The following is a 55,422-nucleotide window of genomic DNA, read 5'->3' as shown; positions in this document are numbered from 1 at the left end:
GCGTTAGTCACACTGGCCTCCGGGCGAACTCACCTGAGCCGAGTTCATCGCCGCCGCGAAGATCGGTGACTTTCGACTCTGCCTCCCAAATCAAGGAATGTCCATGATGAGGTCGAAGGCAGACATTCAAACTGAGACACTACCGAATGATCGCCGATATCGCCGGAACAATGCGCTGCCGGAACGCGAACAAGTCAACTGCCCCAAACCGCCTTTTTGGCTGTATCGCTCAAAACGTCCACAATGATCTCTCGGACGCCGGAGACGATCGAGTTCCCGACCTTTCCCATCACTTTCTTGAATCGCACGGATGCCACCAGTGTCTTTGGGCTGTCCTTCGTCAATTCGGTTAGGTCAGCCTTGAACTGTTGGATCTCTTCGCCGGACAAGGTTCCTGCCGCTTCAATCAGCTCGACCGCGCTAGAGATTTTCCGCTCAGTCCACGGGAAAGCATTTCCGCAGTTATGACAAAATGCCGGTGGTCTGTAATGGTCGCCGATCGAAAAGACGCCCTCGACGTCGTAGTCGCCTCGAATAGGTGTATTGCACTTGATGCAGTTCATCGTTGTCGCGTCGCCGCAATGCGAGCAGAACGTTTCTCGCAATTCCGGATGTCGGTCGGCGCTGCTAGTGGGCACGTGCCCGTTAAGACACACCTGAGCAACTCTATAAGTTCCCATAGTGCTCCAATATCTGCCGGATAGGTCGGCTCGAGCGTCAGTCCGCTGTACGGCGGTATTTAGAGCCGATTCGCGGGGCAGGCTGTCAAATCTGGATATGTGGAAGAACTATTTGAAGTCGCGCACGACTGCCACTCGAAGGCGACGCGCGCTGGTAAGTGACGGGCAGTATTACCTCTACCGAGCCGGACAGCCTCAATCCGTTTATGATCCTCGGACCTTCGATGCGGCGCGCCTGACACTTTGAAAGATGTGCAATTATTTTGCGAAACGATTCTCTTTCAGCAGCGCCGAATGACAAATTCCACTCACGACTTTGAATTGGAACTCGTGCCGCCTTCAGACACGCCCTACGTTAAGCGGCGGTCTCGAGCTTATGCAGTTGAAGCAATAAAGCGGTGGTTCTTCCATAATTTCGAAGATCCCGTCCATGAAACCCCATGGGATGAGGGAGAATATGTCTATATCTGGGGCGGTCCATACAATGCACGAGATGTAATTGAGGAATATTTCGACGGCGAGGTTTCTGATGCCACTATGCAACTCGCTATCGCCGCGATTGAGGAGGAAGGTATTCTCTATTGGGCGCCTCATGGCCGGAGAATTCAACCGAAGACGATTCGTGCTCCTGCCAGAAAGCGATCCTCGCCCAAAAGGGATCGCTCGCACGAAATTGAGAAAGCGCACAAAAAAATGCTCGCAGCGCTTTCCGACGTCGATAAAGAATTCGGGGGATTTCGGCCCGTCCCAGCGGGTATCGGCCACAATCGGCCACCAGAACCGATCGCGGCACCGGTTTTGGACGGCGAGGATTTGTCTGAGCTACGCGAAGCGGTTGGGCTTCTTCGGCGACAACCGCGCGATGTAATCGTAGACCTCGACCGCGTAAAGAAGGCAGCTCAAACGCTGGGAAATGCGGCGTCGAAGGTGCTCGCTTATTGCGCAAAGCAAGCAGACAATTTTGTCACGGAAGCTGTAAAAGAAGGTGGCAAGTGGCTCGTAAAAGGCAGCGTACTCGGCGTTGCTGCAAAGGCAGCAGCCGAATGGTTGCGAGCACAGGGTTATCTATAAATTTCCGGCCGACGCGCACCTCATCCCCAAAAGACGTCAACCTCGAGCTTCGCGTCTCATGGCGCGGACGATGAATGGACATGGTGTGATCACGCTCGCCACGATGCTTTGGGAATGAAAGAAGCGTTTGGGCGAAAAATCAGTGGCTGAAACGGTGTGTCAGCCACGTGTCAGCGCTTTGCTTTTGATCTCAGCAAGTTCTCTGCAAGTTCTAAACACGTTCTCGCGCGACTTTTCCGCTGAATCTCCTCATTTTCCTGGGGTTTTGCTGCTTGAAGCCCCGCTTCCGTGTCTCTTGACATGGTAGGGGCCACCGGCGAGCGTTGGGATGTAGCCAAGTGGTAAGGCAGCATGCGACAAGCTATCTGTGATCTACTCTGTGATCTACAAAGCGGTGGGGCCGGCTCGTATCAGAGCTTTCACTGAAGCCCGTTCTTTAATCGCGTCGGCCGCTCCCCCAAAACCTGGATATATTTTGCTTGCGTCGTATCCCATCCCGTGAAGCGCGTCGAAGATATGTGCGCTTTCGGAAACTGGGCACGTTATTTTTATGAGCATTCGCGTCTTGGCGTCGCGCTTCCATAATTTCTCCGAGGTAGTCCCCGCTAGCATCTTCTCAATATAGCCAATTACTGTGTCCAGTGGCGCATCGGGCTTTAGCTGAGGATGATCACGCCCAATCCAGTTCAGTGTGAACCGCCCGGCTTGCGCTGCGAGATTGGGATTTCCCGCGTACGGCACATCTACCACATGAATTCGACATTGCGGGTCGGGGTTGTTGGGAACGCGCGGCGGACTCAAGAGCGAAGAGGTTCTATCCAGCGTGCCAGAATTCGTAATCCAAACAGCCAACCGCTTTGTGGCGTTCGGGATCTTGGTCAATGCTTGCACGCCATTCCAAGCCGCGAAATATGCAGCCACAAACGGGTCGCGTGTCCAATCGAGTAGTCGCGTGATAATGCCATAGTGTTGAGCCAATCCTAGAAGCGGCCAGAGTTCTCGGACAGGCCACTTGTCCATAAAGAGCTCAGCATAATTTCCCGATATCGCCGCAACGTCCGATGGTCGAACTAGAAGGTTATGCATTTCAGTTGACAGGGGTGGCAGTAAAAGTCCCTGCGCGTTTGAATTTCGGTAAAATTGCGCAATGCTTGCCCACTCAAGAAAAGGTCTGTTCTCGTCGCGACATTGCGCATCCGTCCAGGCACCATCTGGTGTGGTGTCGAGATTTCGCGACTCTAACAAAGTCCGCCAAGCCGCCGGCCGCATCGCTGACGCCACGAGATAGTGATCGGCATCGCCCACTCCGCGCCAAATAAGTTCGCCGGCAACGTTCGCGCCGGGCTGTTGGATGATCGTGTTTAATACGTCCATGAACTCGCGCATTGTATTCGCGCGAATTTCGAGATGGCTTTCCCTTTGCACGCTTTCCAATGACGTGGCCGCATCAGTGTGTGATTTTGAGGCTAAGAGTTCGGCGAAAGCTGCTTCGCCTTCAATGATGCGAATTTAGATATGCCCAAGTTTTTTATGGGGTATTGGCGAGAAGCGCGTGGGACCCGAGCCTATCGTTTCCGCCGGGGGCCTCGGCATTGCGGTAAGGGCGAAGGCATCACCACGGGAATGAAGAAAATCGGAATCTGGTACTTTTTGCCGGCCTCGTCGATCATCGCGATGTAGGATTTTGACGGACGACCCCGGCGTTCGGTTAGCTGTCGGAGATACATCCCGACCATATTCCAGGGACGGCAGGGAATTCCGATATCCCCGCACATTTCTTCGTAAGCCTTCCTCGCGCTGTCGGAAAAAATGCGACGTCCGCCACACTCCTGGACAAGCTTTTCTAGAAGGTGGCTGGCATGTCGCTCGGCCACCTGTAAAGGCGTGCCCGCGTAGAATGAGCTGCTCTGAGTTCGGGAAAATGTCGGCTTACTGATCGACTCAAATGTCGACCCAGAAGCGGGCTCGACGATCGACTTGCAAGTCGGCTCGTGAGCAGGTCCCATAGTCTCGGATGTGGCCTGTGCGTGCTCCAAGTCAGCCGGTTGTTGGCCAGCTACCGAAGTCCGTTTTTGTCCGAACCATCCCATGCGATCGGTGCTATATCCCCATTTGGCGCGACGAGAGGAACGCGGCATATTGCTCAATTTTCATCTAGAATGTCGTAACCTACCCGGCCGACCGTGAACTGGTTCATCGTTGGATCAAGGTGAAGTTCACACAGGGTTGGTTTTCCCATGGATTCATGATCCTTCAATTTGTCGATGTGGAGCAACGTCGGCCCTTCGTAGTTTCTCCAAACACACCACCCGATATCGGCCTTGTTGCCATAGTGCGCAGTATCCGCGCCGTCGTTGAGCGTCAGAAGTCCATTTTTCGAAAGGCGCTTTTCAACACCGTCTTTCGGCGGGTGCGCAGCGACGATCATCAGGAGCGAGTAATCGTCAGCAATCTGCTTCAGCCGCATGATGAACCGGCCCATATAGTCCGATTTCGTCTCGCCTCTTGGGACCATGTGATCGATTTCGTTCACTGGATCGATTATGACAACGTCCACCCCATAGACCCGAACCGCGTATTCGATGCGGTCTATAAGTCGGTCCATGTCCAAAACAGTATTGCGTTTTCGACGGAGAAACCGAAACGCTAGGCGAATCTCAGCATCAGCGTACGCCACTTGCTCGTCGGTCCATGGCGCCGGATGCCCAATAATGTGGCGCCGCAGATCGCGGTGAAACCGCGGCTTCACCTTCTCCTCAAACGAGGTGATCAATGTTCGCCAGCGGTATTGTCGCCAGAGGTTGACGGCGAGCTGGCGTAAGAGCACGCTTTTGCCCGACCCATACGGGCCGATCACCGGCATGAACGCTGGTCGCACCAAGCGGAATCCGTGAGCATCGAGACCGTAGAGCCCGGTTGCGTATAGTTTTTCGGCACCCGGTTCTGGGATGTCATCAATCGTGCAGACCTCATCCGTCCACATCGGACGCGCCATTTGGATGAGATTGAGCAGGTCAATACTGCTGACGTCGGTTGCCGAAGATGCGCCGTGTGGCCATCGCACCCAGCGGCATCGCGTATCGCCGAGGCGCACGGCAACGTCATCTCGAAGATTTTCTTCGCCCATGGGAAACGCGAGGACAAAATTGATCCAATCGTAGTTGAGCGATTCGTCAATCGCACGCTCGTCACTGTTCTCCCCTCTCACCCTGTAGAGATCATCAACGTGGCGGACGACCCGCGTGGATCGATGCCCTGCGTCTAAGAACGCAGCGCAGTCACGCTCGCTGGCGCACAGGACAATTTGTAGGGGCGGCGCTGTTTGGAGCATATCGGTCACCAACGGCTTGCCCTGCGTCTGCGATTGGATAGCAGTGTCGATTGCCTGGCGTTTATCAATTTGTCGATCTGGCTCCGAAGGACGCTACGCACGAACCCCTGTAGCCGCGTGGGGCGCTGCCTCTTGGCCTCTGCCAGCGTCGCCAATGCTGCTGAGTGGAGGATACTCGGTTCACCCCGACATAGGGGCCACGCAGCGTTGAGTTCGTCGCTGAGCAGATTGACGATCGGGGACGTCTCTTCGCTTCCGAGCAGCTTTTGCCAGTCAGCAATCTGAATTGGGGTAAAGACAGAACCCACGGCAGGCAGGCCTGCAGAGAGTGTATGGATAGAGTTATTGTTGTCGGGCATCAGATGCCCGATGTTTTCAGTCAAAACACCCGACGTTTTTAGATCAAACGCCCGACGTTTTTCAGAAATGGTCGGGCCCATAGTACCCGAGGTTTTTTCGATAATGGTTGGGCATACGGTGCCCGATGTTTTTCGCGGGCGCCCCGCGAGGCGAGGCGGGGCGAGAGCGTTCAGAATCGCAAAATCTGAATGCAACACCGCTTCGGCAATATAGGGTAACCAAACTGGAATCGATTTGCCGGTTCGCCGCCGATCGCCATTGTCGGATGACCGTTCAGCGCGGAGGGCGCCGCAAACAACGAGCGCATCTCGGAGGTCGCGGACAACATCCTCTCCGCAGCCCGCATATTCCGAGATACGTCTTGCTCCGTCGGTGCATCGACCAAACTCGTTATCCGAATGGGCGCTGATGTAGAACAGAATTGGCCCGATAAACGTCGAGTTGCGCTTGCATCGCCGAGCCGCCTTGGCCAACGCGAGAGCCAAAGCCGAGTTTATGATCAATCGTCGCCGAAAGCCTTTTTCCAGACCAATTTGGTCGGGGGTGTATTCATGGCCGGACTGGACATCATCGAGATAGTGTTGAATGGCGTCGATTATAGATGTTGGCGCTGGGCGGGCGATGACTGGTTCGACGAGTGATGTGTCGACGAACTCTGCATAGTGATCGTCGATATCCGAATAGTCGGATATCAGTGGGTTATCGGCCTCGCGAGCGTCCACAGCGATTCCCCTCGCTTCGCATGTGGCCGTTGAGTTCAAATGCGAATACTGATATTGAATTTCAGCGGCCGTTGTTTCCCAGAACTCGGTACGACGTGAGATGAATTCCGAATTTCAGGCCGCCGTGGGTGCCAGCCCATCGGCGGCCAAATTTTTTGTTTAACGGCGTATTAGCCATTGGCCCGATCGACCTGCGGGCGGTTTTGGATCCAAGCGTTTACGTTGCTTTCCAACCAGCCCACAGCTTGTTCGCTAATGCGAACAGGGGCTGGAAATTCTCCAGACCGAACGAGCGCATAAAAAGTGCTCCGTCCGACGCCCAATCTTTCATATACGGCGCGGGCTCGAAGTAGGCGCTCCGGATGGTGGATTGTTGTTTCACTTCGCATTGCTCTGACCGCTGATCAATCTCGTTGGGTCCGAAATGGACGCTCACCCCTCAACGCCCATGAGGAAGTTCGAGCGATCTGTCGAGAGAAAAGACGATTTGTTTGGATCGCCGATACCATTTTTTTGAACTCCGCTTACCCGGCAAACGAAATCGCTTGTTTCACGGTGGAACATTGGGAAAATTGCGTGAAATCCGATTGGGGACGCCAGTGCGCGATTCCTAACGGAGTGAGTTGCGGCGGGGCGCCACTTGCCAAGTCAGGTACACGTGCTCGTCTCAATCATGGCTCAATAGTGGACACGAGAGCTTGCTAATGAAGTGGCAAAGCCGACGACGGCAAAATCCTAGCGATAAATGTCAAATCGCATCGTCGCGGCGTCGCGTTAGACTGATCGGGATGAAGTGAGGGACGAATTGAGGGATGAGCAACCGCTCCAGCCAAGCAAGCCGCTCTAATTCATTCGCTTTCAGAATTGAATTGGCGGACTCCGTCTCCGCCAGAAAACCACCTCCAGCCCTCGAAAATCTTAGGTTTTGCCGCATTCTTGGGCTCGGGCTTGACCAAAGGGCCCGTCGTCCGCACCGAAATCCTCAACGAAATCCAGGCGCCGTCCTCATGCGCGGCGCGCACGGCTCGAGGTCCCGTCTCTAAAATCACCTGAAATCAGGTTCTCCAGGCGCAGAGCGGATCTACATCGCCGCTCGGTTCTTCCCGTTTATTGCCTCGTTGCGCGCATTTCGCCGTAACACCTGTGGGGGTTGTCCAAAGGCACGCAAGAAAGCGCGACGCATTTGGTCCCGATCACTGAACCCAGTTTGACGGGCCACGACCTCGATCGGGTGATTGCTTTGCTCCATGAGGGAACGCGCAGCTTCCACACGGAGGTTCTCGATCGCCTTTGCCGGGGACTGCCCGGTTTCGGCTCGAAATGCGCGGCTGAACTGCCTTGGGCTCAGGTGGGCCGCCTCAGCAAGTCGAGGCACGGTAAGCGGCGTGTGGAGATTTGCGCGGGCGAAAGCGAGGGCCGTCTGAATTCGATCGGACTTCGGCGAAAGTTCAAGGAGTGTCGAGAACTGCGATTGCCCGCCGCCGCGCCGATGATAGAGGACGAGTTTGCGAGCGACTGACTTCGCAAATTCGGGGCCCAAGTCCTCCTCGACCAGCGCTAGTGCCAAATCGATGCCGGCGCTCATACCCGCTGAGGTCCAGATCGGGCCGTCGTTGATAAAGATCCTGTCCTCGTCGATCTTCGCCTTCGGAAATCGCTTCTGCAGTTCGCGCGCATAGAGCCAGTGCGTCGTCGCTCGGCGCCCGTCGAGAAGACCAGCTTCCGCCAATACAAATGCCCCCGCGCAGATCGCAGCGACGCGCCTATGCGTGCGGACAGCTCTGCGCACGAACTCAATCAGGGCCGGACTATGCGGCTTCCGTGAAGTCGTGCCGCCGCCGATCATGAGAGTGTTGCCGGCTTCGTCGGTGAACCGTTCCGTCTCAACCCGCATGCCTAACGAGGTCTCGACCGCGCCGCCTGTCTCCGAAACAAACCGGAAGTCATAAGGAGCGTGCTCCTCCAACATGTTCGCTGTTTCGAAGACGGAGAGCGCAGCAAGCGCGATGACCGAGTAGCCAGGATAAACGACGAAAGTGATGCGCCGCATGGGGGAAGGCCTCATGTCCTAAATATACGTGTATATGACATTTCGGTCATATCTCCGCAAGCGTATACGCTTTTTCAGCAATCCGCGGAAAGGAGTCATTCAATGACCAGCCACACAAGCAAAGGTACAGCTCTTGTGACGGGTGCATCTTCCGGCATCGGGGCGGTTTACGCCGACCGCCTCGCAAGGCGCGGCTATGATTTGATTCTCGTGGCGCGCAACGAGGAGCGTCTGAAAACGGTTGCCCGCCGCATCGAAAGCGAAACGGGCAGCAAGGTTCAAATCTTTCCTGCAGACCTGACTGACAAGTCGAGCCTCGCCAAAGTCGAGGCTCTGCTAAGGGACGACAAGTCCATCAGCCTTCTCGTCAACAATGCCGGTATCGGCTCGGTTGCTTCGATCCTGCAAGCAGACGTGGACAAGATCACCGACATGATCACGCTAAACATCACGGCGTTGACACGGCTGACTTACGCTGTCGCGCCTGCATTCGTTAGCCGGGGCGGCGGTACGATAGTCAACATAGCATCGGTCGTCGGGATTGCTGCCGAGATGTTGAATGGCGTGTACAGTGCATCGAAATCCTACGTCATCAGCTTTGGCCATTCGCTTCAGAAGGATCTTGCGGACAAGGGTGTGCGCATTCAAACCGTTCTTCCCGGCGCCACGGCAACGGAGTTCTGGGATGTGGCCGGCTACGCTGCGCAGAAAACATCGGCCATCACGATGTCGGCCGACGACGCCGTCGATGCAACGTTGATTGGGCTGGACAACGGTGAACTCGTCACGATCCCTGGCTTGCACGATGGTGATGCCTGGGATCGCTGGGAGACGGATCGTCGCGAGCTGTCAAAAAAGTTCAGCAACTCAAAGCCGGCGCTGCGGTATGGTGTGAAGGCGACTGCCGCGGCTTGAAGTACTGTCCGCGCTGACCTTGGCATCTGAATAAATAGCATTACCTCTCACGGCACGCCGCTACTTCCAGATGAGGCCCCCATGATCAAATTCAAAGTGAACGGCAAAGAGGTATCGGCCGACGTACCCGATGACATGCCCGTCCTCTGGGTCCTTCGCGACGTTCTCGGGATGACCGGTACCAAGTTTGGGTGCGGCATCGGCCAATGTGGCGCTTGCACAATCCATGTGGACGGAGAACCCCAAAGGGGGTGCCAAACGCAGGTCTCGGATGTAGCTGGGCATGAGGTGACGACGATCGAGGGAATTGGCGCAACACCGGCTGGCAAAGCCGTGCAAGCGGCTTGGCTAAATCTCGAAGTTGTCCAATGCGGCTACTGCCAATCAGGGCAGATCATGTCGGCATCGGCTCTGCTCAAGACGACCCCCGCGCCAAGCGATAGCGATATCGACGCTGCTATGACCGGAAACATTTGCCGTTGCGGCACTTATTTGCGCATCCGGGACGCAATCAAGGAAGCAGCCAAATCCGTTGCAGCGAAGTGAGGCCACACATGCTAGCTCGCCAAATCACTCCCGAACTGTCGCGACGGAATTTTCTCGTAGCCGGTGTTGCCGCTGGCGGGGGAATGATGATCGGCTGGGTTCCAACTGCGAATGCGGGCGGTGATAAAAGCTCACCCGTCGTGCCCGATGCGTACATCCGCATCGATGGGCAAGGAAAGGTAACCATCGTCTCGCCAATGATCGAGATGGGCCAAGGCACCTATACGTCGCTTCCGATGCTCGTTGCGGAAGAGCTCGATGTCGACATGGCAAACGTGTCTGTGGCGATCTCGCCCCCAAGTGACAAACTCTACGGAAATCCGGCTCTCGGCAATATACAGGTCACCGGTGGTTCAACGTCCATCCGCGGCTTTTATTTGCCCCTTCGCAAAACAGGTGCTGCGGCAAGGGAGATGTTGATTGCCGCGGCGGCAGAAACCTGGGGTGTTGATCCAGCTACCCTGCGGACGGAGCCGGGATTCGTCGTCGACGATGCCAACAAGCGTCGCCTCTCATACGGTGAGCTGGCCGACCGGGCCGCGAAGATTCCTGTTCCGAGCGAAGTCAAACTGAAAGACGCCAGTCAGTTTCGAATTATCGGTACACCGGCAAAGCGTCTTGACGTGAGCGGAAAGGTCAACGGCTCTGCTCAATACGGCATTGATACCAAAGTGCCGAATATGAAAGTCGCGACAGTCTCTGCATCGCCGGTATTTGGTGGGAAGCTCGTATCCTTTGACGAGGCGGCGGCGAAGAAGATTCCAGGTGTTGTGCAAGTCGTGAAGCTCGACAATGCTCTCGCCGTCGTCGGCGATCATTATTGGGCTGCCAAGAAGGGGCTCGAAGCGGCATCTCCGGTTTTTGATGATGGTCCGCACGGCAATGTTTCGAATGCTGACGTCGTAGCCGCATTGGCAAACGCAGCCGAAAGACCGGGTGCAGTCGCCAAGAACGAAGGGAACTTCGCGACCGCGTTTTCGTCGGCCAACGAGAAGGTCGAAGCCACTTACGAAGCGCCTTTCCTCGCGCACGCCACGATGGAACCGATGAATTGCACGGTCGCTGTCACGGGCGATGGCTGCGACATCTGGGTGGGCACGCAAATTCCGGTTTGGGCGCAGCAAGCCGTCGCTGCGGCCCTCAAGTTGAAAACCGAACAGGTGCGGCTTCATAACCACCTGCTCGGCGGCGGCTTTGGCAGGCGGCTGGAATCGGACGGAATTGTTCAGGCGGCGCTCATAGCCAAGCAGCTCGATTTTCCGGTCAAAGTCGTGTGGAGCCGCGAGGAAGATATCCAGCACGACATGTACCGGCCCTACTACTATGACCGTATCTCGGCCGGGCTCGATGCGCAGGGCATGCCCGTCGCCTGGTCGCATCGCATTGTCGGATCTTCCATCATGGCTCGGTGGGCGCCTCCGCTTTACAAAAACGGCATTGATCCGGATGCCATCGATGGCGCGGCCGACATGCCTTACGCAATCGAGAATTTCCATGTCGAGTATGTCCGCGAGGAGCCTCCGGGAATTCCCACAGCGTTTTGGCGCGGCGTCGGCCCGACGCACAACGTGTATGTGATTGAGAGCTTCATCGATGAACTTGCCGCCGCGGCCAAGAAAGATCCCGTCGAATATCGCCGCGCGCTGCTGCAGAAAAACCCGCGTGCCCTGCACGTTCTCAATCGCGCTGCAGAGCTTTCGAACTGGGGCAAGCCACTAGGTCCGCGGCAAGGCCGCGGCGTATCCGTGCAGCAGGCTTTCGGCACGTATATGTGCCAGGTCGCTGAGGTCACCGTTGGCAAGGACGGCGAGGTGAAAGTCGACCGCGTTTACGTCGTCCTCGATCCGGGCGTCGTCGTAAATCCGAATACGGTCGTCGCGCAGATGCAGAGCGGCGTCATATTTGGAATTACGGCAGTGCTTTGGGGAGAGATCACGCTCGACAAAGGCCGCGTGCAGCAAACCAACTTCGATGACTATCGTATCCTACGTATTGACGAAGCGCCCAAGATCGACGTCGAAATTGTAAAAAGCAGTGCAGATCCGGGCGGAATAGGAGAGCCGGGAACGTCTGGTTTGGCGCCGGCTGTCCTCAACGCGGTCTATGCGGCGACGGGCGTTCGTCTACGGAAGACGCCGATCGACAGCAAACGCCTAAAAGCGGTGTGAACCGGCCAGATCACGGCGGCCGAGCACATCCGCTTCGTGCTCAGCCGGCTGGACGCTCCGGTTTTCTGATGGACTAGGTGCTTACTGCGGAGACCCATATGACCCTCATCTTTCAGCGCTTCGACGCGGATACGGGTCTGCTCGCCGATGAGGACGTGCTTCCTCACCTCGCGCAATGGCAAAGCGAGGGACTGCGTACCGCGCTCGTAACCTTGGTCGGTGTGGAGGGCGGTGCTCCACGCCAGCCGGGCGCGCAAATGGCGGTGGCCGAGGACGGTCGTTTCGCCGGCTATCTTTCTGGCGGCTGCCTCGAGGCCGCAGTGGTGCTCGAAGCACAGGCGGCGATCCGCGCCGGCGGGAACCGGCTCGTTCGCTACGGCAAGGACTCGCCTTACTTCGACGTCAAGCTCCCGTGCGGCAGCGGTCTCGATCTTTATTTCGATCAGAGCATCGGCGCGGCGCAGGTGCGAGAGCTCCTAAGTTGCCGTGCAGCACGCCAGGCGTGTTCGCTCAGAACCTCACTTGTTGACGGCACAAGCATCGTCATCCCAGCTGCTTCACTGGGGCCGATGCCGCGAAGCACAAGCGAGAAAGACCATTTCGATCGGTATTTTTCGCCGCCGCTGCGCCTCTTGCTGCTCGGGAGCGGACCGCTGCTCAATGCCATCGCAGTCGTCGCTCAGGTGAGTGGACTTGAGATCGCCGTCTGGTCGCCCGACGACGCGACACGCGATCAGGCGGGGCGACGCGGAATATCGGCTTTCAACGGCACCGCGGCGCTTCAATCTTCGATCGAGGCGCTCGACTACGCTTCGGCGGCGGTGCTCGTCTTTCATGATCACGAGGCGGAGCCTGATATCCTGGCGCGTGTCCTCGACATGGAGTGTTTTTACATCGGTGTTCTCGGGAACCATGCTGTGCACAGACAGCGCCTTGAGGCTCTGCAGATTAAGGGCTTCACAACCACTGCCCGCGCGCGGCTGCATGCTCCAGTCGGATCGATCCCTGGCGCGAAAAGTAAAGCCACTCTGGCGGCGGGTGTGCTTGCGGAGATCTTGGCCGAGGCCAAGGTCGCCAACCTCGTGTCGTGACCGCGGTGACCCGAGTCGCCGCCGTTCTCCTGGCCGCCGGAAGCTCGGAGCGCTTCGGTTGCGAGAACAAACTTCTGGCAGAAATCGGTGGCGAGCCTTTGCTCCGCCGTGTCACGCGCGTGGCCATTGCGGCCCGGCTTTCTGAGATCGTAGTCGTCACCGGTCATGAGGCCGAGCGCTGCCGCACCGTTCTTGATGGGCTTGCCGTCCGGTTCGTCCATAACGCTGCTTGGATGCAGGGCATGGGCTCATCGATCGCGGCCGGTGTCGGAGCGCTCGGAGATGAGTTCGACGGCGCGTTCATCGTGCCGTCGGACATGCCGTATCTGACGTCGGCCCTCTTCACTCGCCTGCAGGCCGAGTTCGATTTGTCCGGCGGACGCGCGATCGTCTTCCCCGTGACCGCGGCCGGAGAACAGCGCAATCCCGTTTTGTGGCCGCGGGCACATTTCTCCGAGTTCAGAGCCTTGGTTGGTGCGACAGGCGCCAAAGCGCTTCTGCGAGAGTACGCGGCGCAAAGTCATGGCGTTCCTCTCGCGTCCGACGAGGAAGCAACCGACATCGATACTCCGGCCGATCTGGCCTTTTGCCTGTCACGATCTGATATTATAAGCTATTGATATATAAATAATATCTACGTCCGCTTTCTCTGCCTCTGCTGTATTGTCAATGCAATTCTGGTCTCCCGTACGGTGTGGACAATGTTGCGCATAGCGGTTGAGAGAGACGCTCAGCGTGGTGCTAGCAGCGACCAGGTTGGATCTGAGACGCTTTGTCAGCAGATGCGAAGGGGCGCAGACCCGGTCCGTCGCATGTCTGTTTCAAACATGGTATCACTTGCCAACTTCACTTGCCGAGCGTCCGATAACGTCTGGACCGATGATGACACAACAGCAATCGATCCGCTGCGATACTTGCGCAGTGCGCCACCGTGCGGTCTGTGGGGCGCTGAGCCGGACTGAAATAGAGCGGCTCAATGCGATCGCCCACCATCGGACAGTGCCGCAAGGGCAAGCGATCGTGGCCGATCAGGACACGGTTTCCTCATTCGCCAACATCATCTCCGGCGTCGTCAAACTTACCAAGGCCATGAGCGATGGGCGGCAGCAGATCGTCGGACTTCAATTCGCGTCCGATTTTATCGGCAGGCCGTATCGCGATCGCAGTGCGTATGAAGTGACAGCCGTGAATGAGGTTCACCTCTGTACCTATGACCGCGGGCAATTCGAGCGTCTGGTCCGGGAGTTTCCCGGGTTCGAACGCCGCCTGTTTGAAAACACGCTGGACGAGCTCGATGCCGCGCGCGAATGGATGCTGCTGCTCGGACGAAAAAGTGCCGAGGAAAAGGTGGCAAGCTTCATTCTCATGGTTTCCAAGCGGATCGATGTGGTCGGTTGTCAAAGCGGACAGGCGCAGGGACCAGCGAAATTCGAGCTGCCCATCTCGCGCGCTGAGATCGCCGATTTCCTCGGCCTGACAATCGAAACGGTCAGCCGGCAATTTTCTCGCCTCAAGGCCAAGAAAATTATCGGACTCGATGGTGCGAGAACCGTCGTTGTCTTGGACCCCGCTCATCTGGAGCGAATGAGCAGCGTCTAGACGGCCGGCGCGCAGCGCATATCAGATCCAAGATAGGTATCGAAGCACGCCGCAATACTTCTCACAAATGGCTGGCCGCGCGGTGTGACTACGAAACCGTCCTCGACCTTCTCCAGAAGACCGGCCATATCTGCCTCGATCATCTCCCGGCCTTCCAGAATGACGCGTGACGCCGTAGCTCCAAAGCGCTCGCGAACGTTGGATTCGGAATAGCTGAAGTCGCACATCAATCTCGCGATGACGTAGCGCCGAACGCGATCTTCGTCCGTCAGCTTGACGCCTCTGGTTGTGGCGAGGCCTGTCGCGGCAATACGCTCTTCGTATTCGGCGGGAGACGACGCGTTCTGAAAATATGCGCTGCCGATGCAGGAGATGGCCGACGGCCCGACGCCGACCAGGGTTTCCGACGTATCGGTCGTATATCCTTGAAAGTTGCGGCGAACGGGTCCGACGGCCAAGGGATCGTCCTTCAGGGCGAAATGGTCGAGCCCGATCCGGACGTAACCCGCGGCGGTGAGCATGCGCGCGGCTCTTTGGGACTGAGCAAAGCGTTCAACGCTGTCGGGAAGCGTCGTGGCGTCGATAATCGATTGGTGCGCGAAGCGCGCGGGCAGATGTGCATACCCAAATAGCGTGACACGATTTGGTTGCAGCAAAAGGACCTGCTCGACTGTCCGTTCGATTCCAGATCGGGTCTGCAGCGGCAATCCATAAACGAGATCGATGTTGATGTTGTCGATCCCGGCATCCCTTAAACTATCTACGCAGGCCGACGTGACTTCGAACGACTGCAGACGATTGATGGCAGTCTGAACGGCGCTGTCGAAATCTTGGACCCCAATCGACACCCGATTGACGCCTGCGCGCTTCAGCGCCTGCGCAAGCGACGCGCTCGCTTCGCGCGGGTCGATCTCGACGGCGAATTCGGCGGTGGTGTCGATCTCGAAAGAGTCGCGAATGCGCGCAGTCAACGCCAAAATCTGCTCGCCCGTCAGAATGTTGGGAGAGCCGCCGCCCCAGTGCATATATGAAATCTTGTGCTTAGAGAGTCCAAGCGCGGCGATGGCGCGCAATTCCGCTTCGAGAGCTTCCAAATAGCGGATGACCGGCTCTTTGGTGCGTGCAACTTTCATATTGCAGCCGCAGTACCAGCAAAGCTTTTTGCAGAACGGCACATGCACGTAGAGCGAAAACGAAGCGTCGTCTTCCAATTCGACCAGAGCTTCTGCGAAGTCCTTCTCGCCGACCGTGTCCCGAAACTGGGCGGCGGTCGGATAGCTCGTATATCGCGGAACGGGGGCGCTCATGCGGCGCACGAAATCTGGAGACATCCCGTTATTTCTCCTGCCCAAGCGATGATGGGCATTTTTCGCAGATCGACGATGATGATCTCCGGGCCCTGAGCTTTAGCAGCGGTATCCTGATGCAACGGGGATGGTCGCTCGTCATGATCCATTCCTGAAGGCGCGCGAGGTCTTCGACGGTCAGTGCTTGGCGCGCCGCGGGCAAAACAACGCTGTCCTCCCAGGCGATATGGCGGCGCTGGCTTTCGAAATAGCCGCGAAGAATGTAACCGAGCGTTTCCGGGTTCTGCGGTGCTCTGCTTTGCAACGCGTCTTTGAGCGCTTCGGCGAGTTCGTCAGCGCTATCTTCGTCGCGCTCGTGTTCCTGGCTGAGGCACGCCAGTGCCTGAACGACAGTGTCGTTCGGTGACAATCGTTCTCTGAGCAGTGGGAAAAGCGCATCTTCCTCGAATTTTGTGTGAGCCTTTACGCTTCCCTTCAGAATGGAGATTGCGATCACGGCCAACGCAGGGTCGAGCTTGGTCGGCAGGTTGTCCGCCATACTTTCCAGGAGATCGCACAACTCCAATTGGAGGGCGTGCTCCTCCTCGATAATTTCCAGGGGATGAGGCGTCGCGCAATGTCCAGCATCATCCAGTCGTCTTGCCGGGCTGGCATCCGTCATTAGTGAAATCCTCAAAAGACGTGAGGCCGCGTTCTGGCGATGTGACATTTCTAATGCCGCTCTTCTTGGCGAACCTTGACTTAGATCAAGGCTGCTGGCGGCTGACTATTCGACTGTGAGTTCCGTATTGGGATCGGGAGGCAGCTTTGCAGGACGTATTGGACGAGCGCTCGGGGCTCAGCGATTCGCTGGCGCTCATAAGCGCAGTCATCATCGGCGCGATAGGTCTATTGTTCGCGCTTGCTGGAGAGGAGGAGATCCTTCGGCTTCAGGGACTCATCGTGTTGGCGGCGGCGGTGGCTGCCGGCTTCTACGTTGTGACGCATCCGACGAACCTCAGACAGGAGAAGCGTTCCGGTTACTTCGATGGTCCCATTCGCGTTGCGACGATTGCGTGCGTTTTCTGGGGTATCGCAGGATTTCTCGTTGGCGATATTCTCGCGTGGCAACTTTCGTTTCCGGCGCTGAACTTCGATTTGCCGTGGACCAACTTCGGGCGCTTGCGGCCGGTGCACACCTCGGCCGTCATTTTCGCGTTCGGCGGCAATGCTCTCATCGCGACTTCACTTTATGTCGTTCAGCGGACAAGCCAAGCTCGGATGCCAGGCAAATGGGCGCCTTGGTTCGTCGTCTGGGGATATCAGCTTTTCATCGTTATCGCGGCGTCCGGCTACCTGATGGGCGTGACGCAAGGCAAGGAATACGCGGAGCCCGAATGGTACGCCGACATCTTGCTTACGGTCGTGTGGGTCGCCTATCTGCTCGTATTTCTCGGGACGCTGAAGGATCGCCAAGAGCCGCACATTTACGTCGCGAACTGGTTCTTCCTAGGCTTCATCGTCACCGTCGCTATTCTGCATATCGTCAATAACCTTGCGCTGCCCGTGTCATTTCTCGGAACGCTGAGCTATCCGCTCTTTCCGGGCGTTCAGGGTGCCATGACACAATGGTGGTATGGGCACAATGCGGTTGGCTTCTTTCTGACGGCCGGGTTTCTCGGCATCATGTATTACTTCATTCCGAAACGCGCCGAACGGCCGGTCTATTCCTACCGCTTGTCGATCGTGCACTTCTGGTCGCTCATCTTCCTCTACATCTGGGCGGGACCGCACCACCTCCACTACACCGCGCTTCCCGAATGGGCGCAGACGCTCGGCATGACGTTCTCGATCATGCTCTGGATGCCGTCGTGGGGCGGTATGATCAACGGGCTCATGACGTTGTCCGGTGCGTGGGACAAGCTCAGGACTGATCCAGTCATTCGGCTGCTGGTCGTCAGCGTGGCGTTCTACGGAATGTCGACGTTCGAAGGGCCGCTGATGTCGATCAAGGAAGTCAACTCGCTATCGCACTACACAGACTGGACGATCGGACACGTCCATTCCGGCGCGCTCGGCTGGGTCGGCATGATCACGTTCGGCGCCGTATACTGCCTCGTGCCGTGGCTGTGGAAGCGGCAAGGTCTTTACTCGATGAAGCTTGTCGAGTGGCACTTCTGGCTCGCGATGATCGGCATCGTTCTCTACATCTCGTCGATGTGGGTTGCGGGCATTACGCAAGGTTTGATGTGGCGCGCTTACGACCGCCTCGGCTTCCTCAAATACTCCTTCATCGAAACCGTCGAGGCGATGCACTGGCCGTATGTCATTCGCGCGGCCGGCGGTGCGCTGTTCCTGCTCGGCGGGCTGATCATGGCCTACAACGTCTGGCGCACGATCCGCGGTGATCAGCCGGTCGACGTCCGTGATCAGCCGGCGGTAGCAGCAGCGCCTGAGCTGCGTCCCGGCGTCGTCGCAATGCCAGCCGAATAAGAGGAGCGATAATCGTGAACCACGCTATTTTCGAGCGAAACTCGATTATTCTGCTGATCGGCGCGCTGATTGTCGTTTCGATCGGCGGCATCGTCGAGATCGCACCGCTGTTTTACGTTCAGTCGACGATCGAGAAAGTGCAAGGCATGCGGCCCTATTCGCCGCTCGAGCTTGCCGGCCGTGACATCTACGTGCGCGAGGGCTGCTACAACTGTCACAGCCAAATGATCCGCTCGCTGCGCGACGAGGTCGAACGCTACGGCCATTACTCTCTGGCTGCGGAGAGCATGTACGACTATCCGTTCCAGTGGGGCTCGAAGCGCACGGGGCCCGACCTTGCGCGCGTCGGCGGCAAGTATTCGGACGCTTGGCACGCAGAGCATATGCGCGACCCGCGCTCGGTCGTGCCGGCATCGATCATGCCGGGGTATCCGTTCCTCGACCGCACGCTTCTCGACTACTCGAACATCTCGAAGCGCATGAAGGCATTGAAGGAGCTTGGCGTTCCTTACAGCGACGAGATGATTACGAGCGCGGGTAAGGATGTCGTCGCGCAGATTTCGCCCGACACCAAAGAGGCAAAGGCGCTCGTCGCGCGCTACCCGAAGGCACAAGTGCGCAAGTTCGACGGTCAACCGGCGGGAGAGAACGTCGAGCCCACGGAGCTCGATGCCGTCATCGCCTATCTACAAATGCTCGGCACGCTCGTCGACTTCACGAAGTTCGATGCGAGTGGTCCAAACCTTCGATAAGGGGAGTTCGGCCTTGGCCTACGAAGACATTCAAATGGTCACGCAGATTGCGTCGCTGGCAATTTTTGGCGGTATCACGATCGCCGCATACATCTACGCCTTGCGCAGAAGTAACAAAGCCAAGTTCGTGTCGGCTTCGGAAATCCCGTTTCGGGACGATGCGCTCCCGGTCAACGAGGACAAACCATGAGCCATCGCAAAAAAATAGACGAAGTGACGGGTGTCGAGACGACCGGACATGTCTGGGATGGCGATATCTGCGAGCTTAATAAACCGCTTCCCAGGTGGTGGCTCTATACCTTCTATGTCTCGATCTTGTGGTCTATCGGTTATTGGGTCGTGTATCCGGCGTGGCCGACGATCAACGGCTATACAAAGGGTGTGCTGAACTACAGTCAGCGCGATCAGGTGCAGCAAGATATCGAGGCGTGGAAGTCGGGCCACGCAAAATATCGCTCGCAGATCGCGGAGATGTCGCTCGCCGACATTCGCAAGAACGATGAGCTGTTCCAGTTCTCGATTGCGGGCGGTGCGGCGCTGTTTGGCGAGAATTGCGCGGGTTGCCATGGGCGCGGGGCGCAGGGTGGCATCGGCTATCCCAATCTCAACGATGACGACTGGCTTTGGGGCGGTAATCTCGAGAAAATTCATCAGACCATCGCGTTTGGCATAAGAAGTGGCAATCCGAAGGCACACGACACTGCGATGCCGCGCTTTGGAATCGACAAGATTCTCGATGAGGCGCAGATCCGCGACGCCGCCAATTTCGTCCGCTCGTTCTCGCATCTCGACGTCGACCAAGAAGCGGCAAAGAGGGGCGCGCAGATTTTTGCTGACAACTGTGCCGCGTGCCATGGCGATCAGGGTAAAGGTAATCAGGATATGGGTGCGCCCAACCTGACGGACGCCATCTGGCTTTACGGGAGCTCGCAGGACGCCGTGATGCAGAGCATCCGAACCGGGCGTGGTGGCGCGATGCCGGCGTGGTCCGAGCGGCTCGATCCGGTCGCGGTAAAAATGCTAACGCTCTATGTTTATTCCCTTGGCGGGGCGCAAGCTGAAGCTGCCAGCGCCTCCGCTCCCGCGGCAGGCGCGGACAAACCGAAATGAACACGATGGATCGACCGAACAAGTTTCTGATCGGAGGTGATGAAAGTCGCGCCACGCCGCCGTCTGCTCCGCGGCAGTCGGACTACGTGTCGAGAACGAAAATCTATCCGAAGCGTGCGCGGGGAATCTTCCGCAGCATCAAGTGGTTCGTGATGGGTTTCGCGCTCGCGATCTACTACGTTGTGCCGTGGTTGCGATGGAATCGCGGCGAGGGCTTACCCGATCAGGCCATCCTGTTCGACTTCGCCAATCAGCGCCTGTTGTTCGGCCCTATCGAAATCTGGGCGCAGGAATTTTACTACGTCACCGGGCTCCTTGTTATCGGCGCGCTGGCTCTCTTTCTCGTCACCTCGATCGCCGGCCGCATGTGGTGTGGATACGCGTGTCCGCAAACTGTCTGGACGGACCTGATGATTTCCGTCGAGCGTTTCTGGCAAGGAGATCGCAACGCGCAGTTGCGTCTCGATGCGCAACCGTGGTCGTTCGAAAAGATCTGGAAGAAGTCGGCAACGCATCTGTCGTGGCTGGCGATTTCGCTCGCAACGGGCGGAGCGCTGGTCTTCTATTTCCGTGATGCGCCGACCCTTGCCGTTGAACTGGTGCATGGGACGGCATCGACCGTTGCCTATGTCTTTCTCGGTTTGTTTGCACTGACGACGTATTTGCTTGGGGGACTCGCCCGCGAGCAGGTCTGCATTTACATGTGTCCTTGGCCACGCATTCAGGGTGCGATGGTCGATCGCGATTCGCTTCTCATTTCCTATCGCGAGCTTCGCGGCGAGCCGCGGGGTGCTCACAAGAAGGGCACGACTTGGGATGATCGCGGGGATTGCATCGACTGCAAGGCCTGTGTCTCGGTCTGTCCGACAGGTATCGACATCCGTGACGGATCGCAGCTCGCATGTATCCAGTGTGCGCTCTGCATCGATGCGTGCAACGAGATCATGGATCGGGTTGGCCGGCCTCGTGAACTCATCGCCTATACGACTATCGGAAACCTTGGCAACGCCACGAGCGCGCCGCGCGCGGGCTGGCGGATCATTCGCCCACGCACGATGCTTTATACGGCCATGATCACGTTCGTGGCGTCTCTCATGGGATGGTCGCTGCTCAATCGGGCTGACTTCGAGTTGAGCGTCATCCAGGATCGCAATCCGCTTTTCGTTGTGTTGAGCGACGGCGGACTGCGCAACGGCTACATGATCAAGATCGCGAACAAGGTCGAAGGAGTGCGGCACTTCAAGTTGCACTTCAGAGGCCCGGCTGAGCTTCAGCCGAAGTTCGTGGAGTTCGACGGCAACGACCCGACGATAGAAGTCAATCCATCAGAAGTCAGAGCCGTCAAAGTCTTCCTCATGCTCTCGGGCGCTCAAAGAAAAGAATTGAAGTCGGATGCCGAGCCCGTGACGATCGAATTGCAGGATGTGGAGAGCGGCAAGACGGCATCACGCGCCACGACATTCAGGAGTCCGCCATGAGCGTTGCAGCATCAAAAGTTTCGCTTCGCGGGTGGCATGTCTTAGCCATCTTGGTTGGGTTCTTTCTGACCGTGACGGCTGTGGATGGGATTTTGATCACCAAGGCCGTATCTACGTTCAGCGGCGACACAGCCGACGCGTACCGCAAAGGCCTAGCCTACAACCAAACACTCCAGGATGAAGCGGATCAGAACCGGCTTGGCTGGCATGAAAGCCGGGCGTTCGATTCCAAGACCGGGCGCCTTGCGATTGCATTGACGGATGCGAACCGGCAACCCATCGAGGGTTTGCTCGTGAAGGCTGAAATCGGGCGCGCGACCACAGACATTTTCGATCGGCGTTTTGACTTGGTGCCCAAGGGTAATGGGACTTACACTGTCGACATTTCAGGACTTTCGGAAGGCACGTGGACGCTTTCCGTCACCGCTGCGGAGAACGACAAGGTCGTTTACAGATCGAAGGAGCGGATATGGAAGCAGCCCTAGACGCCGGGCTTGCCGCGCAGGCGCGGCAGACGATCGTACTTTCGGTCCCGAGCATCGTTTGTGGCAACTGCATCCGGTCGGTTGAAAATACGCTGCGCGCTCTCCGTGGCGTCGAGGCAGCCCGTGCGAACCTGACGACCAAGCGCGTTTCCGTCGTCGTCGATCCGTCTTTCAGCTCTGCGATTGACCTGACGGCGGCTCTCGAGCATGCCGGATTTCCGGCGGCGCCGTTGATCGAGAACGCCGAGACGGAGCAGGCCGCGCGTGTGAGCGAGCTTCTTCCTCGTCTCGGTGTTGCCGGTTTTGCAGCCGGAAACATCATGATGCTTTCCGTGGCGGTCTGGTCCGGAGAGGCCAGCGACATGGACAGTTCCCTCATGGATCTGTTCCATTGGCTATCGGCGCTCATCGCGCTGCCAGCCGTCGCTTACGCCGGTCAACCCTTCTTCAAGTCGGCACTCGCAGCGTTGCGGTCGCGGCGCCTCAACATGGATGTGCCCATTTCGCTTGGCGTGCTGCTGGTAACGGGCATGAGCCTGTTCCAGACGATGCGCAGTTCGGAGCAGATTTATTTCGATGCCTCGACGTCACTCCTGTTCTTCTTGCTGATCGGGAGAGTGCTTGACGAACGAATGCGAACTAAGGCGCGCGGAGCAGCCGAGAACCTGCTCGGGCTTAGGGCGACGAACGCGACACTCGTCGCGCCGGATCAAACAACCAAGCTCGTGCTTGCGAGCACGCTCGAGCCGGGCATGGTTATTGCCGTCGCCGCGGGCGAGCGCATTGCTGGTGACGGGCAGGTGATCTCCGGCCAGAGCGATATCGATGAGAGTCTGATCAGCGGCGAAACGCGGCCGCGCGCCGTTTCGATCGGCGACTCGGTCTATGCGGGCACGATCAATTGCGGCGGCACCCTGCGCGTGTGTATTACTGCTGCGGAAGAAAACACGCTTCTCGGCGAAATAGGCCGCATGATGCTCAACGCTGAGCAGAGCCGCGGCCGCTATGTCCGGCTTGCCGATCGCGCCTCGCAAATTTATGCGCCCGCGGTCCATGTTCTCGGATTGCTCACGTTCATTGCATGGATGGCGGCCGGCGCGCCGTGGGATCAATCGCTTACGCACGCAATCGCCGTTCTCATCATTACGTGCCCGTGCGCCTTGGCCCTCGCCGTGCCTGCCGTGCAGGTCGCTGCGATGAGCCGTCTGTTCAGCAAAGGGGTTATCGTCAAGGCTCCTGATGGGCTCGAACGTCTCGCCGAAGTCGATTGCGTCGTCTTCGACAAGACGGGAACGCTGACGACCGGAGAGTTGCGGCTCGAGATGAGCGATGGTGTCGATAAGGCGGCTCTGAGCCGGGCAGGTTCGATTGCCGGAGTGAGCAAGCATCCTTTTGCGCAAGCGTTGGTCAAGGCTGCACGTGCGGAGGGTATGCCAACGCGTGCCGTCGAGAGCGTCGAAGAAGTGCCAGGGTCGGGTCTCCTCACGACGTCGATGGGCTTCGAGGAGAAAGTCGGGTCGGCCGCGTGGGCTGGCGTCAAGGACCAGAACGCGTCGATCTGGTACGCGGCCGAAGGCAAGCCTGCTGTCGGCTTCAACTTCGTGGACGAATTACGTAAGGACGCTGCCGCGTGCGTTTCGGAACTTCGTCACGCGGGATATCGCGTCAGCCTGTTATCCGGAGACCGGAGTGCGGCGGTTGCGCAAACAGCCGCGGCCTGCGGCATCGAGGATTGGACTGCGGAGGTTCGTCCAGACCAGAAACTGCAGGCAATCGAAGCCTTGAAGGCGCGGGGATGTAAGACGCTGATGGTCGGTGACGGGCTCAACGATGCGCCAGCCCTTGCAGCCGGACATGCCTCGCTTTCACCGGCGTCCGCTATCGATATCGCCCAAACCACGGCCGACGCTGTTTTTCAAGGCGACGTCCTTCAGCCGGTCATTGAGGCGCTGTCGGTCGCTAAAGCCGCACGCCGTTTGGCTTTGCAGAATTTCGCTATCGCTATTCTCTACAATTCGATTTTCGTGCCGCTCGCGATGGCAGGTTACGTGACGCCTTTGATTGCGGCGCTCGCCATGTCGGGATCATCGATCATGGTCACAGTAAACGCGCTTCGTCTTCGCTCGAAGGCTTTGCGCCTTCCAAACGTCGGAGCATCGGCATGACCTCGCTTGCTTGGCTTGTTCCTGCTGCTCTGACGCTCGGGATGATGGGGCTCGCCGCCTTCCTCTGGGCGCTTCGCAGCGGACAATACGACGATCTCGAAGGTGCCAAGTGGCGCGCGATCAGCGATGACAATGATCGCATGGCGACGAAGCCGGATCGGAGCCAAGCCGACGATGCTTAGCGAGAGCTTCTTCAGCGGTGCTGCCGTCGGGCTCGCCAGTGCGTTCCATTGCGGCGCGATGTGCGGCGGCATTGCCTGCGGAGCGAACCTGCTGCTTGGAGCGAAAACGTCAGGAGATAGAAATCTCAATCTCGTTCTGATGCAGGCCGGCCGCATCTTGACTTACACCGCGATCGGCGGTGTGGCCGGAGCTTTCGGCGGTGATATCCTGTCTCGCACGCCGATGCAGAGCCCGATTGTGCTGCAATGGGCGGCAGCTGCGTCGCTCTTATGGATGGGGCTGGTGCTCGCCGGGCTTATGCCCAGGCTGTCCCTCGTCGATCATGGCATGGAGGTGCTTGCGTCCGGTGTGAACTCCCTGCTGCGTCCTGCCGGGCAGGGCCGTTACCTCGCCCCGGTCGCGCTCGGCGTTGTCTGGGGGCTCAATGCCTGCCCGATGGTTTATGGCGCGGCGTTCCTGGCATCTCTAACGCGTACGAGCGCGCAAGGCGCGAACTTCATGCTCGGTTTCGGCGTCGGCACCGTTCCGGCCGTGATTGCATCAGCTTATGGAATTTCGTGGCTTAACCGGCGCGCAGTTGGCACGAGGCTCAATCTTCTGGCTGGCCTTGTTCTCATGATGGGCGGTGTCGCCATCGCCTACTTTCCGCAGCATTTCGCCAGCGTGTTCTGTGTGATCAAATAATAAAAAGGCAGCAAAGGCAGCCCGCGCGTTACGGGGCTGCCTTGTTTGTGGCGCGACCTGCCGGTTGCGCCCAGTTCGCTATCTTTCGACGAACTCAGAGCCGAGGAATTGAGGTCTCCGCCTGGATATCCTTGAGCGCGCCGACCAGCACGTCGATTTCTTCGCATGTATTATAGAACGCGAAGGATGGTCGCACCGTCGTCTCCTGGCCGAAGCGACGCAGGATAGGCTGGGCGCAGTGATGGCCTGAACGCACCGCGATGCCGTACTTATTGAGGCGCGCGCCGATTTCTTCACTCGGGACACCTTTGAGGACCAGCGAGATGACACTCGCCTTTTCCGGAGCCGTTCCGATGATGCGAAGGCCCGGGATCTGGAGCAATCTCTCCGTCGCGTAAACGAGCAGCTTGTGTTCGTATTCCGCGATGTTGTGAAGGCCGATGCGCTCGACATAGTCGATTGCTGCACCGAGGCCGACAGCATCGGCGATATTGCCCGTTCCCGCCTCGAACCGTTGCGGCGATTTGTGGAACTCGGTCCGCTCGAAGGTCACGTCGCGGATCATGTTGCCGCCAGTCTGGTAGGGAGGCAACGTGTCCATCAAATCCTTCTTGCCGTACACGACGCCAATGCCTGTCGGGGCAAAAAGCTTGTGTCCTGAAAACACGAAGAAGTCGGCATCGAGGTCCTGCACGTCGACCTTCATGTGGGACACGGACTGCGCGCCATCTACAAGAACGCGCGCCCCGACGCGATGCGCCATCTCGACCATGGCCTTCGCGGGCGTGATCGTGCCGAGTGCGTTCGACACTTGCGTGAACGCGACAAGCTTGGTCCGCGCGTTCAACAGCTTGCCGAACTCATCGAGCAGGAGAGCGCCGCAGTCATCGACTGGCGCGACGCGGAGCTTCGCGCCCTTTTCGAGGCAGAGTTGCTGCCACGGGACGATGTTGGCGTGATGCTCGAGATTAGTTATGACGATCTCGTCGCCCGGACCGACGTGCTGGCGTCCGAACGTCGCCGCGACGAGGTTGACGGCTTCTGTCGCGCCGCGCGTGAAGATGATCTCTTCGGACGATCCGGCATTCAGGAAGCGCGCGACTTTGTTGCGCGCCCCTTCGTAGGCGTCCGTCGCGCGTGCCGCCAGTTCGTGAGCGGCGCGATGGATGTTCGAGTTTTCATGCTCATAGAAATATTTGAGCCGCTCGATGACCGATCTTGGCTTTTGTGTCGTCGCTGCATTGTCGAACCAGATCAGCGGGCGGCCGTTGACTGTTTCGTTGAGGATCGGGAAGTCGCGCCGGACGGCATCGACATCGAAGCCGCGGCCGTTGCCGAGAGAGGTTGTCGCCGTGGCGAGGCTTTCGGGATTCGCAGACTTGCCTGCGGGAACTGCAGCGGACGGAAGGAAATAGAGGTTCGATCCCGTCTCGCCGAGCAAGGAGCTGACGGGGTCGGCCGCCAACGGCGCGAGCAACGATTTCAATTCTGCTTCGTAGGGAATGCCGAGGACATCGAAGTCGAGCGCTGATCCGGCGGAGCGTGGCGTTTCAATGCCGGTATGGTCATTGAGAATTTGCGGCGGTGGCGTAGCGGCGGGTGCGGTCGGAGGTGAGGTCCGGTCGATCCCGGGAAGAGCCTCCACGGAACGCGGGCTTTCAGGGCGCCCAGGGATTCCCTTCGAGGCCCCATATCCCGATTGGGATGGGCTTGCATCGATACTCGAGGGGAGGGAACCGGGTGGCGTACCGATCAATGCATCAATGCTTTTCAGATCGAGCGCAGAGACATCTGCGGGCAGCGGATCAGCAGGTGCCGCCGGCACTCCGATGCCCGGCGTTTGTTGGTTCACCGGAATTGATGCCGGAGAAACGTATCCAGCATCGACATAAGGCGAGGCTCCGATGCCCGGAAGCGAAATCCCGGTCACGCCGTTGAGGGGTAGCGAGGTCGCGCCGTTGCCGATCAGCGCTACCGGCGCGCCCTGACCATTTCCGTAGGCATCCTGCGTCGAAAGCGGAGAAGCCCCCGCGATCGACGTTGCTCCAGGAACGGGAACGGGCGACGTCGCTGCTGCGGCAGCATGCGGAGCCGTACTGCCGGCAACGTCCGTTGGGGACGCGCCGAGCCCGCTCAGCGATGGGCCAGCCGGAAGCGGCACGGATTGACCGGGAAGCGCCGCGAACAGTTCGTTCGCGAGCTTCGTCAATGTTCCGACATCGGGCAAGCCGGCCGGGGGGCGAACGCCCGCATCCGGGCTGAGCGCCGCAGCAGCGAGCGCGTCAAGGCCCGTGCTTCGTCCGAGATCAGCTGTAGGCATGATACTTGGTCACATCCACGTTCTCGAGAATACCCACGGCGTCATCTGTCAGGATGGCGAGAGAGCAATAGAGCGACACAAGATAGGACGCGATGGCTTGATCGTTGATACCCATGAAGCGGACCGAGAGGCCCTTCGAAAGTTCGCCGGGAAGCCCGGGCTGGAAGAGGCCAACGATGCCCTGCTTTGCCTCACCCGTCCGGATCAGGAGGATGTTGGTCTTGCCGCCCTTCACTTCGATCTTGTCGGACGGGACGAGCGGGATACCGCGCCATGTGATGAACGGCGATCCGAACAGCGTAACAGTCGGCGGCGGAACACCGCGGCGCGTGCACTCGCGACCGAAGGCAGCAATCGCCTGCGGGTGAGCGAGGAAGAATGCGGGCTCTTTCCAAACTTTTGTGATCAGCTCATCGAGATCGTCCGGCGTCGGTGCGCCTGTCCGCGTGCGGATCTTCTGAGCAGCCGTGGCATTCGGAATGATGCCGTATTCCTTGTTGTTGATCAGCTCGCTTTCCTGGCGCTCCTTCACCGTCTCGATCGTCAGGCGAAGCTGCTCTTTGATCTGGTTGTGCGGAATGCTGTAGAGATCCGAGACGCGGGTATGAATGTCGAGAACAGTCTGAACGGCGCTCAACAGATATTCGCGCGGGTTGTCGACGTAATCGACGAACGTCTGCGGCAGGATGCGTTCGTCGCGCAGCGAGCAGGCAACCTCGACCCGATCCGCATCCTTGACCTTGTTCACGCGATAGATGCCCGCCTCGACGGGGACCCAGCTCAAGAAATGTACGAGCCACTTCGGAGTGATGCTCGACATTTGCGGCACGGTCTTGGTCGCATTGGCCAATTGCCGGGCGGCAATGTCACCTAAAGCCGTTTGGACGTCGTCTGCCATATCATACCCATTTTCTGTTAAATTGTAGATTTTAAATTCTATGATATGCTTATTCAGCGAACGAATAAGCGTGTCAACGTTGTTATATTGGAATTAGATCCCTGCGCCTTGCTCGAAGGTCTCGCTTCGCGCTTGAGCTTGGACGATGGTGCTTTGGGGAGCGACGCTGTGTGTCAGCCAGACGTTGCCGCCGATCGATGAGCCTCGTCCGATCGTGATCCGGCCAAGGATGGTTGCGCCCGCGTAGATAACGACATCATCTTCGACGATGGGATGACGCGGCTCGCCTTTGACGAGGGCGCCGTGTTCGTCGACGGAGAACCGCTTCGCTCCGAGTGTCACAGCCTGATAGATACGGACACGTTCCCCGATGATCACCGTTTCACCGATGACGACGCCCGTGCCGTGATCGATGAAGAAGTTGCCGCCGATTTTTGCGCCGGGGTGGATGTCGATCCCCGTTTGCGAATGCGCTAACTCCGCAATGATGCGCGCAACCACGGGCGCGCCCAAGGCGTGCAACGCGTGCGCGATCCGGTGGTAAATGATTGCTTTCACCCCGGGGAAGCTGAGGAGCACTTCCTCGGTACTGCGCGCGGATGGATCGCCGTCGTATGCGGCGCGAATATCGCTTTCCAAGAGTTCGTAAATGCCGGGGAGTTTTTGTGTGAACTCGGCGACGATGACTTCAGCCGGTCGCGTGTTCAGGCTTGGCCCCAACCGCGCAGGGTCGATAAAACCCTGCTCGCGCCTCACCTGCTCGGACAGAAGATGCAGAGCTTCGTTGAGCGTGCTGCCAACGAAAAAGGCTAGACCCTCCTCACTGTGGTCGACGGCTCCAGCGTGACGCGGAAATAGAGACGCATAGAGCCTGGTTACGACCTGCTGAAGCAGCTCAGGAGACGGGATCGGCGCACGGCGATTTCCTGCCGAAATCACCCGCGGGCTTCGGCGGCGTGCATCGCGCAGGGCGCCGACGATCGCATCGATGTCCCACGGCTGAACGCCACGCTCTTCCTGGTCAATTTCACTTTCGATTGTGGGGAGAAAATCGTTAGGCACGTTTGAATCCACTGCGTTGTTTCCGGTCGTCCCGTGCGGTGCCTTGGGGAAATTGCGTTCCCCGGTCGTCGTCGATCGCACGCTATTTTGCGAGGAAATATAAATCGTTAGGTCGATTGGATTAGGCCAACGCGAGCTTCCGGCGAGGTGCAGCGCGTCGGTTGATTATCAACGCTCTTCCTGTTTTGAAATTTCTTCGGGTTTCGTTTTTTCAAAGCCGATGCGCCAAGCAAACGAAAAAATATTCATAAGCTCAGTCGTATTTCTCCAATGGAAGTCTGCGAGCCTGTTCGCCGAGAAATCTCTTGATAAGGATTTTTTTTCTTTGAGGAGAGGTGGAGGCAGGTAGCTTATGGCGCACCGAACCGCGGGGCCCATTCCAGGCCTCACTTGAAGCAATCAAGGGTCTTGCCACGTCATGAATTTTCAGCAGCTGAGGATTATTCGCGAAACCGTAAGGCACCGCTTTAATCTTACCGAGGCAGCCAACGTCTTGCTGACCTCGCAATCGGGCCTCAGCAAGCATATCCGGGACCTGGAGGCTGAGCTTGGAGTGGAAATTTTCGTCCGCCACGGAAAGCGCTTGCTGGGGCTGACCGAACCCGGAAAAGAAGTGGCGAAGATCGTGGAGCGCATGCTCGTCGACGCCGAGAATCTCTCGCGCGTGGTGGCGGATTTCTCGAGCGGCAACGAAGGCCTGTTGAAGGTTGCGACAACTCACACGCAAGCGCGATACACGTTGCCCCCAGTCATCGCCGAATTCAAAAAGGCATTTCCGCAAGTGCGGCTGCAAATGCAGCAAGCCAGTCCGAAGGATCTGCCGGCAATTTTGCTGGCTGGTTATGCGGACATCGCGATTGCGACTGACACGCTCGACGGCCACCCGGGCATCCTCGCATTTCCCTACCAGACATGGGATCACGCCGTGGTCGTTCCCCACGGCCATCCGCTGACGACGGAGCAGCCGTTGATGCTGCCGGCGATCGCCGAATGGCCAATCATCACGTACGACGAAGGATTGACCGGACGACAACGGATCGATCATGCATTTGAATTGGCGGGCCTCAATCCGGACATCTCAATCACGGCGCTCGATGCCGACGTCATCAAGGCCTACGCAGAATTGGGATTGGGCGTCGGCATTATCGCGTCAGTTGCCTACGATCCGGACCAGGATCGAAAGCTCGTAAGGCTGGATGCGCGCGATCTCTTTCAGCCGAGCACGTCAAGCATTGCGATCTGCCGGGGGCGTCTACTCCGGCGGTATGCGTATCGGTTTGTCGAGCATTGCAATCCGAAGATCACGGAGAGTGTCATCAGGGCCGCTGACCGCGATCGAAACATCGACTAAGGGTGCAATGCACACTCCTGTCGCGGGCGTGGCGCTGAGCAGGAGCGCGCTCGACGTTCATTACTCTGTGCAGGACGCGCCCGGCCGCCTTTGGAGCCACGCCGGTATCGGCAGGTTTCTCTCGCGAAGGAATTCGGGGTTGAACATCTTCGATTGGTAGCGGGTGCCGAGATCGCACAAGATCGTCACGATGACATGATTGGGGCCAAGGGCCTTAGCCAACCGGATGGCGCCCGCAACATTCACGCCGCTCGAACTGCCGACGCAAAGGCCTTCCTCCGACAGGAGGTCGAACGCAATCGCGAGGGACTCAGAGTCCGGGATTTGGAATGAGAAATCGGGGGTGAAGCCCTCAAGATTTTTTGTGATGCGACCCTGTCCGATTCCTTCCGTTATGGACGTTCCTTCGGCGTGCAGCTTGCCGCTCGTATAGAAGCTATAGAGTGCCGCGCCTGGAGGGTCGGCGAGAGCGATCTTGATCGAGCTGTTCCGTTCCCTCAGCCCTTGCGCGACGCCGGCCAACGTGCCTCCCGTGCCGACGGCCGATACGAACGCGTCTACTTTTCCTTCAGTCTGATGCCAGATCTCGGCGGCCGTTGTTTCAACGTGTGCCTGACGATTGGAGATATTGTCGAACTGATCCGCCCAGATCGCTCCGTTTGGTTCGCTTGCAGCGCGAGACTGGGCGACCCGCTCAGAGTACTTCACGTAATTATTGGGGTTGCTGTAAGGGACGGACGGAACCTCGATGACCTCCGCACCGAGCAGCCGCAGCGTGTCCTTCTTTTCGATCGACTGTGTCTCTGGAACGACGATGACGGTGCGGAAGCCCATTGAGTTCCCGATAATCGTCAGCCCGATGCCCGTGTTCCCAGCCGTGCCTTCCACGATAACGCCGCCAGGCTGCAATCGCTTTTTTGCGATAGCATCCTGAATAATATAAAGCGCCGCGCGATCCTTGACGGATTGGCCGGGGTTCATGAACTCCGCTTTGGCGAGAATTGTGCATCCCGTTTCTTCGGACGCGCGCCGGAGCTTGATGAGTGGTGTGTTGCCGACGGCCTCGGCTACAGTTGAAGCGAATGTCACGGTCTTCTCGATGATTGATGTCTGATTTGGCGCTACGCTCAGCTGACCGAGCGATTGAAGGGAGCAGCCAGGGGTAGGGGCGGTTGAATTGGATAGAAGTCAACGTGGAAAGCGAGAGCGTTCCTAAGTCGACGTGGAAATCGTGCGGGTCGTGGCTCTAAATCAACGGGTTGGCATTGTGCCGCCGCGCTTTACGATCGAAGCGGAAATTCTGCGCACAGACAGCTATCTGTTTTAGCGGATGCGGCATCTCGCCGACAATTTTTCTGCGGCCGCCGAGACACTTCCGTTCGGGGCTTCGATCTCGTCGTCCAGGACGCCGGTCGCTACGATCTGCTCGGGCCTAGTGGCGTCTCGGAAGAAGATATTTCTATGAGATTGCCGTCAGGATCCCGGCAGTAAACGGAGCGGATGTTGCCCATCGCCCCACGTTTGCTTACGGGCCCGAGAACGATCTCGACACCAGACGCCGCCAGATGATGCGAGACCTCTTCGGGTGAGTAATTGGTCAGAAAGCAAAGATCGCCGCTGCCGGCAGCTGGATGTTCGGCAGTGAACCATTCGACCGGGCTGGTATTGATCGGACGAAGATTGATCTTCTCAGTGCCGAACTTCACGCTCGTTCTGGGTGTTTTGCCCGAAAGCCGATCCTCCTCGCGGGTCATGCCGAGCACCCGCTCATACCAGCCGGCGGAGGTTTCAACATCGCGCACGTTCAAGACAAAATGATCGACGGAAATGACATTCAACATTGCGGTGGTCTCCTGCAATTCGCTGCATTTTTCGTTCGTCAGAAATCCAGAGAGATCTTGCCGAAGTGCCGCCCTTCTTCTTGCAGCCGGAACGCATGTGCGATGTCGGCAAGGCTGAAGCTGCGGTCGATCACCGGTCGCAATCCGATTGCGTTGATGCCGCGAACGAACTCGTTCTGCTCGCGCCGGCTGCCAACGATGAGGCCTTGCAGGCGTGCCTGCCTTGCCATCAGCAGAGCGGTGGGAACATTGCCGCCGAGACCGGTGAGCACGCCTATCAGTGCGATGTGTCCACCGATTGCGACCGAAGCAATGGATTGCGGGAGGGTTCCCGGTCCGCCGACTTCGACGACGTAATCGACACCTCGTCCGCCGGTGAGTTCGCGAACGCGGGTGCTCCACGCCGGGATGCTTTTGTAATTGATAAGATGATCGGCGCCGAGCGTACGCGCGCGTTCAAGCTTTTCGTCGGATGATGACGTCACGATCACTTCCGCGCCCATGGCTTTGGCGATTTGCAGGGCGAAGATCGATACGCCGCCAGTCCCCTGCACGAGCACGGTGTCGCCGGCTTTCAGCCGTCCGTCGACCACAAGGGCGCGCCATGCGGTGAGGCCAGCCGTAGTCAGCGTTGCCGCTTCGGCGTGGCTGAAGCCTTTCGGCACGTGGGTGAACCAGGTCGCCGGACGGACGACGGTTTCGGCCGCATAGCCGTCGATGCCGTCGCCCGGCGTGAAGGCGAAATTATCGACCTCGGGTGGACCATCCTGCCAGAGCGGGAAGAAGCACGAGACGACGTGGTCGCCAGCTTTGAATTCGGTAACGCTTTCGCCGACATCTTCGACGACGCCTGCGCCGTCTGACATCGGAATTCGTCCATCGTCTGCTTTCATTTTGCCGGAGACGACGAGATAGTCGTGAAAATTTAGCGAATTCGCATGAATGCGGACGCGGATTTGACCTGGACCGGCCTTGCCTGGATCTGGCAGGTCGACGAGGGCAAGGTTGTCCAGTCCGCCAGGAGCGGAGATTTTGATCGCTTTCATGTCATGTATCCCGTCTTCAAAGCGGCATCCTCCCAAGCATTCCGGCGCGCCGATCCGTTTCGCGCCATGCCGCAGAGTGTGCCGACATTGCGATGTTCTGATCAATGCGCTCTTTTGCGCCGCTGAGCGGAAACAATCGAATTAAAATTCGAAGTTCTGCAGGACTGATCGGCTCAGCGCTTGGCTTTCAAATCGGATGTCGTGAGATCAGGAGCATTGCAAAATGAATGGGAATGAAAGAGGGCCGCTGGCTCGCCCGCGGCCCTTATCAAATCAAGCGCCGATACCAAGCGCTATCGAGCCCGAGCGAGTCTCGACGCTATAAATTCCGAGAAAGGTCTCGCCTTTGTGGACGCCCGTCGTTAGCAGGCCGTTTATCTCGAAAGTAAAACCTTCCGCCATTTCTTCTATGCGCGCGATCGATGCGTCTGTCGCATCACCCTCAAGAACGAAGTGAACCTGCTCGCGTTCAGGATAAGCCAGCGCAGACCGCAGAGCCGGTTTGTCGGGACCGTCGACGATCTTCAGGATTTTTCTGGTCATGACTGACACTCCGAAAAAATTCCCCCTCCAGTTTCAACTGAATTCAGCAGCCGGGGTTCCTCGCAAAGGCGCGCGGTTCGGTCTTCAGCCAGCTTCTGCCGTTCGCGACCTCTCGAGTTCAGAAGATGTGGCTGGCGGCGGTCCGAAAACATTCTTCGCGCGTCGAACCTTGCCTGACTCCTCAGGGAGAATTCGATCGACAAGTTCGATATCGATGTGGATCACATTGGCGAGACCTTCGGCCGTCACGGACTGCTGAATATATCGATTGAGTTTTTCAGCCGATAACGTTTCCCCCGGCAGCGGCGCGGCCCGGAAAACGAAGCGGTTAACCCCGGTCTGTAGGAATTGATGCTCGGCAAGCTTCGTCTCGTTGTGGAGGGCAAGAAGAAAGACGTAGTACGGGAGATCACGTATTTCGCCGTTGACGTTAACCCAGAACTGATCCTTCGAACGGCCTTGGACGGCTTGGATGAGAGGCAGTAGGCTGCCGCATTCGCATGGTGTTGCGCTAATGGTGACGATGTCGTCGACCTCGTAGCGAATGATCGGCTGGGCGAGATTATAGAGGTTGGTCAAAAGGACCTTTGCCCCAGGGCTCCCGTTCGGCACGGGTTTGCCGTTGGCGTCGACGACTTCGAGGAAAGCGAGTTCGTCGTTGAGGTGGCTGCCATGCGTCGTCTGGCATCCGCAGGTCAGCGCCATGCACTCGGCCATGCTGTAGACATTGGTAATGTGAACGCCGAAGGCCTTCTCCACACGTTGCGCGATGGGCTCGGGAAGCGGCTCGCTGATGTTGGTCATCTGTTCGAGATCACCTCGTAGCTTGAGCCGCCCGGCATGAAGTTCGCGGGTGATCGTTTCGAGCGAGCTCGTGTAGCCGGTGATGAAGTTCGGCTGAAACTCATTGATCTTCTGTACGAGCACATCGGGCGGATCGAACACGGAGAGGCGTTGCAACTTGAGGAAGCGGCGCGCCCGTTCGGGGAAGTAGTTGAAGAACGTGCTGCTCGGGTAGAAGCCCGGCTTCTGCGTGATGATGGAAAAGCGCGCCGGATTGAACAGCCGCTGAAGATGCGGGAGGAACCTGCGGCTGACCTTCTTGCCGCGAGCGAACTGTGCCGCAAAGGTCGTCAGGATCGCGGGCTTGTCTTGAACGATGATGGCCGGCTGACCTTGGCTTCCCGAGGTGTGGCAGACGGCGAATTTGTCCTTGTAGTAGGAGCCAATGTTTGCCGCGTCGGACATGAAGTTTTCAATGTCGGCACGGCGAAGTTCGCGGTCAGTGAAGATATCGTCGAGGTTCGCCATCATGGCGACCTTCGTGAGGGTCGGAAGATCGGTGATTGCGCATGTCCTCAGGTCGATGCCCTGGAACTGTTTCCGATAGTACGGGGAATTGTCGTAGGCATATTGAAGGAGCTTACGAAAGCGCGCCTCCTTGGCTTTTGCCCTGCGTTCGAGGTCTTGGGGACGAGGGGGCAGCAGTGAGCGGATGGCGCGGGCCAGCTTCACTTGATCGTAAGCGGCTGTAAGAAATCCTCTCATCTGAGATATGCCTTTGCGATGGTTTCAGTGTTCATAGATACGTCGTTCCCATGAGCGGCGGGACGCAAGCAATCTTCGCCGGGCATGACGGGCAAGCGAATGATCACAGAAATCACTGACGCGTCCTGCTTTTTCAAGGCATGCACGCCGATCCTTTTTGTCGTCGGGGCCGGTTGAATCGGTTCAGCCCGCTTGCGGTGGGCCTCCCGGATGGAGGCCGGGCAGCGGCCCAGGTAGCGAAGCTTCCGCCTCGGCCTGAAGTTCTGCTTCATGACGCTTTAAGTAAACAAAGATCAGGACCGCAATGGCTGCGGCAATTATCCCACCGATAACGCCGGCCGGTCCCTGCAGCTGGTGAATGCCACGGCCCAAGGTGTAGGCGGAGATTCCAACGATGCTTGCCCAAATAAGTCCGCCGAGCGCATTGGCGATGAGAAAGCGAGGCCAGGCCAAGCGATTGATGCCAGCCAGTAACGCCGCGAGGAACCTCAGAACGGCGAAAAAACGGCCGAAGAAGACGATTTTTCCGCCGTACTTCTGGAAGAGATATTGACCGAGTTTGATGCGACCTTCGGTCAAGCCGACGTAGGAACCAAACTTGACGACCAGTGGATATCCGAATTCCCGGCCGATGAGATAGCCGATGTTATCGCCGACTATGGCACCGATGGTTGCTGCGGCGATAACCATGGCGATGTTGCCATCATGGGTTGCCGCGTAGACCGATGCCAGGATCAGCACTGCTTCGCCCGGCAACGGAATGCCTAAGCTTTCGAGCCCGACGATGAGGGCAACGGTCCAAACGCCGTATGTCTGAAATAAGTGATGCAGCTCATCTGGCGAGATCAAAAGCCATTCCTTTTTCGCAAACAGAGCAAAAGTCACTGGTCGTCCCGTCGGCTCCGCTATGCGGGATCATCGCGCCAATAATCAAGACGGACAGGTGCGAACGAGCACTGCGTCCGTGGAATAGTGAAGTAACTGCGGAGGGGAAAGGGTTAGCGAAAGGTCAAAGTTCCTACGGTCGGATTGGGCCTGTTCAATCAATGTGGCGGTGCAATAGACCATCAACCATTGCGGCAAATAGAGCCAGTTGTTCCGCTTGCGGATTTGAAAGTCCGATTTCAAAAATGGGATATGTTCTGGTTGCCTAAAGACATATGGGCGGGTCAATCGCTATCGGGGCTTTCCACGGGCGCCGGTGGGGACGCAGCATTTCGACTCTTTTGTATGCCGGAATTGTCTTTTTACCGGGCGCCCAATCATCAGCAACTGACCGCGCGGGCTCGCTTCCATTTGCGTCGCGCAAACTGGCAGCGGATTACAACGCCGGTCGCCGATATTCAAACTTATATTTTCGATCCGGACTGCAGGGAGCCGTTGGGTACCGTGCTCGTCGTCCATGGCTGGACAGGCGAGGCTTCATTCATGACGGCCATTGCCGAACCCATACGGCGGGCCGGATATCGCGTCGTTCTGTTCGATTTGCCGGCACACGGTTTGAGCGGCGAGCACTCGACCAATCTCATCGAATGTGCGCGCGCAACGGCAATCATCGGCCGTCACTTCGGGCCGCTTAGTGCCATTGTCGCGCATTCGTTTGGCGGCATGATTTCGCTTGTTGCCGTCGAGGGGCACGCGCCAATGCCGCATGCGCTCGCGGTGCCTCGCATCGTGCTCGTTGCGTGTCCCAATCGGCTTTCAAAGGTCACGGGCGAGTTCGGCGAGCATTGGGGATTGGACAGTGCAGGGCGCCGTGCGTTCGAGGCACGCCTCGAACGTGTTTCGGGCCGGCCGCTTTCGTGCTTCACGGTCGTCAAACTTTTGCGAGCGACTGGCTGCGCGGCCCTCGTCGTTCACGATCGCGAAGACCGCGAAGTTTCGTTTGATTGCGCCGAAGAAATTGCATCAAAAACCGAAAACTCGGAATTGCTGACGTACTCAGGGTTTGGTCATCGCAATATTCTCTTTGCGCCTCCCGTGGCGAGAATGATTGTCTCGTATCTATTGCGAGCCGAGGATATCGCTGAGCAACGCGTCTATACCGTTAGCGCCGCCTGACCATATTGGCCCGCGAAAGCTCCCGGAAATCTGAGCTTCGCGTCGCGTTAATCGTTAGAATTATATATATAATAGAAATGCGGAATATCGAACTGCTGCCGTTGGGGGGCGCGCCCGTCGGCGATGTCTCCGGTATTCAAAGAGCCTCGGAGTAACCAGCTTCTGAGGTCGTTCGCTTGGAAAGCCTTGTTCGTTCGGCGCGTGGCGGATAGGAACACGCAACTTTACAGCGTCGCATCGCCGGCGAATACGGGCTCGTGGAACCAATGCCGGACGAAAAATCGAGCACCGCCAATTCAAAAGGCCACCGCATCTCGGCGTTGGCGGTTTTGCCCGTATTCTTCAAGCTTGACGGCAAGAGGGTCGTTCTGGCGGGGGGCGGCGAGCCATCGCTCTGGAAGGCGGAGCTTCTGTCGGCTGCAGGGGCTCACGTGGAGGTTTTTTCTGAGAGCTTTGCCGACGGCTTTCGAGGGCTGGCGTCTTCGCCGCCAAACGGCCGGGTCGACCTGAAGGTCCGGCATTGGACACCCGAGGATCTCACCGCGGCTGCAATGGCCGTTGGCGCTTTCAGCAATGACGAAGAGGCGGCTCAATTCGCATCCGCTGTGCGGGCGGCCGGTGTTCCCGTCAACGTCATCGATCGCCCGGCGTTCTGCGATTTTCAGTTCGGCGCAATCGTCAATCGTTCGCCGCTCGTCGTTGGGGTTTCGACGGATGGCGCGGCGCCCGTGTTCGGGCAAGCGATCCGCTCACTCATCGAAGGCTTGCTGCCTGAGAGTTTCAAGCTTTGGGCCGAGGCTGCCCGCAGCTTGCGCGGCGAGGGCGACCGTCTCGGCGACACGATGGAGAAGAAGAGGCGCTTCTGGCAGATGTTCACGGATCTCGCGCTCCGTAACTCCGGTCGCGGACCGGCTTCGGCTGAACTTGCGGAATTGATGAGCGAAGCGCCAGACAAAGCCGCCCGGCATCCGGTCGTGATTATCGAGATCGGACCTCACGGCGCGGAGGCTTTGACTCTTGGCGCTATTCGGGTGCTTCGCGGAGCCGACGACATCTTTTTCGATGAGGACGTGCCGGCGTCCGTGACGGAGTTCGCCCGTCGCGAAGCGCGAAGGCACCCAGTTTCGGCCGGACAAGCGGTCGCCGATGAGATGATGTCGGCGGCCGCAAGGGGGGGCCGGCTGGTTCGGATCAGAATGAGCGTCTGGTTAGGGGCCAACGAGGGGCCCGATGAGGCCGCCCTACTCCGGGCGGCGGGGGTTCCGGTCGTCGTAGTGGCGCCGGGTCATATTCCTTGACGCGTCCCTTGTTCTCCAGGGACTTGGCATTCCATTACCAGTTTCCTGAGCTTGCCCCTGCCGCCATGCCGTTGCCGTGATGGGGGTGCAAGGAAAATGTCGTTAGCGGTAGTTCAGCCACAGGCTGTGATCGCTTCCGCAGGGTACCAAAGATTTCTTTTTCCCTCAGATGGTTAGCGGTGCATGCGAAGGCTCGGCGCGGCTTGGAATGGCGTTGCCTCTTGTCTATACTTGCAGCGAGGGGATCCGTCCGGATCAGAGTTTGCCATGTTGGCGGGTTAGCGGATTGCTTCCCACCAATGGGTTCTGCTCGTTCCACTCTAACTAGGCGTCGGTTGGTATTCGGAGTCGCGTGCGCATGCGCTGCAATCCATCATATTGGCTTTTGGGACTTGTCCCGATCGCGATGATGACCTGGGTTGCCGTGCAACTCGAGCGTGACGGCATCGAATACGATCTCGCCCACCGCTCCGCCGAGGCGTTGAAGCGGGCGGGCTTCGATTGGGCGAGCATTCGCTTCGTTGGCCGCGATGTCGTTTTGACCGGTAAGGCTCCCGAAGAGCACGACCCGACCAAGGCGCTTGCGTCGTTGGAAAACGTATGGGGTGTTCGCGTCGCAGCCGATCGTGCGGGGCTCATCGACAGCGTCGCCGACTACCGTTGGACCGTGAGTTCGCCGGATGGCCGTCGTGTGCGCCTGGCCGGCTACGTTCCCTCGGAAGAGGCGAGACGGACTCTCATCGACACCGCCCACAGTACTTTTCCTGGTAGCGACGTTGCCGACGAGATGCGGCTCGCGCGTGGGTCGATCGATCGCGAAGCGTGGCTCGCCGGCGCTGTCTTCAGTTTGCGAAGCCTTTCCGGTTTGAAGCGCGGCGAGGCCGACCTCGCCGACCTCAATATGTCGATCAAAGGTGAGGCAAAGTCGTCGGAGGCCTATCGCGAGATCCATTCGGCGCTGGCCAAGCGGCGCCCGGCCGGAATCGCTCTGGCGCACGCGGACATCGCGTTGCCTCTCGCCCGGCCTTTCGTATGGTCGATAAAGAAGAGCGGCTCGGGGATAGCGTTGTCGGGCTTCGCGCCTTCCGACGACGAGCGTGAGAAACTCGATTCGCGTGTCAAATCGCTATTCGGCAACATGTCGATTGCCGATCGCACGGATATTGCTGCTGGCGCTCCCGAGGGCTGGGGGAAGGCGGTATCCGTCGCCATCGAACAGTTGGCACAGCTTCGGCTGGGCGAAGCTTCGATTGCGGACCGCGACATGATGGTTTCGGGCGAGGCCTCCAACGAACAGATCGCTGCCGCCGTCAAAAAGACCTTGAAGCTCGAAGTCCCGCAGAATTTCCGGATCACCGATCAGATTCGCTTTTCCAAGCCCGATGTCGTCGTTCCGGGCGGCGGATACGTGATGGGCATCATCAACGAAGGCGCGGTGCTCAATCTGGTCGGCATGATGCCGAGCGAAGCGGCGCGTGCGGCTCTCATCGATGCGGTGAAAGCACGTTTTCCGGGCCGCCAGCTAAACGACAAATCGCAGGTGGCTCCCGGTGCGCCCGACGGGTGGCAGCAGTGCGTGGTCGCTGGGCTTGCGTCCTTGCCGCGCCTGAAGAAGGGCAAATCCATTCTGACCGATCGTCGCCTCGAGGTTTCGGGCGAGACCGACGACTACGCGGCCTCGCAATCCGTGCCGGGCGATGTGAGGGCGGCGGCAGGTCAGACCTGCGAAACGGCGACGAACATCATTTTCACGGGGCAGTTGAAGACAGACCTCACGTGGAAGGCCAGCCGCGAAGTCAACGGCATGGTGACGATCGAGGGTGAGGCGCCAGATGATGCCTCGCGGCTGCATCTCGTCGAGCTGGCGCAGCAGATCTATGCCGGGTCGAATGTCACCGACAATATGAAGATCGTGGGCGCCGCGTCGGAGCCCTGGTCGTCGGCCGCGCATCTCGGACTGGAAGAGATGGCGCGGTTGCGGAACGGCGCGGTTACGATTTCAGGCAAGGAGCTGGTGATCAAGGGTGCGGCCGAGAGCGAGCAGGTCGCCAACGATATCCGCAGCGTGCTTTCGACCGATCTGCCTCCCGGCTTCAAAAGTCGCGACGAGATCACGATCATGTCGGTGGATGAGAAGGCTGCCGACAGCTGCCAGACTCTCATGCGACAGACGACCGCGAAGGGCACGATCAACTTCGAGCGGGCGAAGGCGGACCTCACGTCCGACAGCACGCAGACGCTGAAGGATCTGGCTCAGATTGCCAACGCGTGCCCAAGCTTCAGCATTCAAATCGAGGGGCATACGGACGCGGAGGGGACGGATGAGCGCAACGCGCGGCTTGCGGATCGCCGCGCGCGCGCTGTGGCGGATTTTCTTTCTCAGAACGGCGTCGATGGACGCCGCCTGACAACGATCGGCTACGGGGCGACGCGGCCGATTGGCGACAATAATACTGAAGAGGGCCGCGCTAAAAATCGCCGTATCGAATTCACCGTTCGGGTCAACTGAGAGAAGGCCTGGGGAGCGAACAATGGATTATCTGTTCCTGAAATTGATCTGGTGGATGGCGGGAGCCTTTGCGTTGGGTCTTGTCGCCGGTTGGGTGTCGTGCGGCGCAAAGAAGAACTGAGTTGAGGCGTTCGAAAATCCGGGGCGACCGATTGTGCATCCGATTAGGTAGGAAATGACGTACCTCCTGTTACAGACATTCCTGCTGTTGCTCGCCTCGTATTTTTCGGGGGCCTTTGTCGCTTGCCTTGTGAAGCGAACCTTCGCCGGCGCGTCTGCGGAAGTTCCCGAAGGCGTTTTGGAGCCCATCCACCTCGAAGTTCCCGATCGTCCGCCGGTCATCGCGCCGCCGCCGGTGCGCGCACGCAGCGGGCCGCGGATGCACCAGCCGATCGCGCCGAGAGCGATTGATCCCGTTCAGCCGAAAATCGAGGTTTTGCGCCGCCCGGAACCGCGGCCTGCGCCGAAGGTGCTCGATCCTTCGCGATTCGAGCGCGCGCTCGTTGGGCCCGATCCCAACGAAGGGCTTCCGCGTCGCGCCGTCGTCGAAATACGTCCCTCGGTATTGAAGCCGGTAACGGGAATGTACGTACCCCGGCCTCCTGAACCGGAGCCGCTGCCCGAACCCGAAATGCCGCCGGAACTCGAGCCGCCGGTTTTCGAAGAAACCGTGCCCCCGGTATTTCCCGACGCTGAGCCTGAACCTGAAGCAGTCAAAAAGCCGGATCGTCCCGGCGGTCTGGCTGCGAGATTGCGCGATGCGACGACGGCCGCTGCGGCTGGCGCGGTCGCTGCCGCGAAGGCCGCTGCTGCTGCGTCCGTCATGATGCCGAGCGCGTTTGGCCGAAGAAGCGCAGAAGAGAAAGCAGCAACATCCGAAGACGTCATTCGCGAACCGGCTTCGGAAGATGTGCCGCTCCAATCAGCCGAGCAAGATGAGGCGATCGTTCCGGCGGCGGAGACACTTGCGCCCGAGCCCGAGCCGGAGTTTCAGCCGCAGCCCGAACCGGAACCGGAGCCAGCTCCCAAGCCTGCGCCCGAAATCAGAGCGCCGTTGCCGCCTGCGAAGCCGATCGAGGGTGGTGACGACTTCCAGCGCATTCGAGCCATCGACGTCGATATCGAACAGAAGCTGAAGACGCTCGGCGTCAATTATTTCGAAGACATTGCGGCGTGGACGGCGTCTGACGTCAAGCGGGTCGGGCAAGATTTACAAATTCCGGGCCGCATCGACCGCGAGCAATGGGTCGAACAGGCACAAATTCTCGCGAAGGGCGGAGAGACCTATTATTCGCGCAATCGTCTCGCGGCTCTCAAAGCGAGTGCTGCCGCCTCGGCTGCAAAACCCGCGGCCAAGGATCATCAGCCGCAACAGACCGGCGCGAGTGGAGCGGGTTCGGCGGCGCAGCCGGACAGCGAAGAGCCGGCGGATTTGGGAGGCGTTGCCGCCGCGAGCCACGGGCGTTCCGTCGCCGAGATGGCTGCGGCCGCTGCCGCTGCAATCGCGGCTGCGTCTGCCAGCGTGACGCGTGGGCTGAAGCCCATCGAGCCAATTTCACCTCTTTCCAAGGTCGATCCGAAGATCTCGATACCTGCCAGGATCACCGACGCGATCCGCGAAAGGAATGGGGCTGCGGCCCAGGTTCCCGCCGCCGAGGCGGAGGAGCCCGCCCCGTCTCAGAGCAGCGATGCCCAAGGTCCGCACGACGATCTCAAGCGCATTCGTGGGATCGGCGTTCTGATCGAGAAGCGGCTCAACGCTTTGGGTATCGGCCGCTACGATCAGATCGCGAATTGGACGAGCGGTGACATCGATCGCATCAGCCGGAGCCTCGAATTCAAAGGCCGGATCGAACGCGAGAATTGGGTGGAACAGGCACGTATTCTCGCGAGCGGCGGTCACACCGAGTTTTCGCGGCGGGTCGACCGCGGTGAGGTCGACACCAGCCGCGAGACGTGACCAAAGTCGCTGCGCGACAATGTTCCGTAACGCGCGCCGTCACGCGGCTCGTCGGTCTCGGCGAAGAATGAGGCGACGGCCGATATCGTAGGCGCATCTCGCAGCAGCGGCGCGTGGCCTTCGTCGGGAACGGTGAGGGATTTGAGTCGGGGATGACGCTGGGTCATTTCCTCGACGGTTTTCTCCGAGAGAAGATCCGAATTAGCTCCTCGCAGAACGAGAACCGGCACGCGTTTCATCGCTTCGAACTGCGGCCATAGCTGCGGCACGGGTCCGTCGAGAACGGAAAGGCACTTCGAAAGCTTCGGGTCGTAGCCTCGCGCGGGCTTTCCCTTCCGCTCATTGAAAAGCTGGCGGGCGACGGCTTCAAAATCCTGGTCGGTCATTTTCGGAAAGTCGCGATGGAAGAGATCGCGCACGATGCGAGCCGCATCGCTCCAGTTCTTCGCCAGCGGAACGCGGCCGACGTAGCCCGCGATGCGCGCCAAGCCCTCCGCCTCGATGACCGGGCCGATGTCGTTCAATACGACCGCACCGATCAGTGATGGTTGAGCTGCGGCCAAGACCATGGTGATGAGGCCGCCCCGGGAGGTGCCGATGATGCCGGCGTTATGCAAGCCGAGCATCGTCAGGAAATCGATGACATCCTGCATCTCGATCGGCACGGCGTAATTCTTCCAATCGCTATCGTGATCGGAAAGCCCGCGCCCGCGCGTATCGATCGTGAAGACGTCGCGAGGCACAGAGCCCCGGCTCAATGCCAAGGCAACGTCGTGAAAATCGCGGCTATTGCGGGTCAGTCCCGCGAGGCAAACGACGGGACGGGTTTGCGAGGGCGTGTGCGACCGGTAGTGGCGGCCGTAGAGGCGTAATCCGTCGCGGCAGGTGAAATAGATATCTTCGAACTCTTGTTCGGTCGTCATCGATGTCCGTCGCCCCGTCGTTGAACGTTTCAGCCGTCGTTGTTCTCGGCGACACCTTGCGGTGTTTTCGTGTCACCGCGGTCGCGCAGGAGATCCTGCTTCAGCCGGAGCGGGTTTTTCATTCCGAGCCGGGCGCGATAGATTTGAATGTTCGCCAAAACTTTGGTGACGTATTCGCGCGTCTCCATAATCGGAATGCGCTCGATCCAGTCGATGGGGTCGACGTTCGGATCGCGCGGGTCGCCGTTTTCCCTGATCCACTGGCGCGCGCGTCCGGGCCCGGCGTTATAGCCGGCGATGCCGAGCACATATGAACCGCCGAAGTCATCCATGCGATCGGCGATGTAGGCCGAGCCGATCATCACGTTGTACGGAGGGTCCGAGAGCAGGCGGGGAACAGAACATTTGATCTTGTAGTCTTTGCAGACGTGATGGGCCGTGCCGGTCATGACCTGCAAGAGGCCCTTGGCGCCGGCGCCGGAAACGATTTGAGTATCGAATTCTGTTTCCTGGCGCGCGATGCCGAGCAGCAGAGGCAGCTCAGGTGGTGCCCGCAGCGGCGTATATCCGGGGAAGGGTTTCAGCGGATATCCGTATGTCAGCAAGTTCTGCCCATTGCCAATGGCGACCTTTGAAATGCGAAGGGACATCTGCGGATCGCCGAGATTGTCAGCAAGATAGGCCACCATTCCGACTTCGGCTTCGGTGCTTGCGGCGTTGCGGAGACCGGCGAGTAATGTCCGGGTGATTTCGCGGGAAAGATTAGCCTTACGCGCAATCACCAGGGCCTTGGCGGTGTCCGAGGAGACGAGCTTTTGGATTTGAGCGGCCGTCGGATAGGCGGGTGGCGAAATCTCGAAGCTCGTACGGCCGGGATCGAGCATTTGCATTGCGAGCAGGCCGTGGAAGGTATCGGAATTCTTCGCCGCGTTCCGGTACTGCTTGATGGCTTCAGCCTTATCACCCCGCGCGTCGGCGAGGCGGCCGAGCCAATATGCGGCCTTGGCGGTGCTCAACGGGCCGTCAGCCGCCGCCGCCATATCCTTGAAGTGCCGCTCAGCGGTATCAAGCTTTTTAAGCTGGCGAAACGCGATCCATCCTGCCAGGAACGTCTGCTCCTTTCGCGGATTGACCGATATGGGACCTGCATCCTTTACGAGGTCATAGGCGAGCTTGGCGTTGCCGAGCTTCAGAGCGCCATATGCGAGTTCGCGTCGTTCCCCCCACCATTCATCGAGCGCGGCGATCTTATTGGGGTTCGGCGGAATGGCGAGAATGATCGCTGCAGCTTCCTCGATCTTCCCGGCTTTGCGCAGAAGTTGCGCTTTATGAAAGGCGAGGCCGGCGTCGTCGCGACTGCCCGGCGGAAGTGCATTCATCAGCGCCTGGGCATTCGACGCCTTATTGAAGACCGCAAGGCGAGCGGTCGCTCGCTTTTGTTCACTTGCCGGCAGAAGTGGAATGAGACGGCGCGCCAGGGCGACGCGATCGGCGCGGTTTTCTGCAAAACGAATGTCGTTCGTCACCAAGCGGTCGAAGCGCCATTTATGATCGGCGGGCGAGAGCAGGTTGCCGAAGCGGTCGAGAAAGCCATTTTCAAGCTGGGGCGGAATGCTCATCTCGCGCCAGGCCTGCGCGGCGAATTTTCGGGCTTCCTCGGTATTGCCGTCCGCCAGATTGGCAGAGGCCAGGGCCGCGTAACCGGCTCCCGTCTCGGGCATGGAATTTTTGAAGAAGCTTTTTATGTTTTTTGCGCTTCCACCGTGCGTGAAAAGCGCTTCTTCAAAGCGTTGGGTCAGCGTCGGCCGGTCGGGCCACGCCGGATTATCCCTCAGGAAGCTCTGAAATTCCGGCGGCTCACCAAGGCCCGAGCGCAACCTGATCCAATCCGCGAGCTTCCGAGCTACGGGATTGTTAATTTTTTCTTTCGCTTCCTTGAACCCTTCGATGTCATTTGAGCGAACGGCGGCGACGGCTTGGCGGAGGGCATCAACGTCGCCCGGATCAGTAGTAATCGACAAAAGCGGCGCGAGCGCCGTTTCGAGCTTGCGAAGCTGATCTTTCTCAGCAGTCAGGAGGCCCGGGGGCGGCACAGGTTTGAATGCCGATTCGGCGAAAGCCGTTGTGCTCGCGAGGACGAACCCGAGGATGGCGCCCGCCGCAGCCAATTGCGGTAAGGCGCGCAAGAGAAAGCGAATTCGTCTTGTATGATTGGGGCTTAGATGCATCGCGTCCTATTGGATGAAACGCCCAACCAGCCCGACTTGCGGCGGGCTTTCCGAGCGCCTAATGTCGCGGCGCTTGCGTCGTCGGCAACGTTAAACCGTATTAAGCGGAGACATGGCTACTGAAGCAAGCAGTTCAAGCCGAACGAGGTGGCACGCGCGTGCGGCAAGACAGTGGCCCATAGCCGTACTGGCATGGGTCTTTCCACGTCGATTTTCCCGATCAAGACAGGGGCGCTGCATCGAGCGGTGTTTGCCACTGTCTTTCTAGTTAAGGCGAAGACATGTTCAAAGGTTCTATCACGGCACTCATCACGCCTTTTCGTAATGGGAAGGTAGACGAAGCTGCGTTCACGCGGTTCATCGATTGGCAGATCAGGGAAGGCACGCACGGTCTCGTGCCTGTCGGAACGACGGGCGAAAGCCCGACGCTCGATCACGATGAACATAAGCGCGTCATAGAACTCGCCGTCGAGGCTGCGAAGAAGCGCGTCCCCGTTATCGCGGGCACGGGCTCGAACTCAACGGATGAGGCTGTCGAGCTTTCGCAATATGCGGAGAAAGTCGGCGCGGACGCCGTGCTCATCGTCACGCCGTATTACAACAAGCCGAGCCAGGAAGGCCTCTATCAGCACTTCAAGGCGATTAATGACGCCATAAATATTCCCATCATTATCTACAACATTCCGAGCCGTTCGGTTGTCGATATGTCGGTCGCGACGATGGCGCGGTGCTATGAACTGAAGAACATTGTCGGCGTCAAAGATGCGACCGCGAATTTGGCCCGGCCATCGCAAACACGCGCGGCGCTCGGGCCAGAGTTCTGCCAGCTCTCGGGTGAAGACGCGACGGCGCTCGCTTTCATGGCGCATGGCGGTGCGGGCTGCATTTCCGTCGCGTCGAACGTGGCGCCACGGCTTTGTGCCGAGTTCCAGAATGCGTGCATGGCGGGCGATTTCAAGAAGGCGCTGGCACTTCAGGATCGGCTGATGCCGTTGCACGAGGTTCTCTTTATCGAGACCAATCCCGCGCCGGTTAAGTACGCCGTGTCGCGGCTGGGCTTTGGGACCGCGGACATGCGTCTTCCCATGGTTTCCGTGTCGGAGGCGAGCCGCCGGGCGATTGACGCCGTACTACTCGGTCTGGATCTGATCGACGCAAAGGCCGCCGAGTGACGGCTGCCCGAAAGCATTAAGTTATGGCTTCGAAACGCGACGACGGCACGACGCTGGTCGCCGAGAACCGCAAGGCGCGGCACGAGTATTTCATCACCGATAGCTGGGAAGCGGGTATCGAGCTTCTCGGATCGGAAGTGAAGTCGTTGCGCCGTGGCCAGTCGAATATCGCGGAGAGCTACGCGTCGGTTGAGGATGGCGGGGTCTGGCTGATCAATAGCTACATTGCGGAATATCCGGGTGCGGCACTCTTTCCGCATGAGCCGCGCCGCAAGCGCCGTCTTCTCATGCACGCGAGCGAGATTCACAAGATTGGCATCGCCGTGGAACGGAAAGGGATGACGCTCGTTCCGCTCGAACTTTATTTCAATGAGAAGGGTAGGGCGAAGGTCAAGATCGGCCTTGCCGAAGGCAAGAACCACGCCGACAAACGTCAGGACGCGGCCAAGCGCGATTGGAACCGTCAGAAAGCGCGTTTGATGCGAGAGAAGGGCTGAAGCCGTGGCGGGTGCCAACTTCATGGATGTCGATTGGGCGAGTCTTCCGCGCCCCGTCGACGATGGCGCTGCTCGCCATCTGACCGGCCTTGCTTTGCCCGACATCGGTCTCACCGCAACTGACGGTTCTACGGTCCATCTTGCGCGGCTCTCCGGGCGAACGGTCATGTTCGTTTATCCAATGACCGGCCGGCCTGGTGTGGCGCTTCCCGACGGCTGGGACCAAATTCCCGGCGCGCGCGGCTGCACGCCTCAGACCTGCGCGTTTCGCGATCTCTATGCGGATTTGCGAGCAGCCGGAGCCGATCAGGTCTACGGTTTTTCCACGCAGGATAGTGCTTATCAGCGAGAGGCAGCCGAGCGTTTGCATCTGCCGTTTCCGCTGTTGTCCGATGCAGATCTCGCATTTTCGCGTGCCACGCGGCTTCCGGTCATGGTGGTCGAAGGTTCCACATTGGCCAAGCGTCTTGCGCTCATTATCGACGCGGGCATTGTCGTGCACGCTTTCTACCCAGTCTTTCCTCCGGACCGGAATGCCGGCGACGTGCTCGCATGGCTCAAGTCGAATAAGAGCACGTAATGGAAACGAACTGGCCCTGGCCGTCGCCTGTCGATGATGGCACCGCGAAGCACTTGATCGCCGGTACGCGCCTCCCGGACGTGGCGCTTCCCGCGACGCGGGGTGCAAGCGTCAATCTCGCGCGCTATCAGGAGCGGGCCGTCGTTTTCGTTTATCCGATGACGGGAACTCCCGGCGTTGTGAACCCGCCGGATTGGGACGTCATTCCCGGGGCGCATGGATCCACGCCGGAAGCCGAAGGATTTCGCGACGCTTACGCGGAATTCGAGCTGTTGGGTTACGAGATCTTTGGGCTCAGCGGTCAATCGCCGGAAAGTCAGCAGGCGTTCGCGACGCGTGCCGGAATTCCGTACCTATTGCTGAGTGACCAGACGTTCGCGTTTGCCGACGCATTGAACCTGCCGCGGTTTGAGACGGGCGGCGCGACGTATCTCAAACGTCTAACGATGATCATTCGGAACGGCGTGATCTATCGTGTCGTCTATCCGGTGCAAGCGCCATCATCACATGCGCGGGAATTGCTTGCCGAGCTTAGGCCAGCTCGCGCCTAATATCTTCGAAAACACTGCGGAACATCTCGGGCGTCAGCCGGCGCGTGCTGGTATTGTAGCGCGAGCAATGGAAGCTGTCGTAGAGGGCGCAATCGGCGCTCAGCGCATGGCGCGCGCCGTGGGCAAAGGGATGGAGCGATTTCCTTTTCGCGAGCGCGGCAAGTGTCTGATCGTGGGCTATGCGGCCGAGCGCGAGGATCACCTTCAGTTTTGGCAGGCTTGCCAACCGCGCCTCGAAGAAGGGCCGGCAATTCGATATTTCTCCGGGTTCCGGCTTGTTTTCGGGCGGCGCGCAGCGCACGGCGTTCGTTATCATGCAGTCGACAAGCTTCAGGCCGTCGTCGGGGCGCGCATGATATTCGCCCTTGGCAAATCCGTATTCGATGAGGGTTTCATAGAGTAGATTGCCGGCGTAATCGCCGGTAAACGGCCGGCCTGTACGGTTGGCGCCGGTTCGTCCGGGGGCCAAGCCGACGATCAGAAGACGCGCTTGAGACGTGCCGAATGAGGGCACCGCGCCGTTGAACCACTCAGGCTGCTCAGCCTGGTTTTCTTTACGGTAGGCGACGAGCCGTGGACAGCGAGGGCAGTCCTTGGGAGCCTCTGGACCAAAGACCGTATTGCCCATCGTCCCGGCCGCCATGTGTCGATGCACGTTCTGAAGAAGCCGTAAAAGTGCTTAGACTTCTTCTTCCGCGAGATCATCGTCGCCGAGGTAGTTCGAGTCGCGTACGGGCGAAAGCGGTGCGCGGGCCGTATAGCCGCGTCCATCACGCGGAGCGCGAGCGCCGCCGCCCTGGCCACCGTTCTGGCCACCGCTCTGGGAGCGGCCGACCTGCTCTTCGAGATCCGCGAGGTCAACGAATTGATCGGCTTGACGGCGCAACTCGTCCGCAACCATCGGCGGCTGAGTCTGCAGGGTCGAAACGACGCTTACGCGTTTCCCCTTTTGCTGAAGCGCGGCGACGAGGCTGCGGAAATCGCCGTCGCCTGAGAAAATCACGATGTGGTCGAGGCTATCGGACAGACGCATGGCATCGACTGCCAGCTCAATATCCATGTTGCCTTTGATCTTCCGGCGCCCGGTGGCGTCGGTGAATTCTTTCGTCGGCTTCGTCACCATCGAGAAGCCGTTGTAATCCAGCCAGTCGATCAGCGGGCGGATCGACGAATACTCCTGCTCTTCTGCGAGAGCCGTGTAATAGAGCGCGCGAACGAGCTGGCCCTTTTGCCGGAACAGTCCCAGCAGGCGCTTGTAGTCAATATCGAAGCCTAATGACTTCGCGGTCGCATAGAGGTTCGCGCCGTCGATGAATAGAGCAACTCGTTCGGTGGGATAAAAATGCATTTTTCGTTTCCTAAAGAGGAATGGCGCCAACTAAACATCGTCCAGAAACTTCTGGAAGGGGGCAAAAGCCCATTTTCTCTAATCGGTTAGGCAATTTCAGAAGCGTCCCCGTCTACGGTGTAGACGCTCCTTTCTCATGGGTTACCAGATGTGAATGCCAGTCAACAATTGTGACAATTAGTCTGTTTAGCCGCGATTGAAGTGGAATGCTATGGGGCGAGCAATTTCGGTTTTGCTTCTCCTCTGTACTACTTGATTAATACATCCAAACGTGGCAAAGAGGCATCAGCGTGGCGCTGGAAGGCGGTCCGATCGGCTGTTTGCGCCCCTTTAATGCCTTACAACGTGCCAGTTTTACCAAGGGAAGGTCCTGCCCATGGCTCGCGTCACCGTCGAAGATTGCGTCGACAAGATTCCAAACAGATTTGAATTGGTTCTCCTCGCAGCGCATCGCGCGCGGTCCATCGCCAACGGCAGCTCCATCACCATCGCGCCCGATGACGACAAGAATCCGGTCATCGCATTGCGTGAGATCGCTGAACGCACGCTGTCGCCCGATGACATGCGCGAAACACTGATCTCATCGATCCAGAAGAACACCGAAGTTGACGAGCCGGAGGCCGTTGCGGCGCCGTTGTTGCCGCCCGAGCGCCGCGCACCGATGCTCGGCCGCGATGATCTTTCGTCGGACACTCAGGTCGATGTCATGACGGAAGAGCAGCTTCTGCGCGGGTTGGAGAGCATGACGCCGCTGGAGCCTTCGGCCAACATCGGCTCGGGTTCGGGTTCCGGCCGCGAACGGGACCGCGATCCGCGCGATCGTTCTCGCTAATATTTCATTAGCCCGTCTCGCGACATCAAGCTCGTACCGATCTACTTTAATGTGTGCTGCGTCTTCGGTTACGCTTGCACCGTGAAGGAGTGCGGCGGGTCATGATGCGGCAATACGAACTCGTCGAGCGAGTTCTCAAATACGATCCAAAGGCGGACGAGGCGCTGCTCAATCGCGCCTACGTCTATGCAATGAAGGCGCACGGCCATCAGAAGCGTGCGTCGGGGGCGCCTTATTTTTCGCACCCGCTCGAAGTGGCGGCCATTCTCACGGATCTGAAGCTCGACGACGCGACCATCGCGACGGCGCTCCTGCATGATGTGATCGAGGATACGGACGCGACGCGGACGGAAATCGATCAGATGTTCGGGCCCGAAATCGGCAGCCTCGTCGACGGCCTGACGAAGATCAAACGCCTCGACCTCGTTTCCAAAAAGGCCGAGCAGGCGGAAAGCTTCCGCAAGCTTCTCATCGCGATCTCCAGCGATATCCGCGTGCTCCTCGTCAAGCTTGCGGACCGTTTGCACAACATGCGGACGCTCGAGCACATGAAGCCCGAGAGTCGCCGCCGCAATTCGGAAGAGACGCTCGATATCTATGCACCGCTCGCCGGCATGATGGGCATGCAGGCGTTGCGCGAGGAGCTTGAGGATCACGCTTTCCGCTGGCTGCATCCCGAGGCCTATGACGCACTTACCGAAAAGCTCGGGGAAATGCGGGAGCGCAATCGCGGGCTCGTCGAGGAAATCCGTCAGGCGATCGCGCGCAAATGCGCCGATGCCGGCATCAAGTCGGAGACGTTCGGGAGAGAGAAAAAGCCTTATGCCGTCTGGAGCAAGATGGAGCATAAGCAGATCAGCCTCGAACAGCTGTCGGATATCTACGGGTTCCGGGTGGTCGTGGATTCGATCGAAGACTGCTATCGTGTGCTCGGCATCGTCCACACCACTTGGAGTACGGTTCCTGGCCGCTTCAAGGATTACATATCGGCGCCGAAGCGGAACAATTATCAGTCAATTCACACGACTGTTTACGGTCCACGCCATCAGCGCGTGGAGCTACAGATCCGTACCTATGACATGCAGCATATCGCCGAGTTCGGCATTGCCGCGCATGCGCTCTACAAGGATCAACAGCGCGGGCTCGTGAACGGCCACGGTTTCGAGTTGGAATTGGACGGAGACGACAGCCCGTACGGGCGCCTCCGCGCAATGATCTCGTCACTGCTGGAGGCTGCGAACCCCGAGGAATTTCTCGAGCACACCAAGCTCGAACTGTTTCACGATCAGGTTTTTTGCTTCACCCCGAAGGGGCGGCTTATCGCGCTGCCGCGTGGGGCGACACCGCTCGATTTCGCCTATGCCGTACACACCGATATCGGCAATGAAGCCATCGCGGCCTACATCAACGGACGTCACGTTCCGATAGATACGCATCTGCGTAACGGCGACGAGGTCGTCATCGAGACATCGAAAGGTCATGTTCGCCCGGCGGCGTGGGAAGCTTTCGCCGTGACCGGGCGCGCACGAGCGGCGATCCGGAGAGCTGCCCGCGAGGCCGATCGCCGGCGGTTTATCGAGCTCGGGCGGCAACTCGTCAATTCGACGCTTTCAGGGCTCGAGGTCGACTATTCGGAAGAGAAGGTCAAAGCCGCCGCTCCGAAGATCGGCTTCAAGGCGGCCGACGACCTGCTGGCAGCCGTCGGGCGGAACGATGTTCCCTTGCAGGATGTGCTCGGCGCGATCCTGCCACATGGGCAAGCCCCTGGGGACGAGGGGTACAAGCCGACCCGGCGTTTCGGCCGAGCCCGCGAGCAGGAGGGCTGGTTCAATATCGAAAAGGTCAATAGCCTCAAATTCCGCACGGCCGAGATCGACAGCACGACCGCCGTGTCGATCGGCGGTCCGAGCCAGGAATTGCCGGTCGCGTTCGAACCGGGCGGCGCGGTTCCGGGCGACCGGATCGTCGGTGTCATGGCGCCCGGGGAGGGTATCCGGGTGTTCCAGATCCACTCACCACGCCTCAAGGAATACGAGGAAGAACATTGGATTGACGTGACTTGGGACGTCGATCCCGAGCGGCCTCAGCGGTTTCCGGCGCGGATCAGCGTTACCGCGGTTAACGCGCCTGGCTCACTTGCCGAGATCGCCAAGGTGATCGGCGAGACAGGTGGCAATATCGACAATATCAAGATGGCCCGCCGTGCGGCAGACTTCACGGTCATGCATATCGAACTCGAGGTATTCGATTTGGTGCATTTGAACCACATCGTCGCCGGACTCAGGGCGAAATCCTCGGTTGCTAAGGTGGAACGGCTGTTCGAGTGAGCTATTCTATGCGTTCCCTGGCTTGAGGCTTTTCGAAGAGTCGATAGGAAAGAGTGCCGTTGAACGAGAAGCCTACAGTATCCGGAGTGCGGGACGGCCTGTGGCTGTTCAATACGGCCGCGCTGCGCAACAGGGTCCGCTACTTCTGGCGGCGATTGCTTCTGCTTCGGGCGACGCCGCACGAGGTGGCGCTGGGGTTCGCGCTCGGAGTCTTTAGCGCCTGCACGCCGTTTCTCGGGTTCCAAACCATCCTCGCGCTCACGCTTGCCTTTGTCCTGCGTGTCAGCATGCCGGCCGCACTGCTCGGGACCTTCATCGGCAACCCCTTGAGCTGGCCGGCAATCTGGAGCGGTTCGTACGTCGCGGGCGCTCTGCTTCTCGGACAAGATCCCGCCTATGCCGCCGACCATTTTACCGATACGGCCAATGCGCTTGGCGCGACGCTGAGCGCTCCCTCGCCGGAGAATCTCAATACGGCCGTTGATTATTTATCGCCCATCGTCGAGCCGATGATCGTCGGTGGCCTTCTCGTCGGCTTGATAGCAGCGATATTTAGCTACTATCCTACGCGCCGTGCAGTGCGCGTTTTCCAACGGCACCGCAGGCCCCGCTAAGATATCGGCGGCGGCAAGGCAATTTTCCCCTCATCGTTGGTGGCAGAAACACGTGGCGGCAAACCGCAAAGTTCCGGAAACCGGTCAGGCGCCTACCGCAGTTCGCGCACTGCGACTAGGCGTAAACATCGATCACGTCGCAACGCTCAGGAATGCGCGTGGCGGCTTGCATCCTGATCCGCTGCGTGCGGCCCATCTCGCAATTGAAGGCGGCGCCGATGGCATCACCGCGCATCTCAGGGAAGATCGCCGGCACATTTCGGATGCGGACATCACGCGGCTGAAAAACGAGCTGACGCGTCCTCTCAATCTCGAAATGGCGGCCACGGACGAAATGCTTCAGATCGCGTTACGGCATGTGCCGAACGCGTGTTGCCTCGTGCCGGAGAGGCGCGAGGAACGGACGACGGAAGGCGGCCTCGATGTGCAGGGGGCGGCGAAGACGCTGAAGCCGTTGATCGCGAAGCTCAAGGATGCCGGCATCCGGGTCTCGTTGTTTATCGAGCCCGACATCAAGACGATCGAGGCGGCGTCGAACGTCGGGGCCGACATCGTCGAACTTCATACAGGGAAGTATTGCCATCTCGCGCTCGAGCACGATGCCGCCGGCGTCGCTTCGGAGCTCGAGCGGCATAGGAAAGCGGCCGGCGCCGCCGCGTCGGCCGGACTTGAAGTTCATGCTGGGCACGGGCTTACCTACAACACGGTGCGGCCCATCGCGCGCATTCCCGAAATCGTCGAGCT

The 55,422-nt window shown here is 58.9% G+C and carries 51 protein-coding genes (1 of these 51 only partly in view); 30 read left to right on the top strand and 21 right to left on the bottom strand.

The features are described 5' to 3' along the window. Positions 1 to 194: 194 nt before the first annotated feature. Entirely contained in the window at positions 195 to 680 is a 486-nt protein-coding gene (locus tag AB4Z24_RS19830) for a DUF2321 domain-containing protein (RefSeq protein WP_441710945.1), read from the bottom strand. 243 nt (positions 681 to 923) lie between these two features. On the opposite strand from AB4Z24_RS19830, the gene AB4Z24_RS19825 reads away from it, so the two are divergent. Next, positions 924 to 1,751: a hypothetical protein gene (locus AB4Z24_RS19825; RefSeq protein ID WP_441710943.1), complete on the top strand. Its 828-nt coding sequence runs from the start codon at positions 924 to 926 to the stop codon at positions 1,749 to 1,751. Between the two features lie 384 nt (positions 1,752 to 2,135). Here AB4Z24_RS19825 and AB4Z24_RS19820 read toward each other — a convergent pair whose 3' ends face one another. Together AB4Z24_RS19820 and AB4Z24_RS19815 are read right to left on the bottom strand one after the other, a co-directional pair. Next, positions 2,136 to 3,137, bottom strand: coding sequence for an FRG domain-containing protein (locus AB4Z24_RS19820; protein WP_441710941.1), 1,002 nt, complete (start codon positions 3,135 to 3,137; stop codon positions 2,136 to 2,138). Positions 3,138 to 3,894: 757 nt separating this feature from the next. Continuing rightward, on the bottom strand, positions 3,895 to 4,734 hold the full coding sequence (locus AB4Z24_RS19815; RefSeq protein WP_441710939.1) for an AAA family ATPase: 840 nt from the start codon (positions 4,732 to 4,734) through the stop codon (positions 3,895 to 3,897). A gap of 66 nt (positions 4,735 to 4,800) precedes the next feature. Between AB4Z24_RS19815 and AB4Z24_RS19810 the strand changes: the two genes are divergently transcribed. After that, complete coding sequence (locus tag AB4Z24_RS19810; RefSeq protein WP_441710938.1) at positions 4,801 to 5,016, top strand: hypothetical protein; 216 nt, start codon at positions 4,801 to 4,803, stop codon at positions 5,014 to 5,016. A gap of 71 nt (positions 5,017 to 5,087) precedes the next feature. On the opposite strand, the gene AB4Z24_RS19805 is transcribed toward AB4Z24_RS19810, so the two are convergent. The 3 genes from AB4Z24_RS19805 to AB4Z24_RS19795 all read right to left on the bottom strand — a co-directional run bounded on the left by AB4Z24_RS19805 (position 5,088) and on the right by AB4Z24_RS19795 (position 8,214). Beyond that, complete coding sequence (locus AB4Z24_RS19805; protein ID WP_441710936.1) at positions 5,088 to 6,164, bottom strand: hypothetical protein; 1,077 nt, start codon at positions 6,162 to 6,164, stop codon at positions 5,088 to 5,090. A gap of 170 nt (positions 6,165 to 6,334) precedes the next feature. Then, the gene (locus tag AB4Z24_RS19800; protein ID WP_441710934.1) at positions 6,335 to 6,553 is read right to left on the bottom strand and encodes a helix-turn-helix transcriptional regulator; all 219 of its coding nucleotides are present in this window, start codon (positions 6,551 to 6,553) and stop codon (positions 6,335 to 6,337) included. A gap of 692 nt (positions 6,554 to 7,245) precedes the next feature. Further along, positions 7,246 to 8,214 (bottom strand): GlxA family transcriptional regulator, encoded by a 969-nt coding sequence (locus tag AB4Z24_RS19795; RefSeq protein ID WP_441710932.1) that lies wholly within the window; start codon positions 8,212 to 8,214, stop codon positions 7,246 to 7,248. Between the two features lie 102 nt (positions 8,215 to 8,316). Here AB4Z24_RS19795 and AB4Z24_RS19790 point away from each other — a divergent pair, with 102 nt between their 5' ends. The 6 genes from AB4Z24_RS19790 (at position 8,317) to AB4Z24_RS19765 (ending at position 14,533) form a co-directional block, all read left to right on the top strand. After that, positions 8,317 to 9,129, top strand: a complete 813-nt coding sequence (locus AB4Z24_RS19790) for an SDR family NAD(P)-dependent oxidoreductase (RefSeq protein ID WP_441710930.1) — start codon at positions 8,317 to 8,319, stop codon at positions 9,127 to 9,129. A gap of 81 nt (positions 9,130 to 9,210) precedes the next feature. After that, complete coding sequence (locus AB4Z24_RS19785) at positions 9,211 to 9,675, top strand: (2Fe-2S)-binding protein (protein WP_441710928.1); 465 nt, start codon at positions 9,211 to 9,213, stop codon at positions 9,673 to 9,675. Between the two features lie 8 nt (positions 9,676 to 9,683). Beyond that, positions 9,684 to 11,843: a molybdopterin cofactor-binding domain-containing protein gene (locus AB4Z24_RS19780; protein ID WP_441710926.1), complete on the top strand. Its 2,160-nt coding sequence runs from the start codon at positions 9,684 to 9,686 to the stop codon at positions 11,841 to 11,843. Positions 11,844 to 11,941: 98 nt separating this feature from the next. Further along, positions 11,942 to 12,934 (top strand): XdhC family protein, encoded by a 993-nt coding sequence (locus tag AB4Z24_RS19775; protein ID WP_441710924.1) that lies wholly within the window; start codon positions 11,942 to 11,944, stop codon positions 12,932 to 12,934. 5 nt (positions 12,935 to 12,939) lie between these two features. After that, a complete protein-coding gene (locus AB4Z24_RS19770; protein WP_441710922.1) occupies positions 12,940 to 13,554 on the top strand; it encodes a nucleotidyltransferase family protein in 615 nt (204 codons plus the stop codon). A 262-nt stretch (positions 13,555 to 13,816) separates the two neighbouring features. Then, on the top strand, positions 13,817 to 14,533 hold the full coding sequence (locus AB4Z24_RS19765; protein WP_441710920.1) for a Crp/Fnr family transcriptional regulator: 717 nt from the start codon (positions 13,817 to 13,819) through the stop codon (positions 14,531 to 14,533). Here the strand turns inward: AB4Z24_RS19765 and hemN are convergent. Continuing rightward, positions 14,530 to 15,864 (bottom strand): oxygen-independent coproporphyrinogen III oxidase, encoded by a 1,335-nt coding sequence (gene hemN / locus AB4Z24_RS19760; protein WP_441710918.1) that lies wholly within the window; start codon positions 15,862 to 15,864, stop codon positions 14,530 to 14,532. The two genes, AB4Z24_RS19765 and hemN, sit on opposite strands and share 4 nt — an antisense overlap. 4 nt (positions 15,865 to 15,868) lie before the next feature. Beyond that, complete coding sequence (locus AB4Z24_RS19755) at positions 15,869 to 16,501, bottom strand: hemerythrin domain-containing protein (protein WP_441710916.1); 633 nt, start codon at positions 16,499 to 16,501, stop codon at positions 15,869 to 15,871. A gap of 146 nt (positions 16,502 to 16,647) precedes the next feature. Here AB4Z24_RS19755 and ccoN point away from each other — a divergent pair, with 146 nt between their 5' ends. The 9 genes from ccoN to AB4Z24_RS19710 are packed head-to-tail and all read left to right on the top strand — an operon-like array spanning position 16,648 to position 25,169. Beyond that, positions 16,648 to 18,312 carry a cytochrome-c oxidase, cbb3-type subunit I gene (gene ccoN, locus AB4Z24_RS19750; protein WP_441710914.1) on the top strand — a complete coding sequence of 555 codons (1,665 nt, stop codon included), beginning with the start codon at positions 16,648 to 16,650 and terminating at the stop codon, positions 18,310 to 18,312. Positions 18,313 to 18,326: 14 nt separating this feature from the next. Further along, positions 18,327 to 19,064 (top strand): cytochrome-c oxidase, cbb3-type subunit II, encoded by a 738-nt coding sequence (gene ccoO, locus AB4Z24_RS19745; protein WP_441710912.1) that lies wholly within the window; start codon positions 18,327 to 18,329, stop codon positions 19,062 to 19,064. Positions 19,065 to 19,077: 13 nt separating this feature from the next. After that, entirely contained in the window at positions 19,078 to 19,254 is a 177-nt protein-coding gene (locus AB4Z24_RS19740; protein ID WP_441710910.1) for a cbb3-type cytochrome c oxidase subunit 3, read from the top strand. Then, positions 19,251 to 20,174 (top strand): cytochrome-c oxidase, cbb3-type subunit III, encoded by a 924-nt coding sequence (ccoP, locus tag AB4Z24_RS19735; RefSeq protein WP_441710908.1) that lies wholly within the window; start codon positions 19,251 to 19,253, stop codon positions 20,172 to 20,174. The genes AB4Z24_RS19740 and ccoP overlap by 4 nt, the downstream gene beginning before the upstream one ends. Further along, positions 20,171 to 21,652 (top strand): cytochrome c oxidase accessory protein CcoG, encoded by a 1,482-nt coding sequence (gene ccoG, locus AB4Z24_RS19730; RefSeq protein WP_441710907.1) that lies wholly within the window; start codon positions 20,171 to 20,173, stop codon positions 21,650 to 21,652. Before ccoP ends, ccoG begins: the two co-directional genes overlap by 4 nt. Then, complete coding sequence (locus AB4Z24_RS19725; protein ID WP_441710905.1) at positions 21,649 to 22,137, top strand: FixH family protein; 489 nt, start codon at positions 21,649 to 21,651, stop codon at positions 22,135 to 22,137. Before ccoG ends, AB4Z24_RS19725 begins: the two co-directional genes overlap by 4 nt. Next, a complete protein-coding gene (locus AB4Z24_RS19720) occupies positions 22,122 to 24,302 on the top strand; it encodes a heavy metal translocating P-type ATPase (RefSeq protein ID WP_441710903.1) in 2,181 nt (726 codons plus the stop codon). Before AB4Z24_RS19725 ends, AB4Z24_RS19720 begins: the two co-directional genes overlap by 16 nt. Then, positions 24,299 to 24,484: a cbb3-type cytochrome oxidase assembly protein CcoS gene (gene ccoS / locus AB4Z24_RS19715; protein ID WP_441710901.1), complete on the top strand. Its 186-nt coding sequence runs from the start codon at positions 24,299 to 24,301 to the stop codon at positions 24,482 to 24,484. The genes AB4Z24_RS19720 and ccoS overlap by 4 nt, the downstream gene beginning before the upstream one ends. After that, positions 24,477 to 25,169: a sulfite exporter TauE/SafE family protein gene (locus AB4Z24_RS19710; RefSeq protein WP_441710899.1), complete on the top strand. Its 693-nt coding sequence runs from the start codon at positions 24,477 to 24,479 to the stop codon at positions 25,167 to 25,169. Before ccoS ends, AB4Z24_RS19710 begins: the two co-directional genes overlap by 8 nt. A 94-nt stretch (positions 25,170 to 25,263) precedes the next feature. Here AB4Z24_RS19710 and AB4Z24_RS19705 read toward each other — a convergent pair whose 3' ends face one another. From AB4Z24_RS19705 to epsC, 3 genes are all read right to left on the bottom strand, one after another. Continuing rightward, entirely contained in the window at positions 25,264 to 27,489 is a 2,226-nt protein-coding gene (locus AB4Z24_RS19705; RefSeq protein WP_441710897.1) for a family 2A encapsulin nanocompartment cargo protein cysteine desulfurase, read from the bottom strand. Next, a complete protein-coding gene (locus tag AB4Z24_RS19700; RefSeq protein WP_441710895.1) occupies positions 27,476 to 28,387 on the bottom strand; it encodes a family 2A encapsulin nanocompartment shell protein in 912 nt (303 codons plus the stop codon). The genes AB4Z24_RS19705 and AB4Z24_RS19700 overlap by 14 nt, the downstream gene beginning before the upstream one ends. Positions 28,388 to 28,480: 93 nt before the next feature. Further along, on the bottom strand, positions 28,481 to 29,449 hold the full coding sequence (epsC, locus tag AB4Z24_RS19695) for a serine O-acetyltransferase EpsC (protein WP_441710893.1): 969 nt from the start codon (positions 29,447 to 29,449) through the stop codon (positions 28,481 to 28,483). A gap of 418 nt (positions 29,450 to 29,867) precedes the next feature. On the opposite strand from epsC, the gene AB4Z24_RS19690 reads away from it, so the two are divergent. After that, positions 29,868 to 30,800, top strand: coding sequence for a CysB family HTH-type transcriptional regulator (locus tag AB4Z24_RS19690; protein ID WP_441710891.1), 933 nt, complete (start codon positions 29,868 to 29,870; stop codon positions 30,798 to 30,800). 60 nt (positions 30,801 to 30,860) lie between these two features. Here AB4Z24_RS19690 and AB4Z24_RS19685 read toward each other — a convergent pair whose 3' ends face one another. From AB4Z24_RS19685 to AB4Z24_RS19660, 6 genes are all read right to left on the bottom strand, one after another. Continuing rightward, a complete protein-coding gene (locus AB4Z24_RS19685; protein WP_441710889.1) occupies positions 30,861 to 31,889 on the bottom strand; it encodes a cysteine synthase A in 1,029 nt (342 codons plus the stop codon). 326 nt (positions 31,890 to 32,215) lie between these two features. Continuing rightward, positions 32,216 to 32,641 carry a VOC family protein gene (locus AB4Z24_RS19680; protein ID WP_441710888.1) on the bottom strand — a complete coding sequence of 142 codons (426 nt, stop codon included), beginning with the start codon at positions 32,639 to 32,641 and terminating at the stop codon, positions 32,216 to 32,218. 38 nt (positions 32,642 to 32,679) lie between these two features. After that, on the bottom strand, positions 32,680 to 33,687 hold the full coding sequence (locus AB4Z24_RS19675) for a zinc-dependent alcohol dehydrogenase family protein (protein WP_441710886.1): 1,008 nt from the start codon (positions 33,685 to 33,687) through the stop codon (positions 32,680 to 32,682). A 273-nt stretch (positions 33,688 to 33,960) separates the two neighbouring features. Then, positions 33,961 to 34,230 (bottom strand): hypothetical protein, encoded by a 270-nt coding sequence (locus AB4Z24_RS19670; protein WP_441710884.1) that lies wholly within the window; start codon positions 34,228 to 34,230, stop codon positions 33,961 to 33,963. Between the two features lie 84 nt (positions 34,231 to 34,314). After that, on the bottom strand, positions 34,315 to 35,778 hold the full coding sequence (locus AB4Z24_RS19665) for a phenylacetate--CoA ligase family protein (RefSeq protein ID WP_441710882.1): 1,464 nt from the start codon (positions 35,776 to 35,778) through the stop codon (positions 34,315 to 34,317). Between the two features lie 183 nt (positions 35,779 to 35,961). Further along, on the bottom strand, positions 35,962 to 36,663 hold the full coding sequence (locus AB4Z24_RS19660) for a DedA family protein (RefSeq protein ID WP_441710880.1): 702 nt from the start codon (positions 36,661 to 36,663) through the stop codon (positions 35,962 to 35,964). Positions 36,664 to 37,167: 504 nt separating this feature from the next. Here AB4Z24_RS19660 and AB4Z24_RS19655 point away from each other — a divergent pair. From AB4Z24_RS19655 to AB4Z24_RS19640, 4 genes are all read left to right on the top strand, one after another. Further along, positions 37,168 to 37,839: an alpha/beta fold hydrolase gene (locus AB4Z24_RS19655; protein WP_441710953.1), complete on the top strand. Its 672-nt coding sequence runs from the start codon at positions 37,168 to 37,170 to the stop codon at positions 37,837 to 37,839. Between the two features lie 266 nt (positions 37,840 to 38,105). Beyond that, on the top strand, positions 38,106 to 39,137 hold the full coding sequence (locus AB4Z24_RS19650; RefSeq protein WP_441710878.1) for a siroheme synthase: 1,032 nt from the start codon (positions 38,106 to 38,108) through the stop codon (positions 39,135 to 39,137). 358 nt (positions 39,138 to 39,495) lie between these two features. Then, positions 39,496 to 41,646 carry an OmpA family protein gene (locus AB4Z24_RS19645; RefSeq protein WP_441710876.1) on the top strand — a complete coding sequence of 717 codons (2,151 nt, stop codon included), beginning with the start codon at positions 39,496 to 39,498 and terminating at the stop codon, positions 41,644 to 41,646. 175 nt (positions 41,647 to 41,821) lie between these two features. Continuing rightward, entirely contained in the window at positions 41,822 to 43,606 is a 1,785-nt protein-coding gene (locus AB4Z24_RS19640; protein WP_441710874.1) for a hypothetical protein, read from the top strand. Here AB4Z24_RS19640 and AB4Z24_RS19635 read toward each other — a convergent pair. After that, positions 43,546 to 44,529, bottom strand: a complete 984-nt coding sequence (locus tag AB4Z24_RS19635; RefSeq protein WP_441710873.1) for an alpha/beta fold hydrolase — start codon at positions 44,527 to 44,529, stop codon at positions 43,546 to 43,548. The genes AB4Z24_RS19640 and AB4Z24_RS19635 overlap by 61 nt on opposite strands. A 29-nt stretch (positions 44,530 to 44,558) precedes the next feature. After that, positions 44,559 to 46,715 carry a transglycosylase SLT domain-containing protein gene (locus AB4Z24_RS19630; protein ID WP_441710871.1) on the bottom strand — a complete coding sequence of 719 codons (2,157 nt, stop codon included), beginning with the start codon at positions 46,713 to 46,715 and terminating at the stop codon, positions 44,559 to 44,561. A gap of 323 nt (positions 46,716 to 47,038) precedes the next feature. Here AB4Z24_RS19630 and dapA point away from each other — a divergent pair, with 323 nt between their 5' ends. The 4 genes from dapA to AB4Z24_RS19610 are packed head-to-tail and all read left to right on the top strand — an operon-like array spanning position 47,039 to position 49,557. Continuing rightward, positions 47,039 to 47,929: a 4-hydroxy-tetrahydrodipicolinate synthase gene (gene dapA, locus AB4Z24_RS19625; RefSeq protein WP_441710869.1), complete on the top strand. Its 891-nt coding sequence runs from the start codon at positions 47,039 to 47,041 to the stop codon at positions 47,927 to 47,929. A gap of 23 nt (positions 47,930 to 47,952) precedes the next feature. Further along, positions 47,953 to 48,426: an SsrA-binding protein SmpB gene (smpB, locus tag AB4Z24_RS19620; protein WP_290992629.1), complete on the top strand. Its 474-nt coding sequence runs from the start codon at positions 47,953 to 47,955 to the stop codon at positions 48,424 to 48,426. Between the two features lie 22 nt (positions 48,427 to 48,448). Then, a complete protein-coding gene (locus tag AB4Z24_RS19615; RefSeq protein ID WP_441710951.1) occupies positions 48,449 to 49,006 on the top strand; it encodes a peroxiredoxin in 558 nt (185 codons plus the stop codon). Beyond that, entirely contained in the window at positions 49,006 to 49,557 is a 552-nt protein-coding gene (locus AB4Z24_RS19610) for a peroxiredoxin (RefSeq protein ID WP_441710867.1), read from the top strand. Before AB4Z24_RS19615 ends, AB4Z24_RS19610 begins: the two co-directional genes overlap by 1 nt. Here the strand turns inward: AB4Z24_RS19610 and AB4Z24_RS19605 are convergent. Both AB4Z24_RS19605 and AB4Z24_RS19600 read right to left on the bottom strand, forming a co-directional pair. Beyond that, positions 49,538 to 50,185 (bottom strand): uracil-DNA glycosylase, encoded by a 648-nt coding sequence (locus tag AB4Z24_RS19605; RefSeq protein ID WP_441710865.1) that lies wholly within the window; start codon positions 50,183 to 50,185, stop codon positions 49,538 to 49,540. The genes AB4Z24_RS19610 and AB4Z24_RS19605 overlap by 20 nt on opposite strands. Positions 50,186 to 50,236: 51 nt before the next feature. After that, positions 50,237 to 50,905: a LabA-like NYN domain-containing protein gene (locus tag AB4Z24_RS19600; RefSeq protein ID WP_441710863.1), complete on the bottom strand. Its 669-nt coding sequence runs from the start codon at positions 50,903 to 50,905 to the stop codon at positions 50,237 to 50,239. A gap of 376 nt (positions 50,906 to 51,281) precedes the next feature. Between AB4Z24_RS19600 and rpoZ the strand changes: the two genes are divergently transcribed. The 4 genes from rpoZ to AB4Z24_RS19580 form a co-directional block, all read left to right on the top strand. Continuing rightward, positions 51,282 to 51,737 (top strand): DNA-directed RNA polymerase subunit omega, encoded by a 456-nt coding sequence (rpoZ, locus tag AB4Z24_RS19595; RefSeq protein ID WP_290992619.1) that lies wholly within the window; start codon positions 51,282 to 51,284, stop codon positions 51,735 to 51,737. Positions 51,738 to 51,838: 101 nt separating this feature from the next. Further along, positions 51,839 to 54,064 carry a RelA/SpoT family protein gene (locus AB4Z24_RS19590; RefSeq protein ID WP_441710861.1) on the top strand — a complete coding sequence of 742 codons (2,226 nt, stop codon included), beginning with the start codon at positions 51,839 to 51,841 and terminating at the stop codon, positions 54,062 to 54,064. A 59-nt stretch (positions 54,065 to 54,123) separates the two neighbouring features. Further along, complete coding sequence (locus AB4Z24_RS19585) at positions 54,124 to 54,678, top strand: DUF2062 domain-containing protein (protein ID WP_441710859.1); 555 nt, start codon at positions 54,124 to 54,126, stop codon at positions 54,676 to 54,678. A 52-nt stretch (positions 54,679 to 54,730) separates the two neighbouring features. Beyond that, positions 54,731 to 55,422, top strand: partial view of a pyridoxine 5'-phosphate synthase gene (locus AB4Z24_RS19580; protein WP_441710857.1) — the 5' portion only. The gene runs 121 nt beyond the window's last position; 692 of the gene's 813 nt are visible here — the first part of the coding sequence; its start codon is at positions 54,731 to 54,733; its stop codon lies off the right edge, out of view.

This window comes from Hyphomicrobium sp. 2TAF46 (genome assembly GCF_052114865.1).
Lineage (GTDB): Bacteria > Pseudomonadota > Alphaproteobacteria > Rhizobiales > Hyphomicrobiaceae > Hyphomicrobium_B.
Note: the sequence above shows the minus strand (reverse complement) of the source record. Positions and strands in the feature narration are given on the sequence as shown.

What these genes read in the sequence shown, in the direction of transcription:
- AB4Z24_RS19830 (WP_441710945.1), bottom strand. Translation starts at nt 680, where the DNA reads ATGGGAACTTATAGAGTTGCTCAGGTGTGTCTTAACGGGCACGTGCCC.
- AB4Z24_RS19820 (WP_441710941.1), bottom strand. Translation starts at nt 3,137, where the DNA reads ATGCGCGAGTTCATGGACGTATTAAACACGATCATCCAACAGCCCGGC.
- AB4Z24_RS19815 (WP_441710939.1), bottom strand. Translation starts at nt 4,734, where the DNA reads ATGTGGACGGATGAGGTCTGCACGATTGATGACATCCCAGAACCGGGT.
- AB4Z24_RS19800 (WP_441710934.1), bottom strand. Translation starts at nt 6,553, where the DNA reads ATGCGAAGTGAAACAACAATCCACCATCCGGAGCGCCTACTTCGAGCC.
- AB4Z24_RS19795 (WP_441710932.1), bottom strand. Translation starts at nt 8,214, where the DNA reads ATGCGGCGCATCACTTTCGTCGTTTATCCTGGCTACTCGGTCATCGCG.
- AB4Z24_RS19790 (WP_441710930.1), top strand. Translation starts at nt 8,317, where the DNA reads ATGACCAGCCACACAAGCAAAGGTACAGCTCTTGTGACGGGTGCATCT.
- AB4Z24_RS19785 (WP_441710928.1), top strand. Translation starts at nt 9,211, where the DNA reads ATGATCAAATTCAAAGTGAACGGCAAAGAGGTATCGGCCGACGTACCC.
- AB4Z24_RS19780 (WP_441710926.1), top strand. Translation starts at nt 9,684, where the DNA reads ATGCTAGCTCGCCAAATCACTCCCGAACTGTCGCGACGGAATTTTCTC.
- AB4Z24_RS19775 (WP_441710924.1), top strand. Translation starts at nt 11,942, where the DNA reads ATGACCCTCATCTTTCAGCGCTTCGACGCGGATACGGGTCTGCTCGCC.
- AB4Z24_RS19765 (WP_441710920.1), top strand. Translation starts at nt 13,817, where the DNA reads ATGACACAACAGCAATCGATCCGCTGCGATACTTGCGCAGTGCGCCAC.
- hemN (WP_441710918.1), bottom strand. Translation starts at nt 15,864, where the DNA reads ATGTCTCCAGATTTCGTGCGCCGCATGAGCGCCCCCGTTCCGCGATAT.
- AB4Z24_RS19755 (WP_441710916.1), bottom strand. Translation starts at nt 16,501, where the DNA reads ATGACGGATGCCAGCCCGGCAAGACGACTGGATGATGCTGGACATTGC.
- ccoP (WP_441710908.1), top strand. Translation starts at nt 19,251, where the DNA reads ATGAGCCATCGCAAAAAAATAGACGAAGTGACGGGTGTCGAGACGACC.
- ccoG (WP_441710907.1), top strand. Translation starts at nt 20,171, where the DNA reads ATGAACACGATGGATCGACCGAACAAGTTTCTGATCGGAGGTGATGAA.
- AB4Z24_RS19725 (WP_441710905.1), top strand. Translation starts at nt 21,649, where the DNA reads ATGAGCGTTGCAGCATCAAAAGTTTCGCTTCGCGGGTGGCATGTCTTA.
- AB4Z24_RS19720 (WP_441710903.1), top strand. Translation starts at nt 22,122, where the DNA reads ATGGAAGCAGCCCTAGACGCCGGGCTTGCCGCGCAGGCGCGGCAGACG.
- ccoS (WP_441710901.1), top strand. Translation starts at nt 24,299, where the DNA reads ATGACCTCGCTTGCTTGGCTTGTTCCTGCTGCTCTGACGCTCGGGATG.
- AB4Z24_RS19710 (WP_441710899.1), top strand. Translation starts at nt 24,477, where the DNA reads ATGCTTAGCGAGAGCTTCTTCAGCGGTGCTGCCGTCGGGCTCGCCAGT.
- AB4Z24_RS19705 (WP_441710897.1), bottom strand. Translation starts at nt 27,489, where the DNA reads ATGCCTACAGCTGATCTCGGACGAAGCACGGGCCTTGACGCGCTCGCT.
- AB4Z24_RS19700 (WP_441710895.1), bottom strand. Translation starts at nt 28,387, where the DNA reads ATGGCAGACGACGTCCAAACGGCTTTAGGTGACATTGCCGCCCGGCAA.
- AB4Z24_RS19690 (WP_441710891.1), top strand. Translation starts at nt 29,868, where the DNA reads ATGAATTTTCAGCAGCTGAGGATTATTCGCGAAACCGTAAGGCACCGC.
- AB4Z24_RS19680 (WP_441710888.1), bottom strand. Translation starts at nt 32,641, where the DNA reads ATGTTGAATGTCATTTCCGTCGATCATTTTGTCTTGAACGTGCGCGAT.
- AB4Z24_RS19675 (WP_441710886.1), bottom strand. Translation starts at nt 33,687, where the DNA reads ATGAAAGCGATCAAAATCTCCGCTCCTGGCGGACTGGACAACCTTGCC.
- AB4Z24_RS19670 (WP_441710884.1), bottom strand. Translation starts at nt 34,230, where the DNA reads ATGACCAGAAAAATCCTGAAGATCGTCGACGGTCCCGACAAACCGGCT.
- AB4Z24_RS19665 (WP_441710882.1), bottom strand. Translation starts at nt 35,778, where the DNA reads ATGAGAGGATTTCTTACAGCCGCTTACGATCAAGTGAAGCTGGCCCGC.
- AB4Z24_RS19650 (WP_441710878.1), top strand. Translation starts at nt 38,106, where the DNA reads ATGCCGGACGAAAAATCGAGCACCGCCAATTCAAAAGGCCACCGCATC.
- AB4Z24_RS19645 (WP_441710876.1), top strand. Translation starts at nt 39,496, where the DNA reads ATGCGCTGCAATCCATCATATTGGCTTTTGGGACTTGTCCCGATCGCG.
- AB4Z24_RS19640 (WP_441710874.1), top strand. Translation starts at nt 41,822, where the DNA reads ATGACGTACCTCCTGTTACAGACATTCCTGCTGTTGCTCGCCTCGTAT.
- AB4Z24_RS19635 (WP_441710873.1), bottom strand. Translation starts at nt 44,529, where the DNA reads ATGACGACCGAACAAGAGTTCGAAGATATCTATTTCACCTGCCGCGAC.
- dapA (WP_441710869.1), top strand. Translation starts at nt 47,039, where the DNA reads ATGTTCAAAGGTTCTATCACGGCACTCATCACGCCTTTTCGTAATGGG.
- smpB (WP_290992629.1), top strand. Translation starts at nt 47,953, where the DNA reads ATGGCTTCGAAACGCGACGACGGCACGACGCTGGTCGCCGAGAACCGC.
- AB4Z24_RS19615 (WP_441710951.1), top strand. Translation starts at nt 48,449, where the DNA reads ATGGATGTCGATTGGGCGAGTCTTCCGCGCCCCGTCGACGATGGCGCT.
- AB4Z24_RS19610 (WP_441710867.1), top strand. Translation starts at nt 49,006, where the DNA reads ATGGAAACGAACTGGCCCTGGCCGTCGCCTGTCGATGATGGCACCGCG.
- AB4Z24_RS19605 (WP_441710865.1), bottom strand. Translation starts at nt 50,185, where the DNA reads ATGGGCAATACGGTCTTTGGTCCAGAGGCTCCCAAGGACTGCCCTCGC.
- AB4Z24_RS19600 (WP_441710863.1), bottom strand. Translation starts at nt 50,905, where the DNA reads ATGCATTTTTATCCCACCGAACGAGTTGCTCTATTCATCGACGGCGCG.
- rpoZ (WP_290992619.1), top strand. Translation starts at nt 51,282, where the DNA reads ATGGCTCGCGTCACCGTCGAAGATTGCGTCGACAAGATTCCAAACAGA.
- AB4Z24_RS19590 (WP_441710861.1), top strand. Translation starts at nt 51,839, where the DNA reads ATGATGCGGCAATACGAACTCGTCGAGCGAGTTCTCAAATACGATCCA.